This is a genomic window from Candidatus Hydrothermales bacterium (genome assembly GCA_039630235.1).
Classification (GTDB): domain Bacteria; phylum Hydrothermota; class Hydrothermia; order Hydrothermales; family JAJRUZ01; genus JBCNVI01.
Window position 1 is genome coordinate 3,022 of sequence record JBCNVI010000006.1, and the last position, 57,671, is coordinate 60,692.

A 57,671-nucleotide genomic window follows, 5' to 3' on the forward strand; every position below is an offset into this window, starting at 1 on the left:
AAAAACGATGCATCTCCCCATAAAGCCTTAAATTCTTTACAACATATCTTTTGTAGGCTCTCAAAGTACACCCATAATCTTTTAATTTAATACCGGTAATAAGAGATATTAAAAAATTAGCGATTCTTGAGGGTAAAACCTTAGTCAAAAAGGGATCTTTCCTTTCCTTTCTAAAACCAGTTATAACATCATAACCCTTTTCAAGTTCTTTTAATAAAATTTCAATATCTTCAGGATCGTTTTGTAAATCTGCGTCCATCGTTATTACAACATCTCCATTTGCCTCCTCAAAACCAGCGTATAACGCAAGTGTCTGTCCAAAATTTCTTATAAACCTTATTCCCTTAACCTTACTATCTTTTAACTTAAGCTTTTTTATAATCTCCCACGAATTATCCCTACTCCCATCATCCACAAATATTATTTCATAACTTTCAATAGATTCCCTATCTAAAAAGTCTTTCAATTTAGAATAGAGGGGCTCAAGATTTTCTTCTTCATTAAATACAGGTATAACAATAGATAAAAAAACCTCAGATTCCTTCATGACAATTGCAGTTTTTCTGGTGCCATTTTAAAAAGCTCTCTATACCATCTTCAAGAGAAGTAACAGGATTATAATTTAAAATCATCTTCGCTTTTTCTATATTAGCATAGGTTCTTTTAACATCACCCATCGGAAGTGGCTCTAAAACAATCTTTGCCTTTTTACCTAATAACCTCTCAATTATCTTAATAACTTTAAAAATTGAAACAGGTTTAGAGTTTCCTAAATTAATTATATCAAAGTCAAAATCTTTTAACTGGATTGCACTTATTATACCTTTGACAATATCGTCAATGTAGGTGTAATCCCTTTCTGTTTTCCCTTCACCAAAAACTCTTATTTCCTCACCTTTCAGTATTTTTTTTGTAAATAGGTGAATGGCCATATCTGGTCTTTGAGAAGGACCATAAACTGTAAAAAGTCTAAGTACTAAAACTTTTATTCCGTATAGTTTGTTATAGGTTTCGCAGAGAATTTCTGCAGCCCTTTTTGAATATCCATAGGGAGAAACTGGAACAATATTTTTGTCACTTTCAGAAAATTTTCCTCTCTTGTCTCCATAAACAGAAGAAGAAGAGGAAAAAATTAATTTTATTTTTTTATCCTTTATACACTCAAGTAAAGTTAAAGTTCCTTTGATATTAATCTCAATGTATTTAAAGGGATCTAAAATTGAGGCTCTCACGCCGGGTCGTGCTGCAAGATGCACCACTACCTCTGGCTCCTCCTCTAAAATAACTTTTCTTATAGTTTCCTTATCAAGAATATCAACCTCATAAAATTTAAAATTTTTAAAGCTAAGAATATTTTCAAGATTCTTTCTTTTTAAGGAAACATCATAGTAAGGATCAAAATTATCGATTCCTACTATATCATAACCAAGTTCAAGAGTTTTTAAGGCCAAGTTACTACCGATGAAACCGGCTACTCCAGTTATTATGACTTTCAAATTTAAGAATTATACTTAATCTTTAACTTAAATTTAAAATATGTTACATTTTACGAACACCTTTAAACCAATAAGAAAAATTTTCTTTTTCAGATGGGAGGGTCTAGGTGATCTTATTCTTGATACTCCGCTTTTTAGAATAATTAAAGAAAATTTAAAAGATACTGAATTAACTGTTATAACATCGCCTAAAAATAGGGAAATTCTTTTTTATAACCCTTTTGTTGACTATGTTTTACCCAAGAAAAGTCTTTTAGAATTATTGTTTAAAAAATGTGATCTTTTTATTGACATGATGGGGAATACAAGAACTTTCCTTTTATTTTTAATTTTAAGACCTCCATTACGATTAGGTTTTCAAAAGAAACTGCCCTTTTTGAATTTAAAAATTCCTTTTGTGGCAACCCCGGAATACACAATAAAACACAGACTAAAACTTCTGAAAATACTTAATATAAAAAATATTCCTGAAAACCCACTCCCTGAAACTTATCTGAGCAAAATGGAAGAAGAGAAGTTTAAAGTAAAATTTAAAGACATAATCAAATATGACTACGTAACAATTTTCCCCTACGCAAAGGGTAAAGTAAGAGATTTTAACGATAAGATTTATTCATACTTAAACGATAGACTAACAGAAAAAAATATAAAAGTTATTTTTATCTTTACACAAGAAGGAATAAAAAAATTTGAAAAAATAAGAAAACTTTGCAAGAGAGAACCTGACTACCTATATTCACCAAGTTTGAGAGAACTTATATTTCTTTTAAAGTATTCTAAGTTATACATAGGACCAGACACAGGGCCAAGACATATAGCAATTTCACAAAATACCAAAACTTTAACATTTTTTACTCATACAAACCCAATAAACTGGACCCCTAAAGGTTACGAAAACCATAGGTTTTTTACACCAGAAATAGATTGTCATCCCTGTGAGACAAAAAATCTAAACCTTTGCAAAAGAAAAGACTTTAAGTGCCTTTCACTTTTTGACCCTGAAAAAATTTTCGAAACCTCAATAGAATTATTAAAAAAATAAAAATTAAAAAGTAAAAAATATCGATTAAATTTCCGTACCTTACATAGAAAGTTTTATGATTAAAAATCTTTACTTCTGACACCAAAACACCTCTTTTGAAAAGTGGAATTTCCTTCAAAACTCTTCCCTTTTCATCAATTATACAACTTATTCCACTTCTTGCTGACCTTACAAGGTATCTTCTTGTCTCAACTGCCCTAAAAATTGCAAGATCTCTATGCACTCTTGGACCAAGCGATTTTCCAAACCACCCGTCACTTGTAATATTTACAAGTAAATTTGCTCCCTTTTTAACAGCCTCTCTTGAAATCTCAGTAAAAATTGATTCAAAGCAAATCGGGACAAAAACAGAAAAATCCTCGATTTTGAAAATTCTCAAATCCTTACCCCTAGAAAAGTCTCCCTCTCCAAAGTCAAGTTTCCTAAGTACTGGAAAGGTTTCATCAAAGGGTAGGGCCTCACCAAAGGGAGTAAGATGAGTTTTATGATAAAAATCTATAAGGTTTCCTTCCCTATCGGCTAAAAAAGCCGTATTAAATAACCTGTACTTTCTCCTTACAAGTTGAGCATCAGCATTTCCAAAAATTAAATAGGAACCAGTTTTCTTTACAAAATCCCTTACTATTTTAATAACATTAGTGTCAAATCTAGCAAATGACGGGATAGAGGACTCTGGAAATACAGATATTAAAGTACCAGTTATAGCAAGAGAATCATATATCTTTCTTGATATTAAAAATTCCTCATCTCTACTATAAACTAGGGGGATGTTTGGTTGATAGACTGAAACTGAAATTTTTCTAATAGGCTCTAAGTCTCTTTTTAAAAGAAAAAAACCAAAGAGTAAAGACAAAAAGAGAAAAAGAAAAGAGATAAGAATATATTTTTTTTCTGCCTTATAGAATAAAAAATTTATTAACACGATAAGGAAGGTTAGAAAAAAAGGACCGAAAAATTCTGTTAATTGAATGAGAGGTAAATTGTTCTTTTGAGTTAAAAAAAGAACAATCCAGGGAAAACCTATCTCTGTTTTTGACCTTATTATCTCAAGAATAGTATAACTAAGTGGAACCAAAATATAAGAAAAATTTTTATTAATAAACCTTTTCAAGAGAAAAGTAAATATACCGAAATAAATTCCATGAGCAATAAAAATTAAAAAAACACCGATTGTTATCCAAAAGTAAGCTTCCTTTTCTATTTCTCTTAAATTAAAGATCCAGTTTAATTGAAAAAAAGAAAAGATCGTTCCAAAGATAAAACCTGTCAAAAAAACTCTTTTTACATTTTTAATTAGTATAAAAAGAGGAACAAAAGCAACAAAGGCAAAAGGAAAAATATAAAAAGGGGGAAAGGAAAATAGCAATAAAAAAAGGGAGAGTAAGAAAAGTAGTATATTTTTAATGTCTAATTTTCTCAATAATTTCAAGAATTTTTATCGCGTCATCAATTTTAAACCTAGGACTTTCAATCTTATTTATTGAATTGACAAAATTCTCTAGTAACAAATCAAAGGAGAGTCTATAGAAACTTTTTTCTTCTGTAATCCTAGGTGTTATATCTATAAGATGACCAAAATGTTTTTGAATAATTTTAAAAGGCGTAAGGTAGGCATTACCCTTTTCACAATATACTTCAATTTGAAATTTGTCTTTATCTATAAAGGGATCCCACAAAACTTCTATTGATACACTTGAATTATTCTTAAGTTCTAAGTAAAGTGTACCTTCCCATTCAATTCCTGTACTTTCATTTTTTCTGAAAAACTTCAAAAAATTAAATGGTTCTGTTTTGAAGTAAAAATAGTATATTTCAAAGATGTGAATTAAAACTGAATGATAAATTGAACCAGCACAGTTGGGATCTTGTAACCAGTTTGGACCCGAAAATTCTATTCTTCTTCTTTTTATGAACTTTGTATGTATTATCTCTCCAAGAACTTTCTTCTCAAACACAATCTCTTTTATTTTTATTATATCTGGTCTAAAAGAGTAATTCATAGCTGGCATATAAATCCTGTTTGTATCGCTGATTTTTCTCTTTAATTCAAGTGCTTCCTCAAGTTTTAACGAAACAGGAAGCTCGCAGAGAGTATGTTTTCCATAAGTTATGGACGCAAGAGACATAGGATAATGGAGATGATTAGGAGTAGTTATTATAACAGCATCTACATTTTTATCTGACAAAAGGTCCTCAAAGTCAGTATAGATTACTTCTGCCTTATGTATTTCTTTTGCCTTATATAGTTTTGCCTCGTCTAAATCACATAAGGCATAAAGGTTTATTTTATCCTTTAATCTTTTTATTGAGGGTATATAGCCTATCTGTGCTATATGACCAACTCCAATTATTCCAAAATTTAACCTTTTACTCTCTTCCACTTCTCACCTCCTCCTCAATTAATTTAATTTTGCCCGATATTACTCTGCACTCATTTATACTACCCTCTATCTTTCTAATATTTAGATTAATTTCTTTAAGCTCTTCTATTAGTTCCTTTAGCACTTTTTCACCAGTTTCAGCCTCCTGCAGTTCCTCACCAATTGACCTTATAACCTCTGAAAGTCTTAACACTGAACTCTCAAGCAAAATCGGTATATTTTCGAGTTTATGTAAAAGTTCAATAGTATTCGAGAAAACTTCTTTTTCCCTACTCTCAGATTCTAAAAATTTTTCAAGACCTTTTTGAAGTAAACTCTCATACTCACCTATGTAATTTTTCGCCTTTTCTAGTACTTCACTAAATAAAACAAATTCGTGAGTTAATCTACTTATTACATTTTCTACAGACTGGGCAAGATTACCTATCTCTCCAGCAATAATTGAGAATCCCCTTGCCTCTTCTCCCAATCTTGCAGCCTCAATAGAAGCATTAAGTGAAAGAAGTCTTGTCTTACTTGCATAGTCTTTCATAAATTCAACAAAACCATGGATTTTCTCAATAATGGAAATAGAGGAAAGAATATTTTCTTTTAATCTCTTAAACTCTTCATTTAAACTATTAAGATTTTCCCCTAAACTCCTTAAAGAGAAAAAAATAGATTGAATATAAGATCTTCTTCCCTCGAAAAATGAAACAAAAGGTAAAAGTTCATCTTTTCCTTTTTCAAATTCCTGTGTTAAATTTTCAAGGATATCAAAATTTTTTCTTATTTTTTCAGAAATACTACTAAAAGACCCTCCTGATTGAGAAAGTGAAAAGTTAAATTTTGTAATTTGAGAATCAAGTTTATTTAAAATTTCATTGACCGATTTTAACTTCATCACAATTTCATCAGAAAAATAAGGTAATTCCCGTATATAAAGATAAATCCGAATTATTCTTTCTACTAATTTAGAAACCATATCAAATCTTTCTCTATCATCCTCCGAAAAATTATTCTCTATTTTTGACTCAAAAATAAGTAAACCACGTAATTTTTTATCCTTGTAAAACGAAATCAAATAGGCAGACAAAGTATCAGGAGAAAAGAATTCCTTTCTTTCTTCTACTTTCTTTATATAAATTCTTTCATTCTCTTTAATTAGATCAAAAATATCTTTTGAAAAAGTTTTCTCTAAATATTCTTTCTCATCTGCATAAACACATCTAATCTTTCCGTCCTCTTTTATAAAAATTTTCATATGATCAAAATCAACATATTCTCTTAAAAGGTCAAACATTTTACTGAGAAACCTCTCTAACGAAAATTCACGGCTCACAAGAGCTTCTATACGGTAAAGAATTGAAAGTTTATCTAAATTAAGATAATCTTTGAGAACTAATACACTTATAAAAAGAAGCAGCAAAACTAAAATAACCCCCAAAAAATTCTTACCTCTTATGAATTCATATAACAAAAAAGCTAAAGCTGTATAAAAAAATATGAGCCCTATCTCCCTTGCCAAAGTATAGAGATGAATTTTTAAATTTAATTTTTTCTTCACAAAAATAGGTAAATAGAAAAAAACTGGATATAAAATAGGGGAAAAAGCTAAAAAAATAAACGTGTTTATCTTTAGTACAGGTATTTCTATGTATCTTATTAAACTTAAAAAAAGGGCTCCTAAAAGATAAGAAAGGGAAGTATAAGTTATATTTAAAAAGTTCTCTTTAAGAACAAAGAGACCAAAAAGAAAAACCCCGAAAAAGGAAGCTATTGACCCCGAAATGGGAGAAATATAAGAAAAAAGCAATGCAACTGCTGGACAAAAGGAAAAAAAATAAAAATGCCTTAACGGAAATCTAAAAAATCTTAATAAAAATACAACAATAAAAGTAATAAGAAAAATAGGTAAAGAAAAAACACTCTCCCCCCTTAAACTTAAAAAAGAAAAATGCAAGAAAACAAATAAAATCGAAAACCCAATGTAAAGGTAAATAAAAGAAATCATAGTTTTATTTTAAAACAACCATATTTAAGTTTTCTAATCCATAAGTCTAATTAAAAGGTTTAAATCTTCCTCATTTTTAACAAAAAGACCTATGTTACCGAGTCTTACATTCTTTAAGCCTACTTCTTTTACAACCTTATAGGCTTCAAGCATTTCATCTAAAGTAGGACTTCTCAGATTTTTTAATTTATAGGCTCCAAAGAAAGCTAAAATAGTAAAGGGGATATTTGGCTCTACCTTTACAAGGTGCTCTGCAACCTTTTTTATCTCGTCAGTCTCAACCCATCCAGGTATATATAAAGTTAAAACTTCAAGAGTAAAACCCCTTCTTAAGATTTCTTCTGGAAGTCTTAATATTAAATCGTTTTCACAACCAGTAAGCTTTTTGTGTATTTCACTACTAAATGCCTTAATATCAAGCCAAAATGCGTCAATTCCATATTCTTTAAATAAATCTAAATTCTTTGGTGTTAAACCATAACCGTTTGTTTCAAATAAAACCCATAAATTTAAATTTAAATCTTTTATCTTTTCTGCAGTTTGTAAGTACCAATCAGGATTACAGGCAAGATCTCCACCAGTAAAGGCCACAATATTTCTTGCAGGACCAAAACCCTGGGGCGATAAAAGGACCTGCTCTTTTTCTAACTTACCTGGACAAATGGAAGACCTCTTTCCACTTAATACACACATTCCACAATTTTTGCAGAGATCATCAGAGTGAAAGGCTGTAGCTCTCTCTTTCGGTTCATAAACATTAACTATCTTTACATAATCCTTAACAACTTCAACTACATCATCAGGTGACATCCACTTACCATTTTTATACTTTGTAAATTCAAAGGAATGACACTTTAAACAAGAAAAATTACAACCTGACTGGTAAATTGAAAGATAATCTTCAGGACGAGAAAGCTGTATAGATTTTATTAAACGATAAGGTTTACCATTTTCCCACTTTAGGGTCACTTTACAAGCAACATCCTGTAAATAACTTAGTGTGTAAAGATTTTCAGGTTTATAATAGGTCAAACAACTTCCCCTTTTGTAACCCTGCTCTATCATTTTGCAATAATTAACTTCTTTTTCTTTTCTCACTTAAATTTAACTAAAAAATTTTCCACAGGAGGGACATTTATAAAAAACTTTTCTTTTTTGTGTGATTTTAAAGGAGTAGGAAAATGAACAATAGGGACAAGCTTTTTTTTCAGGCTCATATGGTGAGGCAAAATCACATTCTGGATATCTCGAACAACCATAAAAAAATTTTTTACCTTTTCTTTTTACTAAATAACCACTTTTACATTTTGGACACAAAAACTCCTCTTTAAATAAATCTCTCTTATATTCACACTTTGGAAAATTAGAACAAGAAAAGAACTTTCCGTATCTTCCCCATTTTATAACAATTTTACTACCACACCTTGGACAAAGCTCTTCTGTCTCTTGTTGTAGATGAGTTTTTTTTACGCTTAAAAAATCAGTCTCGATTTTGTCTATTAATTTACTGAATTCACTCCAAAATAACTCTAAAAATCTCTTTCTTTCTAAGTTACCTTCCTCTATCTCATCAAGGTATTCTTCCATTTTCCTTGTAAAATCAACGTTGAAAATTTCTGGAAATTCAGATACAAGTATATCACAAACTTTTTTACCTAGTTCAGTTGGGAAAAGTGTTTTTCCAACTTTTTCCACATAATTTCTCTGATATAAAATCTCAATAATAGGAGCGTATGTGGAAGGTCTTCCAATACCTAATTTCTCAAGAGTTTTAACAAGATCCGCTTCAGTGTATCTTGGAGGTGGCTGTGTTTGCTTTTCAACTATTTCTACATCTTTTATAGAAAGTACCTCATTTTCTAAGATATCAGGAAGTTCAATCTCATCCGCCTCTTTTCTGAGAATTCTCATAAATCCGTCAAAAATAACTTTTTTACCTTTAATCTCCCCCTCTATCTCCTCATTTCCGAATATTATTTTTTTATCTTCAAATTTAGCGTTTTCAGAAAAAGCCGCAAGTGTTCTAAGATAAATCAACTCATAAAGTTTAAATTCATCTTCCTTTAAATAATCTCTAAGATTTTCAGGTAAAAAACTTATTTTTGTTGGTCTTATACATTCGTGAGCACCCTGAATCCTCTTACTTTCCTTAAATTTTCTCTCTTTTTTCCTCACGTACTCTTCTCCAAAGAGCTCCTTTATCTTTTGTTTAATCTCTGGAATTACTTTTTCACTTATCCTTACAGAATCTGTTCTATGATAGGTTATAAGCCCCATTCTTCCCTCAGGTGTTTCTAAACCTTCAAAGAGCGTTTGAGCAATTTTCATGGTTTTTCCTGGGGAAAAAGAAAGTATCTTAGAAGCTGACTCTTGCAACGTACTTGTTTTAAAGGGTTCAGGCGGTGTTTTTTCCTTAATTTTTGTCTTTATTTCTAAAACTCTAATTAAAGAATTAAGAATTTTTTCCTTTATTTCCTCTGCAAGAGCTATTTCTTTTATTTTACTTACATCTTCACCCTTATATTTTTTAATTTCGCCCTTAAATTCCTTTCCATCTTTTGCGAAGGTAACTACTATTGTGAAGTATTTCTGAGGTACAAAATTTTCTATTTCCCTTTCCCTTTCTACTATAATTCTCAATGCAACAGTTTGAACCCTTCCGGCTGAAAGTCCTCCTTTTATTAACTTCCATAGAATTGGTGAAACTTTATATCCAACTATTCTATCGAGGATTCTTCGTGAAAACTGTGATTCAACCTTGTTTAAACTTATTTCAGTAGGATTTTCAATTGCCTTTTTTATCTCCTCCTCTGTTATTTCGTAGAATAAAACTCTTTTAGCATCATCCCTTTTTACCTCCTCTTTGATGTGGAAACATATAGCTTCACCCTCTCTATCAGGATCACAACCTAAAAATACCTTTTCAGCATCCTTCGTTTCTTCCTTAAGTTTTTCAATTATTTTTCTTTTTTCCTCTATGATTACAAAATGGGGTTCAAAACCGTTTTCTATGTTAACTCCAAATTCATCTTCTGGCAAGTCTTTGATGTGACCATATGACGCAAGAACCTTAAATTCGCCCTTTAAGTATTTTTCTATGGTTTTTGCCTTTGAGGGAGACTCCACAATAAGAACTTTTTTACCCTTCATTTAGTTACTAAAAGAAAAAATATAGTCATCAAAAGTAAAATAAGACCATTAACAAATATTATTTTGGCAGGATAAATATATTCTGCAAGTATTCCGAAAATATAAGATAAGATAAGGAATAAGCTATTTACAAGTAGCTCCTTGCTTGCAAATATTCTTCCTCTTAGCCCTTTTGGCACATTTTCATGAAGGATTGTATCTTGAAAGATTGTTACTGATGAGAGTATGAATCCACCGAGAAAAGAAAAGATTCCGATATATAAAAATCTTTTTAAAAAAGAAAAGAAGATGAGTAAAAAAGAAAGTATCAAAAAAGAGTATTTAATAACAGCTTTTCTATCTAATTTATCGCCAAAGGAGCCTAATAAAAAAGCACCTGAAACCATGCCAAGAGCTGTCAACGCTCCAAGTTTTCCAATACCTGTAGTTCCGTATCCGAGAAATTGCTGAACCAGGATTACGATTAATACATATACGTTAGCACCGATGAAAACTAAGAAAAAGAGGGAAAAAAGCACAAAAGAAACATTTTTATCTTTTAAAATTAAAACTAGGGCTTCTTTTAGATCAGCTATTGCTCTTTGAAAGTAATTTTTTTCCTCTTCAATTATAAGTCTTTTAAGATCTTCCCCTTTTAATTTTCTTTCATCAGGTATTACCAGAAAAGCTAAGAGTAAACCTGAAATTAAAAAGGTAAGAGCATCTATGTAAAAACCAGCTTGCCAGCCTTCTATACCAAAGTTTTTCCATATCTCCCAGTCAACAATCAGTCCTCCAGCAAAAAGCCCAATAACTGTAGCAAGTCTTCCTGTTAAAGTTGCAACTGAATTGGCTGCCAAAATCTCATCTTTAGATTTAAGCAAACTGGGTATAATTGCCATTTTTGTCGCGTTGTAAAGAACACCTATTAGAAAAACAAAGAAGACGATAATATACATTGGAAATATGTGTCCGAAGGATAAAACTGCAAGGGGAATCATAAAGACTAAAAGGCCTCTTAGAAAATCACCTAACACAAGGATCATCTTTCTATTTACTCTGTCAGCTATTATTCCTGCAATTGGACCAAATATTACACCTGGTATTGTGAAGAAAAATGCAAGATGAGAAAAGGCAACCGAATGTCCGAAGGCCTTAGCTTTTAAAAGAGCTATTAAAGAAATATGATCCAGTTTATCTCCGATAAGAGATATAGTTTGGGCAAGAGAATATAGGAAAAAGTTTCTATTTTTTATAACTCCTACTATACCTTTATTTTTCAATTTTTACTTTCTCCTTAACTTCAAAATAGTAAGATTCGATTTCGTCAACGATTTTATCCCATGAAAATTTTTCCACTGCCTTTTTTCTTCCGTTTTCTCCCATTTTTACCCTTAAATCTTCGTTTTTTAAAAGATAAATAATTTTATCGGCTAACATTTCTGGATCTTCAGGTTTAGTTAGGAAACCTTCTTTACCGTCTTCAACTACAAACCTATAGCCTTCTATATCTGAGGCAACTATAGGGACTGATGAGGCCATTGCTTCAAGGAGAACTATACCAAAAGACTCGTATCCTATAGCTGGGGAACAAAAAACATGAGAGCTTGCATAAATTTTTGGCAGTTCTTCAAAGGATACTCTTCCTAAAAAAGTAACGTTATCCTTTAAATAAATTTTAGATTTTTGTTTTTCTATACCAAGGAGCGGACCTGTGCCAACAGCAACAAGATGGGCATCCTTAACTTCTTTAATTACTTTACGGAAAGCCTTTCTTAAATATTTAAAACCTTTTCTTTTTTCAAATCTACCTACAAAAAGTACAATCTTTTTATTTTTGGGCAATAGGTTATAACCTTTTTTTGATGGATTGAATCTATTGACATCGACTCCATTAGGAATTATTCTATAGTCGCCCCCAAAGTGTCTTTTAATTGAATCTCTTGCGGTAGGGGAAACAGCTATTTTACCATGAATTTTCTCAAAAACTTTAATTAAATATCCCTTAAATATCTCGTATAACTTTAAGGGATCATGTGTTGCATGAAACGTGGAAAAATTATGAGTGTTTGAATACTTTAGTGAGTAGTAGGGCATAAATGGTGCAATTGGTCCGTGAGTGTGAATAATATCAAAATTTCCATTAACAATTAAATCTTTTATTTTTTTGATCCCCCTAGCTGTGATAGTTATTCTACCAACTGATTTATTGAAAAATATAGGAATAGATCTTCCTATCCTTATTACATTTTCCTCATCTTTGTAATCAGGAAATTTTTCTTTACTATATCCACTTGTCAGTATGTAAACCTCATGTCCCCTTTTTTCAAGTTCTTTTCTTAAATGGTATATATGTTCGGATATACCTCCAAGGTATGGGTAATAAATATCAGAAGCAATTAGAATCTTAAGTTTTTTCATTATTTATTTCTCTAAACTTTTTTATCCCCTCTAAGAAAATATTTAATGCGAGTTCCAACTTAGAGGAGTTTAAAACAAAGGCTATTCTTACCTCTGTTTCGCCTTTGCCTTTTGTAACATAGAAGCCATTTCCTGGAGCTACCATAGTTGTTTTCTTATCAATCTCGAATTCATTTAAAAGAAAACATGTGAACTTGTCACTGTTTATACCTTTTAGGTCAACCATAGTATAAAAGGCTCCCTGTGGCTCGAAGGTGAAGATAAGATCTGAATTTAAAAGGATTTTCATAGCCTTTTCTATTCTTCTCTCATATTCTTTCTTTGCCTCTTCAATAAATTTATCTTCCTTATTTATGACTTCGGTACAAGCGTACTGTTCAATAATAGGAGCTGAAAGTCTTGCTTGCAAAAGTTTCAAAATATTTTCTCTTAAAACTTTGTTTCTTGTCACAATACACCCAATTCTCGCACCACAGAGTGAGTATCTCTTTGATACTGAATCAGCTACAATTCCAAAATCAGCTGCTTCTTCAAATTCCAAAATGGAGTAATGTTTATTACCATGATATACAAATTCTCTATAAACTTCATCGGCTATTATAAATAGTTTATATCTCTTAGCAAGTCTTATAAGCATTTCTATTTCTTCTTTTGAATATACTTTACCAGTAGGGTTGTTAGGATTTGCGTAAACAATAGCTCTTGTTCTTGAATTTATGTATTTTTTAATTTCTTTTTCTGATGGTAGTTTAAAGTTATCCTTTATGGAAGTAGGTATTGGAACAAGTTTAACACCTGCAATTCTTGCAAAGGTATTGTAATTTGTATAAAAGGGTTCAAAAACAATTATTTCTTTTCCTTCATCAGCAACACTAAAAAAAGAAAATATTAGAGCTTCACTACCAGCAATTGTTATCATCACATCCTCAGGAGAGATATTATAGCCTCTTCTTCTGTAATAGTTATACCAGGCTTCTTTAAGTTCAGGTATACCATCTGAGGGCCCGTAACCAATTACTTCTTTGTCAAACTCCCTTATTGCCTTAAAGAAGGTTTCAGGAGCTTTTATATCGGGTTCACCAATGTTTAAATGAAAAACTTCAATTCCTCTTTTTTTTGCCTCAATTGCATATGGATAGAATTTTCTTATGGGAGAATATTGAGCTAATCGAACTCTCCTTGATATTCTCATCATAATAATTTAAAGGGCGCAGGAATTGAACCATTATAAAGATTTTAAATGCTTTTTAAGTGACTCAATTTTATCAGTTGGTTTAACTTCTTTATCCCTTCTTTCATCAATTTTGATAATAGTTGAAACTCTCTTTGCTCCCATTTTAAACATTTCCTCTTGCATCTCAATTATTGCCTCAAAAACTCTATGTTTATCTCCATAGAGGATAGTAAACATAGGATCAGTCGTATGTTCTATATCAGTGTATTTTTCAAGAACTTTTATAGCTTTCGCAACAAACTCAGATAAGGAAGTTGACCCAGTACCAATTGGGGTAATACTTACAGCCGCAATTATTTTTTTCATATAAAGATTATAATCCTAAAAGATTAACTTAGTAAAATAACTTACTTTTTCTCTTCTTTCTTTTCTTCTATAGGTAAAAGGGGGGAAACTTCTTCTTTAGGGGTTTCCTCTGAAAAAAGAGGAACTAACTCAAAGACGTTGCCCCGATCTAAAATTTCTCTTTTTTCTGGATAGCTTGCCTTAGATAGTAAAGCTATTAATATTGCAAGAAGTCCAATAAAAGCTCCAAGCCCCCATGTTAATTTTTGAAAAAAAGTGGGAGCACCCCTTACTCCAAGAAAATCTTGAGCACTTCCGCCCAAAAAGGCACCAATACCCCTTCCCCTTGGTTGCTGCACAAGTATAACAGCTATGAGAATTATTACCAAAAGAATATGTAAAAAAATTAAAAAGCCTATCATTATGTATATTTTAGGGCTATATTAACAAGTCTTGCAAAGATATCACCACTTAAGGAGGCTCCTCCTACAAGACCACCTGAAATCTCCTCAAAACAAACAAGAGAGTCAAAATTCTCAGGTGAGATACTTCCTCCATAAAGGACTTTTATTTCATAATCAAATTTTTCTTTAACTAAGTTAATGATAAACCTGTGAGCAGAGAGAGCTTGCTCACTTGTTGCAACTTTTCCAGTTCCGATTGCCCATACTGGTTCGTAAGCTATTTTTATTTTGTTTAGCTTTTGTTTATCAATATCCTTAAAGCCACTTAAAATTTGATTTTCAATAACCCTTTCAGTTTCGCCTCTTTCCCTCTCTTCAAGTGTCTCTCCGATACAGAAAACAACATCAAAGTCAAGTTCTAAGGCTTTTTTTAGTTTTTTTTGAATAATTTCTTCATCCTCCTTAAAGATTCTTCTTCTTTCTGAATGTCCTATAATTACAGATTTCACTCCCAAATCCTTTAGATGAAGTGGAGAAACTGCTCCTGTGTAGGCTCCCTTTTCTTTGTAAAACATATCTTGAGCACCAATTTCAATTTCAGTTCCCGAAAATAATTTCTTTGCATAGAAAATATGAGTAAAGGGCACAAAGATTTTAATTTCAACATTTTCCTTATTCTTTTCTATCTCCTTATAGATTTTAAAAAACTTTCTTTTCCACTCTATTATATCTTTTTTAAGCAAATTCATCTTCCAGTTAGCAAATAAAAACTTTTTCATAAAATTTGCCCTCCTTTTAAAAGAGATTTTATCGGTTCGAAGGTTTTTCTATGTAAAGGTGAAATTCCGTTCTTTTTTATCATTTCAATATGAAAATCTGAGTAATAGCCTTTATTTATGTCAAATCTATACTCAGGATACATATTGCTTATTGCTTCCATCCATCTATCCCTTGTTACTTTAGCTATTATACTTGCTCCAGCTATTACGTCTATCTTTCTATCTCCCTTTACAATTGGCAACTGTCTAATTTTTAAGTTCTTAACTTTAAAACCATCTACAAGAACTAAATCAGGTTTTATAGATAAATTTTTGATAGCCCTTTTTATTACAGTATAGTTAGCTTCTTGAATCCCTAGACTATCTATCTCTTCTGGAAAAACAAAGGCTATTCCGAATTTGATATTCTTTTCTAATAGTCTTTCAAGAATTTTTTCTCTATTTTCAGGTGTTAAAAGTTTTGAGTCCTTAACAAATGAAATATTTACACCCTTTGGTATATATAGGGCACAGGCAACTATAGGACCTGCAATGGAGCCCCTACCTACCTCATCAACTCCCACTGGTCTTTTTGCGTTTATTTCGGCTTTTTCTAAAAACTTATAAACATTTTCCAAAGTTACTTCTGCTCTTTTATTTTAGCCTTTTTACCTTTTTTACCCCTAATCCAGAATATCTTCGCTTTTCTAACTTTTCCTCTTCTTACTACTTCTATTTTCTCAATAAAAGGAGAATTAATTAAAAAGGTTCTTTCAACACCGATTCCTTGAGTAACTCTTCTTACTGTAAAAGTTTCAGATAAACCTGAGCCTCTCCTTTCAAGAACCACTCCCTCAAAGGGCTGGATTCTCGTTTTTTCAACCATTTTTTTTGTCTTTGGATCTTCCTTAAGTTCTGTTATCTTTACATGAACTCTAACAGTATCCCCTGCCTTAAATTCAGGAATATCTTTCCTCAGGAACTTCTCTTCAACCTTTTTTATTAGAGTTTCCATTTTAAAAAGTTATGTTGTTAAGGAGAATAGAACTCCCGTGGAAGTAGAATTATATTTTTTCTTTTAACTCATTTTCAATTTCTTTGAGTAGCAATTTATCTTCTTCTGATAGTTCTACTTTATCAAGGAGATCTCTTCTTTTCAAAATAGTTTCCTTTAGGGATTCTTTTTTAAGGTATCTTTTTATTTTTGTATGGTTACCTGATAAAAGAATTTCTGGTACTTTTTTTCCTTCAAACTCAAAAGGTCTTGTGTAAACTGGATACCCCAGTATCCCTTTTTCAAAGGAGTCTTCTTCTCTTGAGCTTATGTCACCCATTGAGCCTGGTAAAAGTCTAGAGATTGCATCTATTATGACGTAGGCAGCTGGTTCTCCCCCTGACAAAACGTAGTCACCTATAGATATTTCTGCATCTACATAACTTCTTATTCTTTCGTCAATCCCCTTATATCTTCCGCATATAAGAACAATACTTTCATTTTTTAAAAGATCGTAAACCAATTTTTGATTTAAGAGTTTACCTCGTGCATCTAATAGTATTTTATAAGTGTTTTCTTTTATACTTCTTAGCGCCCTTACTACAACGTCTACTCTTATAACCATACCTCCGCCGCCGCCATAGGGCTTGTCATCTACTTCTTTTGGGCCTTCAGCAAATTTTCTTAAATCAATTGCTCTTAACTTAAGCGAATCTGAGAGGATAGCCCTTTTTATTGGACCAAACTCTTTAATTTTCTCAAAGAAGTCAGGAAAAAGAGTTATTACATAGATATTCATTACTTAACAAGATCTTTAGTATCTACCTTTATAATTTTTTCTTTTTCGTTTATTTCTTTAACGTATTTATCTACCCAAGGAATTATATATTCTTCATTATTTTTATCTGATTTTACGTAAATTCTCTTTAAAAATTTTGTTTCTTCGACAAAAGATACAACTCCTAAATAGCCCAGGGATATATCGTAGACTTTAAAATTAGAAAGTTCTTCTATTTGCTCTTTTGTTTCAGGACTAACTTTTAAATAGAGCAGGCCTCCCTTTAAGGCTTCGGCTCTATCTTTAGAGTCTATATTTTTAAATGATAGTATGTAAGATTTTCCCCCGCGTCTTTCGAAGCTTTCTAGTTGAAAGTGTCTTTCTCCACCCTTATAGATTAAGTAGAAGTCTTTAAATTTCTGTAATAAACTTTCATCTTCTACTAAAAGCTTTGCTAAGACTTTTCCATCTCTTCCATAGCTTTTCTGAATCTTTAAAACTGGAACTTTTTGCACTAAGGCTAAATAGCACTACCGGAGCTTGGTTCAATTATGTCTAAGAGGGCTCTTTTACCCTTTTTAGCACCTACTGCACTTACTAAAGTTCTAAGTGCCTGAGCTGTTCTTCCGCCCTTGCCGATGATTTTTCCAACATCAGTAGGTCTTACTCTGAGTTCATAAATAACTGCTCTTTCGCCAGATATCTCTTTAACCTCAACGGCATTTGGTTCGTCAACAAGGTGTTTTACGATGTATTCGATTAAGTCTTTGAGTTCAACGAGTGATTCTTTCATTTTTACCTCCACTAAACTAAGTTTTATGGGGAGTTGAACCCAGAGAGTAGGGCATCTTGGTTTAGGAAGACGCGGGGGATTCTCTTTTTGCTCTTTTTACAAGTGACTTTACTCTATCAGTTGGCTTTGCCCCTTTTTTTATCCAACTATAAAATTTGTCAAGGTCAACTTTAAACTCAGTATCTCTTCTTGGGTCATAGTAGCCCAAAATGTCAATCATTTTACCTTCTCTTTTACTTCTTGCCTCCATTACCACAATCCGATACTTTGGTTCCTTATTTTTCCCAAACCGTGCAAGCCTTATTTTTAACATTTAATTAATATAAGATTTTGAAAATTAAAATTTCAAGTCAAGTATATATTTTTAAAAAACAGAGCATTTTCTTATGGTTTCTCTTAGTTTACTAAGTTCATCATTTTCCATCTCCTGTTTTTTTAGATACTCAGACAGAAGTGAATTTACATTTTTTAATCTTTCTGCGATTATCTTAGAGATTGAAAATAAAATCTCTACATATACTTTTTCTAGTTTTAATATTTTCTCTTCGAGGAGTTTTCCGTCAATTCTAAAGAAAACAGAGTCTTTCTTTGCTTTTAAAGTAGCAGTTCTTCCTTCTTTAAGAAGAAAGGAAAGCTCACCAACTAATGCTCCCTCATTCAGTTCAGCTATTTTAACTAGCTTATCGGTTTTTAGAACTTCTACCTCTCCCTCCACTAATATATATAAATCTTCACCTTTAGAGCCTTCCTTAAAAAGAATTTCTCCCTCTTTTAAAGTTATAAAAGAGGCAATTGTAGAGATCTCTTCTAAACCTTTTTCTCCCAAGTTTTTTAGAAGTGGATGTCCAAGAAGAAAGTTTTTATAAGCTTCCTTCATTCAATATTTTCTTAGTCAAATAATTATAAATCAAGTAGATATCCTTCTTAAAATCTTTTAGAACTTTTTTGTGTCTTTTTATAGTAAGAAAGTCTTTTCTTTTTGCAGGGCCTGTTAGAGACTCTTTGGCTCCTTTTTTCATTACGTTTTTATAGGAGGCCTCAATTATTGGAGTTAAAATTTCTATATTAAAGTTAAGTTCTTTTAAAATTTCTTCTGCCTTTGACATTAAATAGATGGGAAAGTTTGAAGCAAAAACACAGGCAATATGTATAAGAGTTTGCTCCTCATCCCTCATCTTTATAATTTTAAAGTCTTCCTTAAAAATTTCTTTTAAAATTTTATAAGTTTCCTCACTTCCAGAATAGGTAGAGTATATATTTTTAAAACTTTCTTTGTTCCTGGAGGGAAAAGTTTGTAAGGGATGTAACTTACCTATGAAATTTCCCTTTTCCTTTAAAGGGTCAAGAACTTTAAGTGGCGTTGCGCCCGACATATGAACAAAATGCTTTTTGTATACATTTTTTAATTCCTCAATTCTCTTTACCCTCTCCTCAATTAAATCATCTTTTACACAAATAAAGACAACTTCCGAATCCTCCACTACATCATAGAGATTTCCTATCTTTTTTGTCTCCGAAAATAAATTAACTTTAAAGTTTTTATCCTTCAGAAGATCATAAAGAGAACTTCCTACCTTTCCAAATCCAATAATCCCTACTTTTAGCATAAAATTATTATAATCAATGATGAAGATTTCAACAATTAAGAAAAAAATCTTGAAATCTCTTTCAAATATGGATTTTAATGAGGAAATTTTCCTCGATGTTTTTAAATTTCAATATGAAAATAACGAAATTTATAGAAATTTTTGTAATAGTGTTGGAAAAGATAAAGAAAAAGTTAAAAGCCTATATGATATCCCACTTTTACCCGTTAGATACTTTAAACTATATGAAATAAAGTCGTGCGGGTATAAACCTAAGCTAATTTTTTTCTCCTCTGGAACAAGTGAGAATTTAAAATCTAAGTCATTTTATTACGATATAGAATTTTTGAACAAAAGTATTTTGACTTCTTTTGAGTATTTTTTGTTACCTGATAATCCTAAGGCAAACTTTTATATATTTTTTGAACCCTTTGAAATTAGAAGAAATTCTTCTCTTTCATATATGCTATCCCTTGTGGCAAAAAACTTTTCAAAAGATTATTTCTTTATTTATAGCAGAAAAAATTATGAGGAAACATTTAAAAAATTAAGTGGTGAAAAACACAAAGTTTTAATTCTTGGTACAACAATTTCCATATACGATTTCATTATTTTCTTAAAAGAAAAAAATAAAAGATTAAGATTAGCTGAGGGATCAAGAATTATGGATACAGGTGGATGGAAAACAAAAAGAGTACACCTAAATGAAAATAGCCTGCTAAAGATTTATAGCGACTATTTTGGCATTAGTAAGCACTTTGTGGTAAATGAATACGGAATGTGTGAACTTGCCTCCCAATTCTACGATATTAACCTAAGAAAATTTTTACTCGAAAATAAAAAAATTAGATACAAATTTTCTTTACCCTTTCTGAGGTTTAAATTAATAAACGAAGAAAATAGAAGTGATAAGTTAGGCCTTATAGGAATATATGATCTTTTTAACATTGAGACTTGTTCTTTTCTTTTAACACCTGATATGGCCGTAAAAAAAAGTAAGGGCTTTAAGATAATTGAAAGAGTTGACGACGAACTAAGAGGTTGCTCACTCATAGGTGAGGAAATTTTGAATTCTTAAACACTATTATTGAAAAATTTAAAGGTTTTCTTTAAAATTCAAGTATGAAAGGAAAAATCATTTTAACTTTTTTACCCTGTCTTTTATTTGCCCTAAAAGAGGTAAAGGATGAATATACAGCCCAAAGGAGAAATTACCATCCCGCTCCTAAAACATATAGAAGTGGAAATTTTTTATATGATATAGAGACAAATAGGCTCGTTTGTGCTTTTGACCTTCGCAAGGGCCCTTACCCTGGAGATTTTGAGACAAAAGCAAGAAAGTTCTTAAAAGATTTTCGAAATAAACTTGGTTATTCCTTAAATACTGATTTTAAACTTTTAAGTATAAAAAAGGGCCTTAAAGATCTTACTCATGTTAGACTATTACAAACTTATAAAGGAATACCGATTTTTGGCTCAGAAGTAGTAATAACTTTTAAGGGAGAATATGTAACCTTTATTTCCTCAAGGTTAAAAAGCGTAAAAAAGGAACCGGATTTAAAGGTTGAAATAACAAAGGAAAAGGCCTACGAAATCGCAAAAAATTTTCTTCCAATAAAAGGGAGAATTCATAAGTTTATTGAACCAGAACTGTGTATATACCCCTATTCTGATTTTAAACTTACGTATAGGGTCTTGATTCCATCAGATGATCCGATAGGTGACTGGGAATTTTTTGTGGATGCAAAAACCGGAGAGGTTATCTTTGTAAGAGATCAGGCAAAATACTTTGATGGACAGGGCTACTCCTTTAATCCTGATCCCCTTACAACTGCTCATAGAGTATATAACCAAAATAGTTACTGGGCTGATAATAATGATGCAGATAATGACTCTCTAAATGGACAAAGATTTTTAGTTCCCCTTTTGGGACTTACAGATTCAGCTGGTTGGAAACTTTTAAAGGGGCCCTTTGCCTATTTAATTGACTGGGATTTACCAACTGTTCCCATAGTAAAAAGAACAGACGGTATATTTAATTACACAAGATCTCAATCAGGTTTTGAAGATGTTATGGTTTATTTTGGAATAGATATCTTTCAAAGATACATTCAATCTCTCGGATTTAACAATGTAAACAATGAACCTCAGGATCTTGATCCCCACGGTGTAAATGGAGCTGATAATTCCTATTATGTTCCTTCAATGGATAGAATTGCTTACGGTGAAGGGGGAGTGGATGATGCAGAGGATATGGACGTTATAATACATGAGTATGGTCATGCAATCCAAGATGACCAAGTTCCAGGTTGGGGAGCTTCTGCTGAGGCTGATGCAATGGGTGAAGGTTTCTGTGACTATATTGCAGCAAGCTATTCTATAGTTATTGATACGTTTAAGTGGGCGTGGGTTTTCAACTGGGATGGACACAATCCCTTTTGGCCTGGAAGATCTGTAAATATGGACAATTACCATTATCCTGAAGATGCTCCACCGAATAGACAAATACACGATGCAGGACAACTTTGGTCCTCCTCTTTGTTTGATGTAATTTGGGAACTTTACTACTTTTATGGATCCATGGATAGTGCAAGAAAAATACTTGATAGGCTTGTAATTCAGCATCACTTTTATTTAACAGCCTCTGCCACTATGCCGGAAGCAGCACATGCAATCTTACAGGCAGACGCTGACATAAATAATAGGAAACACTGGCCAATTATTATACCTATCTTTGACGCAAGAGGATTCATCGATGCGTCAGATTATCTTCCTGAAATTACCCATAGCCCACTGAGGGACAATGAAAATCTATTTGGGCCTTACCCAGTTTACGCTATAGTTACTCCATCGGTAGCTCCTATTGAGTCAGTTTTTGTTTTTTACTGGACTTCAATTTCATCTTTAGATACTTTCAAAATTACTATGCAACCCACACAGACTCCCAATGAGTATCTTGCTTATATTCCTGGACCTGGCCAGGAAGCCAACATTTATTACTATATCTATGCAAGAGATATGGGTAATGCCTTTAACACCCATCCAAGAGGAGCACCCGCTAATTATCATTCATTCCGTGTAGGCCCAGATACAATAAATCCGTCAATAACTCATACACCTATAAGGACTTTTTATTCCATTTTTAGATGGCCTGCAAAAGTTAAAGCAATTATAGTAGATAATCTGAGCGTTGATACAGCCTACGTAGAATGGCTATATAATGGAAATCCCCAAATTCCCTTTGGTTTAACCTATAGGGGGAATAATTTATATGAGGGAATCTTTCCTTTACAGAGCGTTAATCTTTCTGACTCAATTCAATATAGAATAGTAGCAATAGACGGTTCTCTTATTCCTGATACAGCAAAAAGTCCACCTACAGGATATTATAAGTTTTATATCGTTCAATCAAAAGGATTTTTACTTGTCTTAAATGACGACTCAGGTGATAGGTCACTTTATGGAAAGTCAGGAATTTTAAGTGAATATGAAACATACATTGATGAAAAAAAGGCAGGTGAAAGCGCTGATTCTATAGCCCTTTGGCTAATTTCTAAAGGATATGAGGTAGTTAAAGAAAATATTTGGCAAACGAACCCGCAAAGCTGGGGAAACTACGATGCTCTTATTTTGTCGTCTGGGCTTGATGTTAACACAGTTGCACAGGATAACAGCTACGGGCCTTCAATGAGGACATACTTAAAAGATTTTGTACAAGGTGGTGGAAAGCTTTTTGTTGAAGGTGGGGAAATTGGTTTTGATGCTTACTTTTGGAATCCTGATTTTGGAACATCAGTTTTACATATAAATGACTGGGATTCAGATAATCCTGGAACTCTTAATCTATATTTACAAGACCATCCAATTGCTAAAAGACCTAATTCTTTACCAACTCAGATAAGTCTTACTTATACAGGTCAATGGGGTGTTGCAGATGCTCTTAAGGTAACTCAAGATGCCTACTTTGTTTACAACTGGTCAAGTTATACTCAGGACGGTGCCCTTATTGTTCATGATATAAGTCAAGGAGTACCTAATGTTGTTTATTTGCCAATAAATATACTTTCTGTATCAAATAGAATTGTAGCAAAGGCTCTTATTGAAAATTCTATTGAGTATCTTTTAGGTTATACAGGAATATATGAGGAAAATGTTGAAACACCCTCTTTATTTTTAGCAGGAACTTTTGGCAAAAATATTAAAGTAAGTTTTGTATTGAATAGGGCTCAAGAAATAAGTTTAAAAGTTTATGATATTTCAGGAAGGAAAAATTACGATTATAAAGAATTTTTTGATACTGGTAGCCATACACTCACCCTCAATAGGTTTAAACCTGGTGTGTACTTTTTAATTTTTAGGACAGAGGGGAATCTAAGGGGGGTAAAGAAAATAGTTCTTGTAGATTAATTTACTATAGTTAGTTAGAATATAATAAAGAAAAATGATAGTTTTATATCCGTCCTCTTTATATTTTAGTGATAAGTTGGAGTTTTTTTATGAGGAGGGAAAAAGAGTATATGTTATAAAAAGTGAAGATTTACTTAAGGCAGAGATCTTTGCGATTAATTTAATAAGAAGTTTTGAAAAACCCTATTACAGTATTTATTTTGAATTAGACAGTAAAAATTTACTTTTGACAAGAGTTTTAAAAATAGTAAATGAGCACCTGAAAGAAACAGGAATACCCTATTACAGTTTTAAAGAATTAAAAAATTTTTTTAGAAATTACATAATCTTTTTACCTTATATACCTCAAAGTCTTATAAACTTTCTTAAAAATCTTTCGGAATTTTTCCCCTACTTAAAATTCGTAGCTCTTTCAAACAGGGACGTGGATGAGGATTTTTATAAAATAGATGTTGACGAGCTTAGGATTAGATCTATTGATTCTTTATTGAAAAATGTTTATTTGAAATTTGAAGAATTTATAAATTTTAAAGATGAAATTAGGCAAATTCTTACTATCTCTTTGAACTTTCCCTTTGTTAACTTAAAAGTCTTATCAGAGATAACAGGTTTATACGAAGATCTTTTAATAGAAAGTTTAATTTTTATTAATAAAAACCTTTTTCCCCTTTATAAGGTAAAAAAAAATTTAGGGGACAAAAATTTCTATCTAACCCTTAGCAAATTTTTAAGAGAAAAGTTCTGTAGTTTATTTAAGTTTGATAAGGCAATTTACAAAAAGATTGGAGAATTTTATGAAAGAGAGAAATTGACAGAAAATGCAATAGAAATTTATTTAGAACATAACGATTTTAAAAACCTTAACGATTTACTAGAGAAAAATCTTTTAAGGGCTATTTCTGACAATGAGTTTTCTGAATATGTTAGATATTTCATTAAGAGTTTAGATGATAAAGATATTGGGGATTTTCCTGCCCTTTTAACCTTGAAGGGAGACTATTATATAAGAAACTATGATCTTAAAAGGGCAGAGGATTTAATAAAAAAATCTTCAGAGATCTCAGGAGAAAATATAAGGCCCTACATAAAAATTACTGAACTTAACCTTTTTTGGGAAAAGGGTGAAGATGAGAAAATTATAAATTCCTATGAAAAACTGAGCAAAGAAGATTTACCAAAACCGTTAAAGGCCTATTTACTCTATCGGGCCGGGGGTAGTTTCCTGTTGCTTGAAAAAATAGAGGAGGCAGAAGAATGTTTATTTCACTCTCTTTCACTTGCAATGGACACTGGTAACATTGAACTTGCCTTAGATGTATCCCACATACTGGGTTATTTAATAAGATCCTTTCACTGCGAACTTGAGTCAGCTATAAACCTTTTTAAAAAAAGAGCATATACACCTACTATCAGCACAAGGAATGTCATAGCTCTTTTTAACTTAGGCTATGTTTATGCTTTCTTAGGAATGTTTAAGGAAGCAAACGAGTGTCTTGATGAGCTAGAAAGCTTAATAAAACTTTTAGGTACACCCGATCAAACCTCCTATTTTTATTTAAAGGGAATAATTCATTTATTTAAGAGGGAATTTAAGGAAGCAATATGTTCTTTCGAGGAAGTTTTAAATCTGGCAAAAAGACCTGTAACAATCTTTAATATTTCAATTTATATTGCAAAACTTTATTTTCTAGTCGGCGAAGTAGAAAAAGGATTTAGTTATATAAAAAAGGCAACAGAATCTTATAGTCCCGAATCTACATTAGAGAAAAGTTCCGTTTATATAGCAAAAGCTATGGGTTTTTATAAGAGCAAGAGAAAGGATGAGTTAATTCAACTTTTAAACGAATTAAAAGACAAAGAGAAATTCTTAACAAATGAAGAAAAGATTATATTTTACTATCTCTGGGATAAAATTTTTGGCGGGGAAAATAAAGAGCGCTTATTTGAAAACTTTTTAAATAAGATAGGGGCCGTAAATTTCATTGAAGGTTTTTAAACAAAAGGTTCCCAAAGATCAAGTACCCTGTATGGACAATACCAAACTCCTTTGGCCTGGTTCCTACATCTCTTACCATTATCTCTCTAATTAAGATTTCGTATACTCTTATTCTAACAAAACCGTAAGTTTCCATTTCTTTTTTTGTCTTTTGTATCTGCTCTATATTGGGTGATAAAGATCCTAAGGAATGTCCCTTTTTTAAAATTTTTGGAACAAACTTTATTATTTTCCATGGCTCCGGAACATCTATAAATACCGCATCTACCTCTATTTCAGGAAACCCCTCTCTCTCCACATCTCTTAAGAAAAACTCAATATTTCCGGTCAACTTATAATTTGATAAGTTTCTTTTTGCAAGTTCATAAAACTCTTCTCTTCTTTCAAAAGTATAAACTTTGCCCCTTTTCCCTACAATGTTTGAAATAAGAGTCAAAAAAGCTCCACTACCTGTTCCAACCTCACAAACTTTTATACCAGGCCTTATACCAAGTTCAAGAAGAATTAAACCTGCATCTTTTGGATAAATTATCGTTGTTTTTCTTTCAACGTTCATCATAAGGTCACTTAAAGAAGGTCTTAAAACATAAAATTCTTTATTTTTTGAACTTATAAGGACTTCCCCATAATTTAGGTTCTTTTTAAGAATAACTTTACCAAGATGTGTGTGAATTTCTTTTTCAGGTTCGTATTTAAAAATCTTAAAAAATTTACCGTCCTCACTTAAAAGCACAAAATGTTCATGCTTTTTTATCTTCATTAGGATAATAGAATAATATAAAATTTTCTTAAAAAAAGCAAGATTTTCTGAAAGTAATTGAAATGTGAAAAGGCCATTCTTTATAAAATTACTATGAATTCTTTCCCTATTACTCTAGCTTTCTCGATCCTATTAAAATTTAACCTTGAAATAAAAAAGAAGGAGTTACTTAGGATTTCTGAAAGAGAAAATGTTAAAAAATGGGCTGAATTTATCATTGAAAGCTCTAACTCCTTAGATATTTTAAATTTTAACTACGAAAACTTTATTTTACATTTAAAAGCTATAAAGGAAAACCTGGAGAGGATTCCTTGGAAAGAGAAAATAAATGATTATCTTTTATACCACTATATTTTACCACCCAGGGTTACACAGGAACCGCTTGAGAACTTTACATGGATTTATAAAGATACTCTTTATAACCTTGTAAGAAATGCAAAGGACATAAGGGAAGCTGTCTTAAAAATAAACGAATGGTGTTATACAAAAGTTGAATATATACCTACAGAGATATGGGATCAGAATGCTATATCCACAATTAAAAGAGGTCTTGGAAGATGTGAAGAAATGACAATCTTATTTATGAAGGCACTCAGGACTGTCTGCATTCCTGTAAGAGAAGTTTATACACCCTGGTGGCCATTTACAGAGAGCAATCACGCCTGGTGTGAGGTATGGACAGGTGAAAAATGGGAATTTATAGGATCAGCAGAACCCACTGACTTAAACTTTGCTTGGTTTAGAAATCCTTCAAAAAGAGCTGCGGTCGTTTTTTCTCCTGTTTTCGGGAAAATAAAAAATAAAGAAAAGATATTTAAGGAGAGTAAAAGATTTACGATTTTAAATGTAACAGAGAATTATGTTTATCCTTATAGAGTGAAGGTTATAGCTCCAAAGAATACAGTTATCTCTTTCTGCGTTTATAACTACTCAGCCCTTATACCTATATTCGTTGATACTTTAAAGGAAAAGGAGAAAGAGTATATTCTTGGAAGAAATAATTACTTCATTTATTCTTCAAAAGGTAATCTCTGTGATTATAAAATTTTGAGACCAAAAAACAATTTTGATACAGTCCTTATTGAATTAGGAAAGAAAGAATTAAGGGATACATCCTTTTGGTTTTACGTAGGTGAAGAAATAGAAGATACTGAAAAACCCCTTTATAAACCTAACTTTGACTCTCTAAATCTTATAAGAAGTAAAAATTTTGAGAAGATTTCTTACTTAGACACATTAAAAATAAGGGATAAAAAACTTAGAAAAATTCTTGAGAACGCAAGAGGAAATAAAGAAAAATTATTAAGCTTTTATAACTCATTAAATGAGGAAGAAAAAAAAGATTTCATTGATTTTTTTGAAGACCTAAATCCAAAGGATCTTGTTATGCTTGATACAATAAACTTAAGAAAAGAACTCAAGTATATTAGAAATTCGTTAAATTTAGCTAAAGAGGCTCCAGATACAATCGTTGAAAAATACTTAATTCCCGAGAGGATACTTTACGAAGAGTTTGCCTTTTATAGATACTTGTTGTATGAAGAATTTAAAAAATACTTAGATAAAGATGTTAATAAAGTTGCTAAGAAGGTAAGTGATTGGGTGAAGAGAAATATAAAAGAAGAAAAAGAAAGGGAATTTTTTAAGCCTCTTTTAAATCCTTTGTACACTTATAAGTTAAGAAGGGGTAGAAACATTGAAAGATATATACTAATTTGTGGAATATTGAGATCGCTTGGAGTACCATCAAAAATTAAATGGAATTATAGGGGAGTTTTGTACTGGTACGATGGCTGGAATGAGATAAGCTTTGAAAAGGAAAAAGTAAGAGAGAAAGCTGTCTTAATCACAAAATTTTTAAGGGAGGGGAGAAACGTCTCAAAGGATTTTGAATATTTTGACAATTATAGTATCGTATCCTTTAAAGAGTATCCGGAAAGATTAGAACCAGAGATAATAAAAAGAGATACTATTCACATAGTTGATCTTGAAAAAGATGTTTACTATTTAATTTCGGGATTTAGAAACGCAAAGGGTGATGCTTTTGTAAGAATTAAAAAAGTTGATTTAAGAAAGATTGATACTCTAAGAACTTCTTTGGATGTAAGTATTCCCCACCAAGATCTTAAGCCGGGTGATATGGTCATAAGAAAATATAAAGAGTTCGAGGGTATTGAAAACATAGGATTAAAAAAAGAAGAGTTTTTAAAGGGTAAAGTGATCTTTTTATTTGTTGATTTTAAATCAGAGGAATCAAGAAGTACAGTATTAAATGCTAAGAAAAAAATAAATGAATTTGAGGGAAAAGTCTTTTTCTTTGGTGAAGATAAGTTAGAAATTGAAAAATTTTTAAGGGAAAATAACATAAAGGGTGAGGTCTTTAAAGTAAGTAAAGAATTGATCAATAAGTGGGGAATTAAGAGTCTCCCCTCAATCTTATACCTAAAAGAAAATAAACCTATTTTTTGGATAGAGGGTTTAACTTTACACCTAGGGGAACTCCTCCAAATAGAGTAGAAATTTTAGGTTTTTAACTTATTAACTTGTAGAGATTTAGGTAATCTTCGATAGAGAGTTGGTCAGGCCTTTTTTCAGCTAAGTCGCCTTCAACTTTATCCTGAATTTTAAAATCTTTAAGGAGTCTAGAAATTTTTTTTCTTCTTTCTTGAAAGGCTTTTCTTACTAGGTTAAAAAATTTTTCTTCGTTAACTTGGGGAAGAGAATCTTTAGGAGTCATTTTGAAAAATAAGGAGTTTACTTTTGGTTTTGGTTTGAAAAAGAAAGACGGAAGTGGCATTAAAATTTCTATGTTCATATAAAAGTTTACAAATATTGATAAGGATGAGTATTCTTTAGTTCCTGGTTTAGAAATTATTCTTTCAACCACTTCTTTTTGTAATGTTAAGTAAATTTCAGAAAAACAGTCTCTTTCTTTTATTATTTTTTCTAAGAAGTAGGTTGTTATATGATAGGGAACGTTAGAGATAAGTTTTACCCTGTCTAAATTAATTTTTTTTAGAATTTCCCTTGTGTTTATTTTCAAAAAGTCTCCTTCAATTAAGTAAAAATCAAGGTCTAAAATTTTTTTTCTTAGGTATTCACAGAGTTTTTTATCGATTTCTATTGAGATAACTCTTGCTTTTTTTTCAAGAAGAATTTTTGTGAGGATACCTTTTCCTGGACCTACTTCAATTACGTATTCCCCCTCTGAGATATTCATTTTTTCAATCATTTCCCTTGCAACACTCTCTCTGACCAAAAATATCTGCGAAAACTTTCTTTTCATAAAAAGATTATAAATTTAATATTTAAAAAAAATAAAACTTGATTTTTTCTTAAACTTAATGTATAATTATTATAAATTTAGAATAAATTTAAAAGGAGGTTTTAAAATGATTTATGAATTTCTTTTCCCGCCACGTAACTATAGCGTTTTAGATCTATATGTTGATGTTATAAGTACAGAGATACACTATAAAAAATTAAGGGAGGTAAAAAATGGCTTATAAATTACCAGAATTGCCCTATAGTTTTGATGCCTTAGAGCCCTATATAGACGCTATGACAATGGAAATACACTATACAAAACATCATGCCGGTTATGTAAATAACCTTAACTCTGCCATTTCAAAGTATCCAGAACTTGAAAAATATGATTTAAAAGATATATTAAGAAATATTGATTCACTACCAGAGGATATCAGAATTGCAGTTAGAAATAACGGAGGTGGCCACTATAACCATACTCTTTTCTGGGAGATAATGAAGAAAAATGGCGGAAGAGAACCTAAAGGTGAATTATTAAAGGCTATAGAAAAAGAATTCGGCTCCTTTTCCTCTTTTTGGGAAAAATTTTCAAATGTAGCTAAAACTCACTTTGGGTCAGGATGGGCTTGGCTTGCAATTTCAAGATTTGGAAAACTTTCTGTTTTTTCCACACCCAATCAAGATAACCCTATTATGATAGGTTATATCCCCATTCTTGGTCTAGATTTATGGGAACATGCCTATTATTTAAAATACCAAAATAGAAGAGCTGAGTACGTAGATAACTGGTTCAACGTTATAAACTGGGAAAAAGTCTACGAAAACTATAAAAATGCTCTAGAAATGATAAAGTAAACTTAAATTTGACTTAAAAGTTAAAAATAAATTAGAATTTCATTATAAGTTTATAAAAGTTTAGCTTTTTAAGCTTTTAATTAATGAGGAAAATAACAGTTAATGACATAATTTCTAAAAAAGGAAAAGAAAAGATCGTAGCCCTTACCTGTTATGATTATCAGATGGCAAAGATAGAAGATGAAATAGGAGTGGATATAATACTTGTAGGTGACAGTGTTGCAAACGTTTTACTGGGCTACGATAACACCTTAAGGATTGGGATGGAGGAGATGTTAGTTTTTGTCAAAGCTGTTGCAAGGGGAGTAAAAAAAGCTCTACTTGTTGGTGATATGCCCTTTTTATCTTTTCAAGTATCAAAAGAAGAGGCAATAAAAAATGCAGGTCTTTTTATCAGAGCAGGATGTGACGCAGTAAAGGTGGAGGGAGGAGAAGAATCATTAGAAGTTATCGAATTCCTCGTTAAAAACGGAATACCAGTTATGGGCCATATTGGACTTACTCCACAGTGGATCTTAAAAATGGGTGGATACAAAATTCAAGGCAAAACTGAAGAAAGTATATTAAAGATAAAAAAAGATGCAAAACTTTTAGAGGAAGCTGGTGTTTTTTCAATAGTTCTTGAAGGTATGAAAGAGAACCTTGCTAAAGAAATAACCGAGAGCCTTAAGATTCCAACGATAGGAATTGGAGCTGGAAGATTCTGTGATGGTCAGATCCTTGTAGTTTGGGATGTATTAGGTTACACTGAAGAACCTCATCCAAAGTTTGTGAGGTTGTATGACAATTTAAGAGGGAGAATAAAAGGAGCCTTAGAGAAGTTTAAGGAAGATGTACTAAAGGGTAATTACCCTTCTGAGAATGAGATATATTGAGAAAAGAACTCTTTAAGTTCAGCATAACTTTCAAATGTGTAGTTGGCTCCTGCCCTTATAAGTTCTTCTTTAGAGTGATTAAATAGTGCCATTCCTATAGATAAAAAGCCAGCCTTTTTGGCAGCTAAAATATCTCTTGGTGTGTCTCCTATGACAAAAACCTCTTTTATCTTAAAGTTTTTTCTCATTGCGATTTGATTTCCTCTTTCATAGGCAATCTTTAGGATCTCGCTTCTTTCTGGAGAGTCTGAGGCGTATCCTCCAAACTCAAAATACTTTAATAAACCTGAGGGTTTTAATTTTATTTTCGCACCCTCTTCAAGGTTTCCTGTTGCAAGACCAATTAAAAACTTTTTTGTGCTCTGAGCCCACTCGAGAAAATCTATTGCTCCTTCAAAAACTTTATACTTTTCGTTATAAATCTCATTTTCAAGATTTTCAAGATAAACACTAAGAACCCTTTCAATTTCATCTATGGAGGGTTTTCTATTTAGTTTATCGAGAAACACCTCCTCAATGATTAGAGGGTCAGTTTTTCCATCAGGTGAGATATTTTTCATTGCATTTTCTAAGCCATAAAGTTTAGAAAAGCTCTTTTCGATTGATCTTATACCTGCTCCCCCTGAGTATATTAGTGTCCCATCTATATCGAAAAGCACCATTATTTTTTCCATCTTTTTATTATAAAAGAATTTGATAAGCCTTCTCCAAAAAATTTATACTTTATTAGAAGTTCTATGAAATTTGTTTTACTTCTAATTTTTTCGACGTCTTGGTTTTATAAAGATTTTGAAAGAGCAAAGAGCTCATATGAAAGTGCGAAAAGGGGCGAAGAGAATTTAGAAAATCCCTTTGTTTATCTTATTAAATCAATTGAAGATTTAGAGTCTGGCAACTACGAAAGTTCAAAATTAAATTTTGAAAAAGCAAAATTTTTATCAAATCTTGATCCTGCTACCATTTTTCTTATGTATTTAATTTTAGAACAAAAGGGGATATCTCAATATGCTCATGATCTTTTTCCTCTAATCATTAAGTCAAAGGAAAAAAAGCAAGTATCAGATATTTATCCTGTATCAGAGTATTTTATAAAGAAATCAGAAGGAGCGACTTCTTTAGCTATGAAGCTAGATGCTCTTGATAAGGCACTTTTGGTTTCTCCCTCTCATCTTGAAGCATACTCGATTAAACTTGAAAATCTTTATAAAAACTTGAAAATTTTTGAATTTTTAAAAACCCTTTTTAGCCTTTCTCCCTTTAAAACTTGTAATCCTCTTTTAAAGAGTATTTTAAAATTAATTGTCACAAGACTTTTGATTCTTTTTTTATACTCCCTCTTTTTCATTTTAATCCTGGGAATCTTAGTAAGAAAGAGATATTTTTTATACTTTATATTCAAAGAGAAAACTTTGAAATTTCCCTATTTTGAATACATTCCCTTAATAATCTTTTTTCTACTTTTAATTTTAAGAGCTCCTTTAGCTCTTTTTTTAGTTTTAATAATTCCAACCCTTCCTTTATTTGAACTAAAGGAAAAAATCTTATTAGTCATATCTATAGTCTTACTTTTAATTTCTACACTTTTAATATTTCCATTAGAATCCCACTATCTTTCCCATATTAAAGAACCTAATAATCCCTATTATCTTAAATATTTAACAGAAAACTCTCCCTATGATGAGGATATTCTCTCAAAGTGGGATAGTTTCAATCTTGAAGAGAAAAATTTGATAAAAAGTATAATTTATATGAAAAAGGGTGATATAGTTGAAGCAGAAAAGTTATTAAAAAATGAAAAAGAGAAAAACAGTTATATATATAATGTAAATGTTGGTAATCTTTATTTTTTAAAGGGGAAATATGATTCTGCAGGAATTTTTTATAGAAATGCAATAAATTTAAACCCAAAAGGCTTTGAAGCACATTTCAATCTTGCACAAGTGGCATTTGTTCTTGTAGACCTTAGTCTTTTCGAGAAACAAATTGAGATTTTAAATAGCATAGATCCCAAAAAAACTGAAAGATATATAAATAAAATTAAAGAGTATAAACTCTTGCCCTTTTTGTTTGTTTATCCAGAAAAGTTTAAAAAATATAAAATAAAACTCGAAAGGAAGGGACTTTTTCTTGATACTTTCATTTTTCCACCCATTTTTATACCCCTTTCTTTTGTAATACTTTTTTTAATTTTTTTCATGAAAAAATCAGTAAGACTAGATAGATGTAAAATCTGCCTAAAGCCAATCTTTAGTGATAAAGAAAGTGTATCTCCCTTTGGCATTCTATGCGGAGATTGCAAAAATGAGATTATTAATCTTGAGTCCATAAAATTAAAGCAGAGACTTGCAATGAGGCTAAAAATGAAAAGGTTTACAAAAATTAAGAATTTGCTTCTTTTTTCAAATATAATCTTACCGGGTCTTGGCTTTGTAATTAATAACTCTTTTATACTTTTTTTAATAACCTCCTCAATTTTTTCTTTTGGCATAATAATAATGCTCTTTACTCAATTTAAATTTTTTGGTATTTTCTTTTACTTAACATCCATTTTAATATCACTGATCTACTATGCAATAGGAGGTAAGGTAAATGAAAACATTTAGTGAGGGGATGAGTGGAAGTTTAAAGATATTTTCAGCTCCTGATGTTCTCCAACTTATATCACAACAGAAAAAAAAGGGGGTAGTTTACTTTTATAGGGGAAAAACAGAGGCAGCAATAGGATTTGAAGATGGAAAAGTAGTAGCCGCCTATATAATAAGAGAGGGAGATTTTGAAACGCTTGAAAATTTTCTTGTAAGGTCAGGTATTGTATCAGAACAAGATTTTAAAACTGCAAAGGAAATCCGGGAAGATACAGGAGAACCAATTGAAGAAATTCTTATAAGAGCAGGTGTTATAACTTCTGATGATCTTATTGATATAATTACCTTTAAAATTCAGGAAGTTATAGATGAAATAGTCACTTGGAGAGATGGGATTTATAAGTTTGAACCAGATAAGGAAATTTATAAATTTTCAAAGGTAAAATTAAGTTTGTCTTTAGATTCTTTACTGATGGAGGCTGCATGGCATCAAGATGAATGGCCGAGAATAAAAGAAAAAATTAAAAGCTCTGACATGATTTTTAAAATTTCAGAAAAACCTTATCTTGAGCTTGAATTAGAAAAAGACGAAAAAAAAGTTCTTAAACTTATTAATGGAAAAAGAACCGTTCAGGAAATTGTCAATACAAGTGGTCTTGGAAAATTCAGAACTTACTATGCTCTCTTTAGACTCTATGAGATGGGAAGAATTGAACCAGTAGAAGAATCTATTGAAAAACCCGAAACAGTTAAACAAATTATAAAGAGAGAAAAGTCTAAAATTGAGGAAAAAACTACTTTTAAACTTACTCCTAAACAACTCTATGTATCTTTAGCAGTTATTTCCCTTTTACTTTTTTTAATTTTTAGAATTGACAAAAGATGGATTTTTCCTGTTGTTGATAGAATTATTCCTGAATATAAATTAGAAGAAATAGATGAAAGTTTATTTAAAATCTCCCCATGAATTATAAAAGAGAACTTTCAAAACTTATAACAAAAATTGAAAATTTTGAGAAACTTGACTCTGAAGTTTTAAAAAAGATATTTGAAAGAGAGGGGAAGGCACATAGAATTGGTTTTACAGGACCACCTGGAGCTGGAAAAAGCACTTTAACAGATAAAATAGCTTCATTACTTGCAGACGAAAACAAAAAGGTTGGAATAATAGCAGTTGACCCCACAAGCCCATTTACAGGTGGAGCTATACTTGGAGATAGAATAAGAATGGAAGAATCTTCAAAAAGAGGTATATTTATAAGAAGTCTTGGGTCAAGGGGAGGGATAGGCGGTTTATCCAGGAGAACCTATCTTTCTAGTTTATCTATGGAAGCCTTTGGAATGGATTACATAATTATTGAAACTGTTGGAGTCGGACAAATTGATTTAGAGATTAGGTTCGTCGCTGACACAACTGTAGTAGTTCTAACACCTGAATCAGGAGACTACATTCAAGCGATGAAAGCAGGTCTTATGGAAATCGGTGATATTTATGTAGTTAATAAGGCCGATAGACCTGGAGCTGAAGAAATTAAGAGGGAAATAGAGTTTGTCCTTTCATTTTTACCTTATTCTGATTGGAATAAAAGGGTTTTACTTTCAAGTGGACTTAGAGGGGATGGCATAGAAGAATTAAAAAAAGAGATAGTAAATCATCAAAATTACTTAGAATCAACGAAGAAGAAGGAAAAAATTGTTAAAGAAAGAAGAAAAAGATTTTTAAAAGATTTCTTAAGGGATGAAATATGGGATCAAATTGATCTTTTACTTGAAAAAAACGGTCTTATTGAAAAATTCTTGGCTGATATCGAACTCGGTAAATCCCTTGATGATATAAAGAAAGATTTTTATAACTTTTTAAAGAAGGGGTTAGATTCCCCCTTAATTTAAAATTTAAAAACATGGATTTAGAGAGAATTTTAGAGGAAAAAAGAAGATGGGAAAAGGAATGTGCCTTAAGGTATAAGGATCAAAAGGAAAGATATAGGACAATTTCAGGGCTTGAGATAAAAAATCTTTATACACCTTTTGATATTAAAGATCTTGACTACTTGAAAGATCTTGGGTTTCCAGGGGAGTATCCTTTTACAAGAGGAATACACGGAAATATGTATAGGGGAAAGTTATGGACAATTAGACAATTTTCAGGTTTCGGTACAGCCAAAGATACAAATGAGAGGTTCAAATTTCTTTTAAAACACGGTCAAACGGGACTTTCTACTGCCTTTGATATGCCAACTCTTATGGGTTTAGATTCTGACCATCCCTTAGCAGAGGGAGAAATAGGTAGAGAGGGAGTTGCTGTAGATACATTAAAAGATTTTGAAATTCTCTTTGATGGTATACCTCTTGATAAGGTTTCTACATCCTTCACTATAAATTCACCTGCTTCTATAATACTTGCTATGTATATAGCTGTAGGAGAAAAACAAGGTGTCCCTTCCCACCTTTTAAGAGGTACCATTCAGAACGATATATTAAAAGAATATCATGCTCAAAATGAATGGATTTTCCCTCCAGAGCCTTCTATTAAAATAATTACAGATATTTTTGAATTTGCAAAAGATCATCTTCCTAAGTTTAATACAATTTCGATTTCAGGCTATCACATAAGGGAGGCAGGATCAACAGCTGTTCAGGAACTTGCCTTTACTCTTGCAGATGGTTTTGCCTATGTTGAGGCAGGAATTAGAAGAGGACTTGATGTAGATGAGTTTGCAAGTAGACTCTCTTTTTTCTTCAACGCTCATATGGATTTCTTTGAAGAAATAGCAAAGTTTAGAGCAGCAAGGAGAATATGGGCAAGAGAAATGAAAGAAAGATATAAAGCTAAGGATCCAAGATCCCTTATGCTGAGATTTCACACTCAAACGGCAGGTTGTTCTCTTCAGGCACAACAGCCACTTGTGAACATAATAAGAACAACTTTAGAGGCACTCTCAGCAGTTTTAGGTGGAACTCAAAGCCTTCACACCAATTCCTATGATGAGGCTCTCCAACTTCCGGCAGATCTACCAGCTATTATATCTTTAAGAACCCAGCAAGTTATAGCTTATGAATCTGGGGTCATAAACACTGTTGATCCTCTTGCGGGAAGTTATTTTGTAGAAGCTTTGACAAATAAAATGGAGGAAGAGGCTTATAAATATTTTGATGAGATTCTTAAAAAGGGTAATGGTTCATTCTTAGATGGAGTTCTTAAGGGAATTGAGGAGGGCTATTTTAAAAGGGAGATAGCTAATGCCGCATATGAATTTCAAAAGAGAGTTGAGTCAGGTGATTATATAATTGTGGGGGTTAATAAGTTCGTTGATCCTGAGGAAAAAATTGAGGTTCCACCCTTCCGGATTGATCCTGATATTGAAAGAAAACAGATAGAATTTCTACGTAAGGTGAAATCAGAGAGGGATAACATAGCCGTAAAAAATGCTCTAAATTCTCTCAAAAGGGCAGCAGAAAGAGGAGATAATTTAATGCCTTATATTATAGAGTGTGTGAAAAGGTACGCAACTGAGGGTGAAATTGTTGATACTTTAAAGGCTGTCTACGGGGTCTATAGGGAAAAAATAGTTGTTTAAGAGAGAAGTTGGAATTTACTATGTTTGTTGCAATTAACAGAATTTTTGTAAAAAGGGAGTTTCGTAAGGATTTTGAGGAAAGATTTAAAAATAGGAAAAGACTTGTTGAGAAACAGGAGGGTTTTATAAGGATTGAGATTTTGAGGCCCCTTCAGGGTGAAGATTACCTGGTTATAACTTATTGGAAAACTGAGGAGGATTTTTTAAGATGGGTTAATTCAGAGGATTTTAAGAAGGCACATCAAGATTCGCCTCCTTCTTATATTTTTTCAAGGCCTAATGAGTTTTCAGCTTATGAAGTAGTTGAATTTTAAGTGAAATTTTTTGGAAAAGATAAGGTTGGTTCAGATATTGTAATAAAGGGGGTGCCTTTTGAGCATGTTTCTCCCTTTTCAGGTTGTGCCTTAGGTCCAAGTTTTTTAAGGTACTGTTCAGAGTACATCGAAACAAAGAGTTTTTATTTTAATAAATTTTGTGAGGATTTTGAGGATAGGGGAGATATCCCTTGTTTTGGTGTTGATCTAAAAGAGGCGGGTAGGTTGATAGAGGAAAGTGTTCTTGAAATTATCAGTAGTAAAAAGACTGTAATTTTTGTAGGTGGTGATCATACAATAACTTTTTTTATATTAAGAACTATAAAAAAGATTATTCCGGATATAAAAGTTTTAGTTTTTGATGCTCATACGGATTTTAGGGATTCTTTTATGGATTCTAAAATTAACCATGCTACGTGGTTAAGAGTGCTTTATGAAGAAAAAGTTTTAAGGGAGAATGAGGTATTTTTATTTGGTATAAGGGAGAATTTTCCTGAGACGCCGTTTAAAGTTTTAAACAAAATTGATTTAGCTAGTTTAGGTGGAAGGTTTTATCTTTCTTTTGATCTTGATGTTTTAGATCCTAGTGTATTTCCTTCTGTTACGAATCCTGTTCCGGGTGGGTTTAGTTTAAAAGAGATAATAGAGATTTTAAAAGAAATAAAAGATGTTATTACTTTTGCAGATTTTGTTGAGTATAATCCTTTGAGGGGAGATGCGATTCTTTCAGGTATCAATTTTTCAACTTTGATTCGTGAATTCATCGTAATAAAGTCTTTATAATGTAGGATAATTATTGCTTTAATTTTAATATCTTACTTATTATTAACGTATTCTGACACTTTAAAAACATCTCAACTTACAGATAAAAAAGATAGTTATACTAAAAAAAGTCATTATATTGAACTTTTAGGTCAGGGTTTACTTTTTTCTCGAAATTATGATTATAGATTAAAAAAATTTAAGTGCTAGAGTAGGTATAGGCATTCTACCAATACCTGAGTTTTCGCTTCCTCCTCTTTTTTCTTCTTATTATTCCTCTTCAATTTTTAATAATTCATTTCCTGCTATTCCTATTTTTCCGGTTTCATTAAATTTTTTATTTGAAATAGTAAATTCTCATTATTTTGAGGTTAGTTTTGGTTCTACCTTTATTATTATTCCACTTCCAACTCTAAATTTAGGATACTGGTATCAATCTGAAAGGCCTGGTGGTTTAATATTTAGAATTAGCTTTACACCAACAATTTTTATTTACGGTGACTTCAACACGATGATTTCAATTATACCCTGGGGTGGAATTTCTTTTTTCTATGAGGAATAAATAAGATCGGGGCGCGGGGATTTGAACCCCGGACCTCTACCACCCCAAGGTAGCGCGCTAATCCGGACTGCGCTACGCCCCGATTTCATAATATTATAAAAAAACATCAACAAAAAATCAATAACTAAACTATTTTACTCCCATCAAAATATGTAACCTGTCAGTATACCTAAACCCATACCTCCTCGATAAATCATAAACTAACCTCCTTTTCTCCCTTAACTCTAAGTAACTCTTTCCCTCAGGCATCAAAAATATCCTCCTATTTTCAATACCGACTTTTTCCTTCAAATCAATCACCTCAATTAAATCCCTCTCACTTTTTATAACAAACTTAAAAATTACCCTCTCCCTCTCATTAAAACTCCTTAAAACATCTGACTTTATACTCTTTTTTAAACTGTTACCAGAATTCGAAAGCTTCGGAGAAACATTAAAATAAACCTTCTCCGGCAAAAAACTTTGAATCGTTCCATTAGTCTCTACCTCAATATCAAAGTTTATATTCAAAAGATCTTCTATAAGAGGAAAAAATCTCTTTTCCCAAAGAAGAGGCTCACCTCCTGTAACTATAAGATGCTTAATACCATAACTTAGTATCTTTTCCTTTAGCTCATCTAAAGACTTCCACATAAACTCTACTTTTCCCTTCCAAGTATAATCTGAATCACACCAAGTACACCTTAAATTACAAAAGGCAAGTCTTAGAAAAACTGAGGGGGTACCAGAAAAAGGACCCTCACCCTGTATAGATTTAAAAATCTCTACAACTGGTAAACTATCTTTCTCTCTACTCAAAATAGATTGCGTGAGAAAAGGGAGTTTCTTCTATCTTTACACTCTTTACTTTTAATCCCCTTTCTTTAAATTTTTCAAAAGTCCACTTGGATAAATTCTCTGCAGTAGGATTAAAGGGCAAACTTATAACTCCCTCTTTCTCCTCAAATCTTTTATCATCCCTGTGCTTAAAAAAGACATGATCAGGAAAAACTTCTTTTATAATAAATTCAATCTCTTCAAAGTCCTTTCCCATTCCTCTTTCATCTAGTTCATCAAACTGAATTTCAACTTCTATCCAATAGGTATGGCCGTGGGGGTAAGCACATTTACCCTCATAATTAAAAAGCATATGCCCAATTTCTCTTTTTACTCTTTTTCTCAAAATCCAGGGCATTTTAACTAAACTTCAATTAATCTCTTAATTCGCTTTGCATCTTCACCTTCTAAATAATCAGCCTTCCTTAATCTTCTCTTTCTTTTTGCGTTCTTGCTCCCAGCCAAGTGAGAATGAAAAGAATGAAAATGCTTAACCTTTCCTTTCTTAGTTAACCTAAATCTTTTTTTTGCCGCCTTTTTTGACTTTAACTTGGGCATCTTTTTAAATCAATTCAACAAAAAGGAATAGAACCTCCCGTAACCTAAATTTAAGTTTTTCTATAAATTATTCTTCCTCTTGTAAGATCATAAGGGGATAACTCAACTACAACTCTATCACCAGGGAGTATCTTAATAAAATTTAGTCTCATCTTACCAGAAAGATGACACAAGACAATAGGACCTGCATCTAAGGCAACTCTAAACATGGTGTTTGGTAAAACCTCCTTAACTGTTCCCTCCATTCTTATTACACCCTTTTTAGACATACTTTCCCCCTTTAATTAAAATTTGCTGTTAAAATAATAGGTTCATCATCAACTAAAACGGTGTGTTCAAAATGAGCAGACGGTTTACCATCAAGTGTTACAATAGTCCATTTATCATCAAGTACCTTAACTTCATGTGATCCCATGTTAACCATAGGTTCAATTGCTAAAACAAGACCCTTTTTTAAAAGGGGACCTTGTCCACTTTTTCCGTAATTCGGAACCATGGGCTCTTCGTGTAAATAGTACCCTATACCGTGACCAGCTAAATCTCTCACTACACTAAAACCGTGACTTTCAACGTAGCTCTGTATTTCAAATCCAATATCGCCGACTCTTTTAAATGGTCTTGCTTGATTTATCCCAAGATATAGGGCTTTTTCTGTTACACTTATAAGTTTTTCAATTTCACTATCAACTTTACCAACTTTGTATGTTTTTGCCCCATCCCCAAAAAAGCCATTCTTATTAACACCCACGTCAATCTTTACTATACTGCCTTCTTCTAAAATTTTCTTGTCTGACGGTATACCGTGTACAACCTCATTGTCAACTGAAATACAGGCTGAAGCAGGAAAACCCTTATAGCCAAGAAACGCTGGTATCCCCCCCATTTTCCTTATCATCCTATCAATTATATCATTTAGCTTTTTTGTCGATACACCCGGTTTTATATACTCTTCTATATAAAATAAGACCTTGGCAACTATCTCCGAGGCCTTTTTTATATTCTCAATCTCCTCTTTTGACTTTAAAATTATCATAGAAGTATCTTTCTAACTTTTTCATTTATCTCACCAACGTCTCCCTTACCCTCTATAACTTTAAGAATACCTTTTTTTTCATAGTACTCCACGAGAGGATAGGTGTTCTCTTTAAAAACCCTCAATCTATTTCTTATTACTTCCTCTTTATCATCATCCCTTGTTATAAGTTTAACGTTACATTGATCACAAACCTCGTCTCTGGCAGGAGGATCAAAGTTAAGGTTATATATCTTGTTACATTGTGGGCACAATCTTCTTGAAGTTAATCTTTTTATTATTTCTTCATCATCTATATCAAAGTAAATAACATGTGTTAGAGATTTATTTAAATTTTCTAACATTTTATCAAGAGCTTGGGCCTGGGCTAAGTTTCTGGGAAATCCGTCGAGGATGAAGCTATCAAGATCTGTTAGGGCATTTGCCACAATTTTAATCATTATATCATCTGGAACGAGGACACCCTCTTCCATATATTTCTTTGCAATAGCACCTAGTTCTGTATTTTTCTTTACGTTTTCTCTAAGTAAATCTCCAGTAGATATAATAGGGATACCCATAATTTCAGAGAGTTTTTTTGCCTGTGTTCCTTTCCCTGCTCCTGGGGGACCTATAAAGAGAATCCTCATTAACCTCTTCTTCCCTTGAACCTACCCTTTTGCAATAGTCCCTCGTATTGTCTTGTGAGAAGATGTGATTCAATTTGTTGGAGAGTATCCTGTGCTACTCCTATTATTATTAAAAGTCTTGTTCCACCAAAATAGAAGGGGACATTTGTAATTCTTGAAATGTAATAGGGTAAAATTGCAACTAGAGCTATAAATATTCCTCCAGGTAATAAAATTCTCTTTAAGACATTATCGATGTACTCTGCAGTTTTATCCCCTGCCCTCACCCCTGGTATGAAACCGGAGTATTTCTGCAAATTATCAGCTATTTCCTTAGGGTTTAAAACAACGGCTGTGTAAAAATAGTTAAAAAAAACAATAAGAATAGCATAGATTAAATCATATAAAAGATGGCCTGGGTTAAAAAGATGAGTATAAATCATTATATCGTGTAGTTGAGGGAAAAAAGAGCCTAAAGAATAGGGCAAAATCATTATGCTTTGAGCGAAAATTATAGCCATTACACCTGCAAGTGTCATTTTAAGAGGTAAATAAGTTGAGGAACCTCCGTAAACCCTTCTTCCGATTACTCTTCTTGCATATTGAATAGGAATTCTTCTTGAAGAAAGATTAACGTAAACAATTGAGTATGTAAGTAGAAACAGTATAGAAAGGGCAAAGAAAAGGCCTGCTAGTGATATTGCGCCGCTTCTTAATAGGTTAAAGGTTTGTAAGACTTCTTGAGGAACTGTATCAAGAGAACCAACAAAAATAAGCATAGAGGCTCCATTTCCGATACCTCTTTCTGTAATTTGTTCTCCTAACCACATACAAAAAACAGCACCTGCAGAAAGTGTAATAACGGTTAAAAGGGTAAAACCCAGACCAGGATTTGGGACAATTGGGGCTCCTGAAGGTGAAGTAAATCTTGTTAAAAGGGAGGCAATACCAAAAGATTGGATTGCAGCAACAAATACGGTTAAATATCTTGTCCACTGTTCGATTCTTCTTCTTCCAGCCTCTCCTTCTCTTTGAATTTTCTCTAAATAAGGAACAGATGTTGTGAGAATCTGAAATATAATAGAGGAGGATATGTAAGGCATTATTCCAATGCCTAAAATAGAGGCTCTTGAAAGAGCTCCACCAACAAAAAGGTCAAATAAACCGAGAAATGAACCTCTCAGTTGCTGTGCAAAAAGTTCTCCCAGCGCCTTTACGTCGATTCCAGGGATAGGTATGTGTGTTCCTAACCTAAAAATAACAAGAACAAGTGCTGTAAACAAAAATCTCTCTTTTAAATCCTTTATTTTGAAAATATTTTTTATTCTTTCAATTGTGGGTTCCTTTGCCATTTTATTTTATAAATATTACTTCACCACCTGCTTCTTTAATTTTTTGAATTGCCTTTTCAGAGGCTTTATGAACATAAACTTTTATGGGAAAATTTATATCTCCTTTTGAGAGAAGCTTAACTTTTAGATTTTTTCTTAGAACTCTTCTTTTTTTCATCTCTTCGTAAGTTGCCTCCTCTCCCTCTTTAAACTTTTCCACTAAATTTTTTATGTTTATAACCTCGTACTTTTCGCCGAAGGGATTTACAAATCCCCTTTTTGGTAATCTCCTATATAGGGGTGTTTGTCCACCTTCAAATTCAGGACCCTTTTCTTTACCTGATCTTGATTTTGCTCCTTTGTGACCTCTACCAGATGTTTTACCGTGACCTGAGCCTATTCCTCTACCAACCCTTTTTGGCTTTTTTGTTGCTCCCTTTATAGGTCTTAATTTACTCAAATCAAGCATACTAAGACCCTCCCCCCTCTTTTTCAATAATTTCTTCAACTTCAACAAGATATTTAATTTTATCAATCATACCCCTGATTTGAGGTGTATCTTTTTTTATAACAACCTGCCCTATTTTTCTTAGTCCGAGAGCCTCAAGTGTTCTTTTGGCCTTCCAGTTAGCTCCTATCTTAGATTTAATTTGTTTTATCTTTAAATATCTTTTCATATTAGGAAATCATAAATTTTCTTATAACTCTTGAAATAGGTAAACCTCTTCTTTTTGCAACTAATCTTGGGTCTTTAAGTTTTGATAAAGCTGCCATTGTTGCTTGAGCAAGATTACAAGGTGTAGTTGAGCCTAAAGCCTTTGTCAAAACGTTTTTGTAGCCAGCTGCTTCAAGAATTGCTCTAACGGTGTGGCAGGCAATAAGGCCTGTGCCAGGGCCTGCAGGTTTTAAGAGAATTTTTGAGGCACCTACTTTTCCAACAACAGGATGTGGTATTGTTCCATTTATAACTGGAACACTTATCATACTCTTTTTTGCCCTTTTTAGAGCTTTTGCAATAGCATCAGGGGTTTCAGCTGCTTTGCCATGTCCTATTCCGACCCTACCTTCTCCGTCCCCAATAGCAACCCATGCAGAAATCTTAAATCTTCTTCCTCCTGTTACAACTTTAGCAACGCGGTTTAATGATATGATATTTTCAATAAGGGTTTTTTCCTCCATGGCTCCTTATTATACATTTTTCATTTTTATTTTTTCAAGAATTTAAAGAGAATGTTTAAAAGAATTGTTAAGATAACTGAAATAACAATTGAGGTTCCCAGGGGGAAGTAAAATTTAAAGTTTTCTTTTTCTATTATAATATCAAGGGGTAATCGTGGCAATTTTGGGAAATTTTTTTGGAATTCAATTTTTGAGGAAAAGTAGAATAAAAGGCCAATTAAAATTAAGAAGGCTCCTAAAAATAAAAGCAATTTCCCAAATTCTTCGAATATTTTCATTCTGCCCAGAAGGGATGGTTGCCTTGAACGTATTCTGAGGCTGTCATTTTCCTTTTTCCTGCTGGTTGAAGTTCAAGAACCTCTACTGAACTTTCGCCACACATAACAAATAGTCTTGAACCTTCAATTACTATTTTTCCTGCGGGGCCTGAATAATCCTTATTTTCTTGTACTTTATAAATTTTGATGTATTTTCCATCAAAATGGGTTCTTGCACCGGGTGTGGGTGATAATGCATGAATGTGTCTCATTACTAAGAATGCACTTTTTTTCCAGTCGATCCAAAGTTCTTCTTCAGTTAACTTATGAGCATAGGATGCTTCTCCCTGTTGAGGTCTTGGTTTTATTTCTCCCCTTTTATACTTATCATAAATCTCTACAAAAACGCTGATTGCTCTCTCCGAAATTATAGCCTCAATGTCGCCTTTAGTTTTATCACCTATTTTAATATTTTCCTGATAGATTATTTTTCCAGTATCAATCTTTTCGTCCATTATAAAAAAGGTAAAGCCTGTTTCTTCTTCTCCGTTCATAATGGCTCTTTCTAAGGGTGCGGCTCCCCTGTATTTCGGTAAAAGAGAGGGATGAAGATTTATTGCACCATATTTTGGTAGATCTAATAGCTCTTTGTCGAGTATTTGACCGTAATCGGTCAAAAAGATTATTTCAGGTTCAAGTTTTTTTAGTTCGCTTATGAGTGCGGGATGATTCACATCGTGGGGTTGAAAGATTCTATCTTTTCTTATACCGTGTTGTAGAGAAAGTTCTTTTACAGGGGGAGGGGTAATTTTTAGCCCTCTACCTTGGGGTTTATCTGGGGCTGTTACGATGGCGTCTGGTTTTATCCCATTTTTCAAAAGTGACAAAAATACTTTAGCAGCAAAATCTCCTGTTCCAAAAAATATGAAACTACCTTCAAACATCATAAATATTAAATTTAAAAAAAGAAAATTACGGGAATTTAACCCCTTTTAAACTTTAATTCTACCCTTCTCTAATTCAATATTTTTTCTATAGCGGGCAATTAGAATTCTCCTTGTATCTCTATCAACTCTATCGATAAATAAAAAACCTTTTAAATGATCATATTCATGTAATATAACTCTTGCTAAAAGGCCATTTGCCTTTAGCACCTTGTCTTCCCCCTTTAAATTTACATATTTTAAATCGACAAACTCAGCTCTTTCTACCTCAGCATAGATCCCGGGTATAGAAAGGCAACCCTCTTCCATTATAATTTGGCCTTTTATGTTTATGATTTCTGGATTTATTACAACAAGGGGGCCCTTTTCTTTTCCTACAACTTTTTCTGAAACTACAAAAATTGATAAATCCTCACCGACCTGATTTGCGGCAAGACCTGCTCCTTCGTGAAATTCCATTGTATCAATCATTTGAGATACCAAATCTTTAATTTCCTGTGTTATTTTCCTAACAGGTCTTGTCCTTTTCCTAAGGATTGGATCCCCGTAATACCTTATTTCAAGAACCTTTTTCACCTTCTACAGTCTCACCTATTTTTCTTTTTATTGCGTTCTTCTCAAACTTTATTAGGGTTCCTGGTCCTGTTCTTAAGGTGATTGCACTATCTTCAACCTTAACTACTGTTCCTATTATACCGCCAAGTGTTACTACCTTATCGCCCTTTTTTAATGAATTTATCATCCTAATTCTTTCCTTCTCTTCTTTCTGCTGGGGTCTTATAAAAAAGAAATAAAAGATGAAAAGCATCGCAACAAAGGGGAAAATAAAGACAATTATGGCACCGATGGGGTTAACCTCTTGTGAACCAGATTGTGAAATTAAGTTAAAAATCATCACCGAAAGTTAGCCAAAATTGCCAATTACCGTATAATTTCTCTAAGTCCCACTTTCTTGCAAAATCAAGCTTCATAAAAAAGTAGCCCAAATCAAATCGTAAACCTACACCCACATCCATGAGTAAATCCTTAGCTTTTAGAAAATACACACCCCTTTCAACCAGTCTGTATCTTCTGAAGTCCTCCCTGTTTCCGAGTAGGGCGCTTTCGATAAATAATACACTTTTTACGCCCCCGATTTCAACAGGGAGAAAGGCTATTCTGAGTCTATCAAGGAAGGGAATTCTAAGCTCTATTGCATTATAAATAAGCACTCTACCCCATTTAGAAAAGAGGTCATAGCCTCGCATAAGATAGGGTGATCCAAAATAATAGGAGATAACTTTTTCGTCTCCCTCTATAATGCCTGAATAAAGTCTTATTGCTAAGTTAGAGCGTGGAGTTAATCTAAAGTATTTTCTTAAATCAGCCTGAAGTTCATAGTAACTATAGCTGGGAGAAAAACCCTTTGTAAGCCCTAAAGCAAAAAGCTCCCCGTCTTTTACTTTATTTTCTAATATAAAGCTTCTTTTAAATAGGTAAAACAAAATTAAATCATATACAGTAAAAGTTTGAAATGTGATTTCTTCTTTTAAATAGTCTATAAGGTAGCGTTCCCTGTAGCTGATATTAAAGCCATAGGTTATGCTGTTAAAGATATCAAAGGGATAGATAGAAAGAATTAAAAGGCCAAGGTTTCTGTCTAGGGCGTCTTTAGTTGGAGATAAAACGTAATAGGGGAAGTATTGATAAAATTCAAGCATGTAGTCTTCTCTTTTTTTAAGATAAAATATACGTAAATCCCAATTGGAATTTAGAAGGTCTTGAGATAGTTCTGAGAAAAATTCAATTTTATAGTTACCAAGAATATCAGATATTCCGATTGTAAATCCTCCATAATAGCCATAAAGTGGAGAAAATCCAAATCCTGCTACGATCCAATCTGGCGTTAAACTAAGAGTATAATCTCTTGTAGGATAGTCAGCCTCCTTATACTCCACTTTCTCCCCCTTGTACAAATTAATAGCTTGCGGTTTTAGGGAGAAAATATCTTTTATTAAAAAAATATCATAGCCACCTTTCCAAAGGAGTGATAAACATATAGAGTTAATATTTTCTGAGTAGGAGACATCTTTTATATGTGTGGGGAAACTGGTTAGCCTATATAGGGAGTCTTTTTCTATATCATAAAAACAGAGGTTTCTTAGACCATCAGGCTCATCGTAGAGAAAATAGACTTTTTTGCCATAAATGAAGGGATCATCGATATTTCCAAGATAGGGTGTTAATCTTTTTATTTCTCCATTTCTTAGGTTATATGAAAAAACTGCATAGTCTCCGAACTTACCCTCAAAGTTTCTGTCAGAAATAAATAATATTAAAGTATCGTTTATAAAGACAGGGGTTCTGTCATCGAATTTATCCTCTACTAAAGAAATTAGTTGATTTGTTTGTACATTGTAAATATATATGTCCGAAAACCCATCCTTTATTCCCGCAAAAACAACTTCTTTCCTTTTAGGATTAAATGAGGGCTCATATACTGCATCTAACTCTGAAAACTCTCTTTTTTTGATAAATTTATTTTTTTCTATGTCAAATATAAAAAGAACATCGCTTTTACCTCCGGAAGAAACTATAGCTAAGTATTGGCCATCTAAAGAGAAGGAAAGGGAAGGTCTTACAAGATGGAGGTTCTCAAGAGAGGGATTTTTTTGGCCTGAAATAACTTTTTTTAATTTTTTTGTTCCCCTGTATTTAATATATACGTCAGTAAAGCCGGCTCTATCAGATATAAAGGCTATTTTTGAACCATCAGGAGAAATAGCACAACCTATGTTTAAAAAGCCTCCCTCTAATTCATGCTCAGTTAATCTTTCTGCTATTTCATAGGGGAAACTGTAGCTTTTAAAGTCCCTATAAAATTTATCCTTAATATACCAGTTAAAGCGCTCTGATAACCTCTTTAAATTTTCACCAAAGGTTTTTTTAACATTTCTTTCAAGATTCCTTGCTACTTGAAAATTTCTTACAAACTCTGAAACTTTTTCTTTACCATATTTTTCCTCTATAAATCTAAAAAACATCTCACCTAATCTATAAACAATATAGTCCCCACTGATTGAGAGTCTTTCTAAATCAGGTAAAAGGTTATTTATAATTAAGTCTCTTACAAATCCCCTTGTTTCAGAATCCTCATTTTTTGATAAATATTCAGCCAGACCCTCCATAACAAAAAGGGGTACATTAGGAACATTTCCAGTTAAAAGGTTTTGTCCGACTCTTCCGTAGAAAAGCTCATATTCAAAGACATGGACTAGCTCATGAATAAGAACATGTTTAAATTCAGAGTAAGAACCGTTAAAGGGTAAAACAATTCTTTTCTTGAATATTTCGGTAAAACCTCCAACACCCTCAGGCAAAGTCTCAAAGATTACGTTTGTTTGTCTAAAATCATTAGGTGAGTTGTAAATAATAACTGGAATTTTATAATTTATTTTTATTTGGAAAAAATCGCTAAATTTTGGAAAGACTTCTTCTAAGTGATAGGAGGCAAAGGCTGCGAGCTTTTCTCCACCAGAATAATAATAAATTTTAAAATGTTCTGTCTCTAAATACTTAAAATCAAAATCTTTATACTGAATCTTGTTTATTCCGGAAAATAAGAGAAAAATTAGGATAAAAAAAAATAATCTCATAGTTTTAATCAAAATAGAGATGATCAGGGATAATAAAATTTATTGGATTTAAGGGTTTATTAAAGAGTCTTACTTCATAGTGAACGTGAACTCCTGTGGCTTTTCCAGTTGAACCCATTAAAGCTATTATTTCACCCCTTTCAACCGATTCACCAACTTGTACTAAATTTTTTGAGTTATGTGCGTATATTGTTTTAAAACCATTACCATGATCAATCTCTACAGTAAGACCATAACCTTCCCTCCAACCAGAGTATGTAACTTTTCCCTTAGCTGTTGAAATAACAGGCGCACCAAAACCTGACGAAACATCTACACCCTCATGCAGTTTAATTCTTCCTGTAAAAGGATCCTTTCTATAACCAAATCCTGAAACTATAAAACCTGAAGCAACAGGCAAGATTGAAGGAGTATGCTCAAGCTCATTTTTCTTTTTGTCAATAACATCTTTATACTCACTAAGCTTTCTATCAAATTTATGTACAAGTTTTAACATATAGTCAATTCTTTTTTCTAAACTTGCTAAGCCTTGACTCGGCACCAGGCTACCTCCTATTCCCATTTTTAAAAAATCTTCGTCTATAGCATCAAGACCCGCATGTTTCCTTAACTTATTTATTTCATTTGCTAACTTCTCTATTTTTTTAACAAGAGAATCATTTTTAAGCATAAGTGAACTAATTTTTTTAGTAAGAAATGAGTTTTCTCTTATCAAAAAATTCAGCTTGTTTTTATCCACTTCAGTGTTAAAAAAGTAAACTAATAGAAAAATAGTTGTAAATACAAAAGAAATTACTACACTTATAACTAATTTAACTAAAAAATTGGTAACGAGGAATTTCCTTACCTTTCCAACACCGCTTAAGGGTACAATGTGAATTAAAAATCCATTTTTTTGATTTCCTCCCATAGCCTGAGTATAAAATAACTGATTAAAAAAATTCAAAAAGTTTGAAAAATTTAAGTATAAAAACGTATAATAAAGTGGCATGGAAAAGATAACCCCTATGAGTTTTGAAAATGTGGAGAGGAAGTGGTATCTTGTTGACTTAAATGGAAAAGTTCTTGGGAGGGCGGCTTCAAGAATTGCACTACTTTTGATGGGCAAGAGAAAACCTATTTATTCACCTCACCTTGACGTAGGCGACTTTGTTGTAGCTATAAACGCTGACAAAATTAAAGTTACAGGAAAAAAACTTACTGATAAGATATATTATAGGCACTCGGGATATCCAGGAGGATTAAAACTTAAGAAACTAAAGGAATTGCTCGAAAAAAATCCGGAAAAAATTATAAAATTAGCTGTAAAAAGAATGTTACCAAAAAATAAATTAGGGAAAAAATTAATTAAAAGATTAAAAGTTTATTCTGGTTCGAGTCATCCCCATATTGCTCAGAAACCCGAGCCTATTGAAATAGATAAAATTAAATAATTATGAGTGAAGTAATTTTAACTTCGGGAGGAAGGAAGACAGCAAGGGCGAGATTAAGACTTCGCCCTGGTACTGGAAAAATTTGGGTAAACGGAAAAAGACCACTTGAGTACTTCAAAAGAGAGGACCTCATAATTCATGCCTTTGAGCCTCTAAAGGTTGTCCAAAAAGAAAGCGATTTTGATGTAGTTGTTAAAGTAGAGGGAGGAGGACTTTCAGGACAGGCAGGTGCTATCAGGTACGCTTTAAGTAGAGCTCTTGTTAAGTATAATGAGGGATTTAAGGCAGTTTTGAAATCACGAGGTATGTTAACGCGTGATTCAAGAGAAAAGGAGAGGATGAAATATGGACTTACAAAACGCAGGAGAGCTCACCAGTATTCAAAGCGCTAAAATTTCGTTAGAGGAACTCTTACAACACGGTGTCCATTTTGGACATAGGTCCTACAGGTGGAATCCGAAGATGCAAGGATATATATACGGTAAAAAAGAGGGAATCCACATTATAAACATAAATAAAACTATTGAAAAACTTAGAGAGGCGATTGAATTTGTGGAACACAAGGGCTCAGAAGGCGCAATTCCCCTTTATGTATGTACAAAAAAGCAGGGAAAAGAAATTATAAAGGAATACGCAATAAAGGCAGGGGCTTATTACGTAGTTGAAAGATGGCTTGGAGGGCTTCTCACAAACTTTGAAACAATAAGAACAAGAATTGAAAAGATGAGAGAAATAGAAAAAATGAGAGAAGACGGTAGACTGGAGAAATACCCTAAAAAAGAACAACAGAAAATTCTAACAGTTTATAAAAAACTAGAGAAAAATTTGGGTGGCCTGAGGGAGATGTACGAGCTACCTGGATTTTTGTATATAGTAGACCCAGTTAAAGAAGAGCTCGCAGTAAGGGAAGCAAGAAAGTTAAAAATTCCTATAGTTTCACTAATAGATACAGATGGAAATCCAGAAATTATTGATTATCCAATACCTGGAAATGATGATGCTATGAAATCAATAGAATACATTACAAGAATTATAACTGGTGCTTATTTAAGAGGAAAAGCAAAAGCAAAAGGGGAGGAAGAAAATGTCTGAAATAAGCCCTGAACTAATTAAAGAATTAAGGGAAAGGACAGGTGCAGGAATAATGGATTGTAAAAAGGCTCTTATTGAGTCAAATGGTGATATAGAAAAAGCGGTAGAAATTCTTAGAAAGATAGGGATTGCAAAAGCAGAGAAAAAAATCGATAGGGAGGCAAAAGAGGGTATTGTAGAGGCGTATATTCATCCGGGATCAAAACTTGGTGTTTTGGTGGAGCTAAACTGTGAAACAGATTTTGTTGCCAAAAATGAGGAGTTTATAAAGTTGGCTAAAGAGATTGCTATGCAAATTGCTGCTATGAACCCTATAGCTGTTAAAAGGGAGAACATTCCTCCGGAGATAATTGAAAGAGAAAGAAGAATATATTACGAGCAAGCTAAGGAAAGCGGCAAACCTGAAAATATAATACAAAAAATAGTAGAGGGGAAAATGGAGAACTTTTTTAAAGAAAAATGTTTACTTGAACAGAGCTACATAAGGGATCCATCGATAACAGTTGGGGACTTAATTAAACAATATATAACAAAATTTGGAGAAAATATCGTAGTAAAAAGGTTCGCAAGGTTCAAAATAGGGGAGCAATAGTTTAAATAAATGGAAAATAAAAGAATACTTTTAAAAATAAGCGGGGAGGTTTTAGGGTCATCAAAATTCGGGTTAGATCCTGAGTCCTTTGAAAGAGTTGCAGATGAAATAAAGGAAATCCACGATCTTGGATTTGAAGTGGCTGTCGTTGTTGGAGGAGGCAATATCATAAGGGGAATTCAGAGTGAAGAACTGGGAATTGATAGAGTCACAGCTGATTACATGGGGATGGTTGCAACACTTATAAACTCTATGTACCTCCAAGCTATATTAGAGAAAAAAGGTAAGATAACAAGAGTCATGTCAGCAATCGAAATAAAACAGGTAGCTGAACCTTATATAAGAAGAAGAGCAATAAGACATCTTGAAAAGGGCAGGATAGTTATTTTTGCCACAGGAACAGGTAATCCCTTTTTTTCAACAGACACAGCAGCAGCTTTAAGAGCAGTGGAAATTTCTGCAAGATATTTTCTAAAGGGAACTAAAGTAGATGGAATATATTCAAAAGATCCCTTAACTAACAAGGATGCAATAAAGTACGATAAAATTGATTATGATACGATAATAAAAAATGATTTGAAAATACTTGATGCTTCAGCTGTTGCCTTATGTAAAGAAAATCAAATAGAGATAATTGTATTTAATATAACAAAGAACGGGATTTTAAAGAAAATTTTACTTGGAGAAAAGTTAGGTACGCTTGTTACAAGGTAAATTTCTAATAAAGCTGGCTCAGGGAATTTTGCCAATAGTTTATTACTTCTTTTTAAAAACAATAAAATTTAGGCAAATAGGAGATTTTCCAAATAAAAGGGCTCTTTTTTGTTTTTGGCATAGATCCTTTTTTCCGCTAATTTATTTTTATAGAAACAAAAGAATAAGAATTTTAGTTTCTGCCTCAAAAGATGGTGAACTTTTGGTAAAACCTTTAAAGAAATTTGGATTTGCTGTAATAAGGGGATCAAGCACAAAATTGGGAGATAAAGCTTTTAGAGAAATCGTGAGGGCTCTGAAAAAAGATAAACTTGCAGCAATTACACCTGATGGACCAAAGGGGCCAAGGGAGATTTTTAAAGAAGGAGCCCTTTTTATATCTTACTTATCTTGTGCTCCCATACACCTTGTTGGTGTTGCCTTTTCTAAAAAAATTGAACTTCCCACCTGGGATAAATTCATGATCCCTCTTCCCTTTTCTCGCTGCACAGTCTTTATTTCCTCTCCAATTTATATTTACAACAAAAAAAACATTGACAAAGAACTTTTTACAAAACTTTTAAAAGAAGTAAATTTAATAGCAGAAAAATATATTAAAAGGGGAGGGAAAATATGTTAATGTATTTTTTAACTTTTTATATAACGATTAATTTACCAAACGGTCTTCATGTTATATACAAAAAGAAGGAAAAAACAGATATCTTTACTTTTCTTCTCGTTGTAAACTCCGGAAGTTTTAATGAGGAGGAAGGTTTTGAGGGGATGACCCACTTTCTTGAACATATGCTCTTTGATGGTAATGAAAAGTTTACAAGGGAGAAACTTAGGAAAAATTTTGATAAACTTGGACTCTACGTTAATGCCTTTACAAGAGAAGATTATACGGCATTCTTTTTTTCTGGACCTGACCAAAACTATAAAGAAGGAATATATCTTTTATATCTTATGATTTTTAAATCAACTTTTCCTGATAAAGAATTTGAAAAAGAAAAAGGTGTTATATTGCAGGAAATTTATCAGGATAGATCAAGAGAATTTAACGTTGTGAAAGAAAAGGTGGACTCAATAATCTTTTTAGGGACTAACTATTCACACCCTGTTATTGGATATGAAAGAGCAATAAAAAATCTGAAAAAGGAAAAACTAATAGAGTTTTATAAAAAATTTTATGTACCAAACAATATGGTAATATTTATAAGTGGTGATGTAGATGAAAAAGAGCTTTTTGATTTTATTGAAAAAACTTTTGGGAGAGAGTTAGGAGGGGAAAAATTCTTTAATGAGGTGGATTTGAATTTACAGAGATTTTATGGTGAGAAAATATTTTTAAATATTGGGGGAGTTAAAAACTTTTATATTTTTAAGTGTTTTGAGGCGCCCCCGCTTAACTATACTTCAGCCTCTTATTTTATTTTATTAGAAGAAATATTTAATTCTGAGAACGCTTTAAAGAAATTTAAACAAAAACACAAAAGCATCTTAGAAGCTTCATTAAGTTATGAACCGAAGAAAAAATTTGGTGTCATCTTCTTTAATTTAACTTTAAAAAATAACTTAAACAAAGATTCTCTCATCTATTTAACTGAAAAATTAAATTCCTTTATAAAAAATTTTTTAGATAGCATGAAAAAAGAAGATTTTGAGAGATTAAGAGAAAAACTTATAAAGGAGAAAGTTTACGATGATCTTGACCCTGTATACTCTATTTTCTATCTTGCAAACTACCTTATCTATAAGGATCCTCTCTTAAGAGAAAAAATTGTAGAAAATATAAGAGAGATAGAATATAAAGATTTTATCGAATTTTTTAAAAACTTCTTTAATAGCTCTTACAGTAAAACAGTAATTGTCTCAGAATCAAAAAAAACTGCAATAAAAGAAGCATTTCCAGAGGCTATTCATATACTTATTAAAAAAAGAGTACAAGCAGAAGAACTATCTAAAAATGGTATTTCTCAAGTATTTTTTAGAGCTCTTTTAAATGAAAGAATAAACAAAATAATTGAAGAAGAAGGGTTAAGGGTAAAAACTTTTGATAACCCCTATATACCGTTTGATGATTATTATCACAGATGGGATTTTTCTTATATAAGAGTTGTTTTTTCATCGGAAAGTAAAGATAAAATTCTTGACTTTATTGATAAGCTCTTAAAACCTGAATTTGACACTTTTATTTTAGAAAATTCTAAGAAAGAGGCAATTTTAGCAAGAACAATTTCTGAAAAAGATCCATATATAAAAGCTTGGGAAGAATTTGAAAAAAATTTATTCAAAGATGAAAAAAAATCTATCTACGGTGAAAAAGAAAAAATAGAAAAAATTAAATTGAAGGATCTCTATGAGTTTGCCAAAATTTTAGAAAAAGAAAACAGAATAATAACATACGAATCGGAAAACCCCGACTCTTTATTAAAAATTAAAGTTAAAGAAATTTCAGATTATAAACCTATAGAAAAAATTAAGATAAATGAAGAACGCTTTATTGATTCGATAAAGTTAAATTTAAAACAGAGTTATATTCTGGGAGGAAAGGTATTTGAATTTGAAGATAAAAGGGAGATTCTCGATTATATCTCTCTTTCAGAAATTTTAACTCAAAGAATGCAAGAGATTATAAGGGAAAAACTGGGATTTTCCTATAGACTTTCATCTGGAGTCAGAATTTATCCAGGAAAGTTACTTTTTTATTATGAAATAGGAACAGATAGAGAAAACTTAGAAAGGGTAGAAAATGAAATGAGAAAAATTTTTGAGAGTATAAAGAGAAAAATAGAGGAGGAAGAGTTTGAAATTGCACTTAACTCTTTTTTAGGAAACTATATAAGAAGACTATCAAACCATGAGACAAGAAGTTTCTATAAAGGTTTTTACATTTATTTAGGCTTAGGAGAAGATTTTGATAAATTTATCAAAGATAACATTAGGAAAGTTAAATTAAAAAATGTAAAAAAATTGGCAGAAAAAGTCTTAAACATAGAAAATTTTTCAAAGATCTATGTTTTTTAAAAAAATTTTAAAATTTAGAGAGATTAAAAAGTATTTAAAGTTTTTTGAGAGGATCGATTTAATTAAAAAAAAGAGTGGCAATAGAATTCTAATAAAAGGATACATTATTTTTTGATTTTTTTTGTAAAAATAGTAAAGGGATCTTATTCTGTGATAGAAAGCAAAAAGACTTTCTTTGTGGGTTCCACCGAATTCATGATAGACGATCCATTTAGGATAAAAATATATGTAAAATTTCTCCTTTCTTAACCTTCTCACTAAATCTCCATCTTCTTTAAAAAGAAAAAAATTCTCGTCAAAGTAGCCTACCCTTTTAAAAACTTTTGAGGGAAATAGGGCACAGGCACAGGGTGCAAGAGGAACAAACTTTTCCTTAATCCTCCTTTTTTCCTTTTTTTTAATAAAATCTGCATAACCTAACAAAAATAAAAGAGTCCTAAAATGAGACTCCGTATCTCTCCAAGGTGGAATCTTTTCTCCATTTTTATTTATCATAAGCGGAACAAGCATACCTATTTCCTTTCTTTTCTTTATAAGCTCTAAAGCACTTTCAAACCCACTGATAAATTTAACATCTGGATTAACAAGAAGGATATACTCACCCCTACTTACCTTTATACCTATATTTACGGCCTTCGCAAATCCTAAATTCGCCTCATTATTTATCACTTTCAAAAAAGGATAACCCTCAAAATCAAGGTTTTCAGAAGGTGAATTGTTTACAATTATAATTTCTGCCTCCCTTTTAACACTATAGGGCAAAGAATCTAAAAGCTCTTTTATTAAATCTTTAGAATAATAATTAACTATAATAAGGCTTAGATCTTTCATGAAATAATCATCTCTTCAATAAACCGTGAGGGCGTAAGTTTTTTTCCAGCTTTCATCTTAGGTCTTGTTATAAAAACCTTTTCACAACTCCTTGTTAAAGCAACGTAAAAGAGTCTTCTTTCTTCATCTAACTCTTTCTTTTGTGATAGACTTCTAATACTGGGAATGATAGATTCAGCAACACCTGTTATAAAAACTACATCAAATTCAAGACCCTTAGCACCATGAATCGTAGAGAGAAAAACACCCCCTTCCTTTGAGTCAGTTTCAAGACTCTCTAAAATTGAAAAGGAATCTAAGAATTTTTTTAACTCTTTAGCCTTATATTCCCTTAAAAGGAAGAAAAATTCATCTAAAGTTTCCCTTTCTTCTTTTTCTTGATCTGGA

General features: G+C 32.1%; 62 protein-coding genes and 1 tRNA gene (1 of these 63 running past the window's edge). 20 read left to right on the forward strand and 43 right to left on the reverse strand.

Annotated elements, in window-relative coordinates:
• Together ABDH49_06340 and ABDH49_06345 are read right to left on the reverse strand one after the other, a co-directional pair.
• A partial coding sequence (locus ABDH49_06340; protein MEN3046581.1) for a glycosyltransferase family 2 protein occupies positions 1-547 on the reverse strand: 547 nt, incomplete at its 3' end.
• The gene (locus ABDH49_06345) at positions 534-1,496 is read right to left on the reverse strand and encodes an NAD-dependent epimerase/dehydratase family protein (protein MEN3046582.1); all 963 of its coding nucleotides are present in this window, start codon (positions 1,494-1,496) and stop codon (positions 534-536) included. The genes ABDH49_06340 and ABDH49_06345, both read right to left, overlap by 14 nt.
• A gap of 40 nt (positions 1,497-1,536) precedes the next feature.
• On the opposite strand from ABDH49_06345, the gene ABDH49_06350 reads away from it, so the two are divergent.
• Entirely contained in the window at positions 1,537-2,538 is a 1,002-nt protein-coding gene (locus ABDH49_06350) for a glycosyltransferase family 9 protein (GenBank protein ID MEN3046583.1), read from the forward strand.
• On the opposite strand, the gene lnt is transcribed toward ABDH49_06350, so the two are convergent.
• The 19 genes from lnt to ABDH49_06445 all read right to left on the reverse strand — a co-directional run bounded on the left by lnt (position 2,471) and on the right by ABDH49_06445 (position 19,315).
• Entirely contained in the window at positions 2,471-3,958 is a 1,488-nt protein-coding gene (gene lnt / locus ABDH49_06355; protein MEN3046584.1) for an apolipoprotein N-acyltransferase, read from the reverse strand. The genes ABDH49_06350 and lnt overlap by 68 nt on opposite strands.
• A complete protein-coding gene (locus ABDH49_06360) occupies positions 3,939-4,919 on the reverse strand; it encodes a Gfo/Idh/MocA family oxidoreductase (protein MEN3046585.1) in 981 nt (326 codons plus the stop codon). Before ABDH49_06360 ends, lnt begins: the two co-directional genes overlap by 20 nt.
• Positions 4,906-6,912 carry a methyl-accepting chemotaxis protein gene (locus ABDH49_06365; GenBank protein MEN3046586.1) on the reverse strand — a complete coding sequence of 669 codons (2,007 nt, stop codon included), beginning with the start codon at positions 6,910-6,912 and terminating at the stop codon, positions 4,906-4,908. Before ABDH49_06365 ends, ABDH49_06360 begins: the two co-directional genes overlap by 14 nt.
• A gap of 33 nt (positions 6,913-6,945) precedes the next feature.
• A complete protein-coding gene (locus ABDH49_06370) occupies positions 6,946-7,977 on the reverse strand; it encodes a radical SAM protein (GenBank protein ID MEN3046587.1) in 1,032 nt (343 codons plus the stop codon).
• Positions 7,978-8,016: 39 nt separating this feature from the next.
• Complete coding sequence (gene topA, locus ABDH49_06375) at positions 8,017-10,062, reverse strand: type I DNA topoisomerase (GenBank protein MEN3046588.1); 2,046 nt, start codon at positions 10,060-10,062, stop codon at positions 8,017-8,019.
• Positions 10,059-11,324 carry an MFS transporter gene (locus ABDH49_06380; GenBank protein MEN3046589.1) on the reverse strand — a complete coding sequence of 422 codons (1,266 nt, stop codon included), beginning with the start codon at positions 11,322-11,324 and terminating at the stop codon, positions 10,059-10,061. The genes topA and ABDH49_06380 overlap by 4 nt, the downstream gene beginning before the upstream one ends.
• Positions 11,314-12,462 (reverse strand): glycosyltransferase family 4 protein, encoded by a 1,149-nt coding sequence (locus ABDH49_06385; protein MEN3046590.1) that lies wholly within the window; start codon positions 12,460-12,462, stop codon positions 11,314-11,316. The genes ABDH49_06380 and ABDH49_06385 overlap by 11 nt, the downstream gene beginning before the upstream one ends.
• Positions 12,449-13,657, reverse strand: coding sequence for a pyridoxal phosphate-dependent aminotransferase (locus ABDH49_06390; GenBank protein ID MEN3046591.1), 1,209 nt, complete (start codon positions 13,655-13,657; stop codon positions 12,449-12,451). Before ABDH49_06390 ends, ABDH49_06385 begins: the two co-directional genes overlap by 14 nt.
• 30 nt (positions 13,658-13,687) lie before the next feature.
• Positions 13,688-14,002, reverse strand: a complete 315-nt coding sequence (locus ABDH49_06395) for an MTH1187 family thiamine-binding protein (protein ID MEN3046592.1) — start codon at positions 14,000-14,002, stop codon at positions 13,688-13,690.
• A gap of 41 nt (positions 14,003-14,043) precedes the next feature.
• Entirely contained in the window at positions 14,044-14,403 is a 360-nt protein-coding gene (secG, locus tag ABDH49_06400; GenBank protein MEN3046593.1) for a preprotein translocase subunit SecG, read from the reverse strand.
• Positions 14,403-15,164: a triose-phosphate isomerase gene (gene tpiA, locus ABDH49_06405; GenBank protein MEN3046594.1), complete on the reverse strand. Its 762-nt coding sequence runs from the start codon at positions 15,162-15,164 to the stop codon at positions 14,403-14,405. The genes secG and tpiA overlap by 1 nt, the downstream gene beginning before the upstream one ends.
• Positions 15,161-15,781: a ribonuclease HII gene (locus ABDH49_06410; protein ID MEN3046595.1), complete on the reverse strand. Its 621-nt coding sequence runs from the start codon at positions 15,779-15,781 to the stop codon at positions 15,161-15,163. Before ABDH49_06410 ends, tpiA begins: the two co-directional genes overlap by 4 nt.
• Before the next feature lie 2 nt (positions 15,782-15,783).
• Positions 15,784-16,158, reverse strand: a complete 375-nt coding sequence (gene rplS / locus ABDH49_06415; protein ID MEN3046596.1) for a 50S ribosomal protein L19 — start codon at positions 16,156-16,158, stop codon at positions 15,784-15,786.
• Between the two features lie 49 nt (positions 16,159-16,207).
• Positions 16,208-16,936, reverse strand: coding sequence for a tRNA (guanosine(37)-N1)-methyltransferase TrmD (gene trmD, locus ABDH49_06420; GenBank protein ID MEN3046597.1), 729 nt, complete (start codon positions 16,934-16,936; stop codon positions 16,208-16,210).
• Positions 16,936-17,430 carry a hypothetical protein gene (locus tag ABDH49_06425; protein MEN3046598.1) on the reverse strand — a complete coding sequence of 165 codons (495 nt, stop codon included), beginning with the start codon at positions 17,428-17,430 and terminating at the stop codon, positions 16,936-16,938. The genes trmD and ABDH49_06425 overlap by 1 nt, the downstream gene beginning before the upstream one ends.
• Before the next feature lie 5 nt (positions 17,431-17,435).
• Positions 17,436-17,708 (reverse strand): KH domain-containing protein, encoded by a 273-nt coding sequence (locus ABDH49_06430; protein ID MEN3046599.1) that lies wholly within the window; start codon positions 17,706-17,708, stop codon positions 17,436-17,438.
• A gap of 61 nt (positions 17,709-17,769) precedes the next feature.
• Entirely contained in the window at positions 17,770-18,021 is a 252-nt protein-coding gene (rpsP, locus tag ABDH49_06435; GenBank protein MEN3046600.1) for a 30S ribosomal protein S16, read from the reverse strand.
• 51 nt (positions 18,022-18,072) lie between these two features.
• Positions 18,073-18,585, reverse strand: a complete 513-nt coding sequence (locus ABDH49_06440; protein MEN3046601.1) for a cyclic nucleotide-binding domain-containing protein — start codon at positions 18,583-18,585, stop codon at positions 18,073-18,075.
• The gene (locus ABDH49_06445; protein MEN3046602.1) at positions 18,569-19,315 is read right to left on the reverse strand and encodes a DUF2520 domain-containing protein; all 747 of its coding nucleotides are present in this window, start codon (positions 19,313-19,315) and stop codon (positions 18,569-18,571) included. Before ABDH49_06445 ends, ABDH49_06440 begins: the two co-directional genes overlap by 17 nt.
• 16 nt (positions 19,316-19,331) lie before the next feature.
• Between ABDH49_06445 and ABDH49_06450 the strand changes: the two genes are divergently transcribed.
• Genes ABDH49_06450 through ABDH49_06460 form a run of 3 tightly spaced genes read left to right on the forward strand, consistent with a single transcriptional unit; the run spans position 19,332 to position 25,697 of the window.
• Positions 19,332-20,372, forward strand: a complete 1,041-nt coding sequence (locus tag ABDH49_06450) for a hypothetical protein (protein MEN3046603.1) — start codon at positions 19,332-19,334, stop codon at positions 20,370-20,372.
• Positions 20,373-20,416: 44 nt separating this feature from the next.
• Positions 20,417-23,701: a M36 family metallopeptidase gene (locus ABDH49_06455; protein ID MEN3046604.1), complete on the forward strand. Its 3,285-nt coding sequence runs from the start codon at positions 20,417-20,419 to the stop codon at positions 23,699-23,701.
• 34 nt (positions 23,702-23,735) lie between these two features.
• Positions 23,736-25,697, forward strand: a complete 1,962-nt coding sequence (locus ABDH49_06460) for a hypothetical protein (protein ID MEN3046605.1) — start codon at positions 23,736-23,738, stop codon at positions 25,695-25,697.
• On the opposite strand, the gene ABDH49_06465 is transcribed toward ABDH49_06460, so the two are convergent.
• Positions 25,681-26,457: a tRNA (adenine-N1)-methyltransferase gene (locus tag ABDH49_06465; protein ID MEN3046606.1), complete on the reverse strand. Its 777-nt coding sequence runs from the start codon at positions 26,455-26,457 to the stop codon at positions 25,681-25,683. The two genes, ABDH49_06460 and ABDH49_06465, sit on opposite strands and share 17 nt — an antisense overlap.
• 57 nt (positions 26,458-26,514) lie before the next feature.
• Here ABDH49_06465 and ABDH49_06470 point away from each other — a divergent pair, with 57 nt between their 5' ends.
• On the forward strand, positions 26,515-28,974 hold the full coding sequence (locus tag ABDH49_06470; protein MEN3046607.1) for a transglutaminase domain-containing protein: 2,460 nt from the start codon (positions 26,515-26,517) through the stop codon (positions 28,972-28,974).
• A gap of 13 nt (positions 28,975-28,987) precedes the next feature.
• On the opposite strand, the gene rsmA is transcribed toward ABDH49_06470, so the two are convergent.
• The gene (gene rsmA / locus ABDH49_06475; protein MEN3046608.1) at positions 28,988-29,743 is read right to left on the reverse strand and encodes a 16S rRNA (adenine(1518)-N(6)/adenine(1519)-N(6))-dimethyltransferase RsmA; all 756 of its coding nucleotides are present in this window, start codon (positions 29,741-29,743) and stop codon (positions 28,988-28,990) included.
• Positions 29,744-29,955: 212 nt separating this feature from the next.
• On the opposite strand from rsmA, the gene ABDH49_06480 reads away from it, so the two are divergent.
• Together ABDH49_06480 and panB are read left to right on the forward strand one after the other, a co-directional pair.
• Positions 29,956-30,579, forward strand: coding sequence for a superoxide dismutase (locus ABDH49_06480; GenBank protein MEN3046609.1), 624 nt, complete (start codon positions 29,956-29,958; stop codon positions 30,577-30,579).
• An 83-nt stretch (positions 30,580-30,662) separates the two neighbouring features.
• Positions 30,663-31,454: a 3-methyl-2-oxobutanoate hydroxymethyltransferase gene (gene panB, locus ABDH49_06485; GenBank protein MEN3046610.1), complete on the forward strand. Its 792-nt coding sequence runs from the start codon at positions 30,663-30,665 to the stop codon at positions 31,452-31,454.
• On the opposite strand, the gene ABDH49_06490 is transcribed toward panB, so the two are convergent.
• Complete coding sequence (locus ABDH49_06490) at positions 31,427-32,128, reverse strand: HAD family hydrolase (protein ID MEN3046611.1); 702 nt, start codon at positions 32,126-32,128, stop codon at positions 31,427-31,429. The genes panB and ABDH49_06490 overlap by 28 nt on opposite strands.
• Positions 32,129-32,191: 63 nt before the next feature.
• Here ABDH49_06490 and ABDH49_06495 point away from each other — a divergent pair, with 63 nt between their 5' ends.
• From ABDH49_06495 to ABDH49_06520, 6 genes are read left to right on the forward strand one after another with little or no spacing between them, the layout of a single operon-like run.
• The gene (locus ABDH49_06495) at positions 32,192-34,057 is read left to right on the forward strand and encodes a tetratricopeptide repeat protein (protein MEN3046612.1); all 1,866 of its coding nucleotides are present in this window, start codon (positions 32,192-32,194) and stop codon (positions 34,055-34,057) included.
• Positions 34,044-35,006, forward strand: coding sequence for a DUF4388 domain-containing protein (locus ABDH49_06500; protein MEN3046613.1), 963 nt, complete (start codon positions 34,044-34,046; stop codon positions 35,004-35,006). Before ABDH49_06495 ends, ABDH49_06500 begins: the two co-directional genes overlap by 14 nt.
• Entirely contained in the window at positions 35,003-35,929 is a 927-nt protein-coding gene (gene meaB, locus ABDH49_06505) for a methylmalonyl Co-A mutase-associated GTPase MeaB (GenBank protein MEN3046614.1), read from the forward strand. The genes ABDH49_06500 and meaB overlap by 4 nt, the downstream gene beginning before the upstream one ends.
• A gap of 11 nt (positions 35,930-35,940) precedes the next feature.
• Positions 35,941-37,617, forward strand: a complete 1,677-nt coding sequence (locus ABDH49_06510) for a methylmalonyl-CoA mutase family protein (GenBank protein MEN3046615.1) — start codon at positions 35,941-35,943, stop codon at positions 37,615-37,617.
• A 20-nt stretch (positions 37,618-37,637) separates the two neighbouring features.
• On the forward strand, positions 37,638-37,931 hold the full coding sequence (locus tag ABDH49_06515) for an antibiotic biosynthesis monooxygenase (GenBank protein MEN3046616.1): 294 nt from the start codon (positions 37,638-37,640) through the stop codon (positions 37,929-37,931).
• Positions 37,932-38,714 (forward strand): arginase family protein, encoded by a 783-nt coding sequence (locus ABDH49_06520; GenBank protein MEN3046617.1) that lies wholly within the window; start codon positions 37,932-37,934, stop codon positions 38,712-38,714.
• A gap of 547 nt (positions 38,715-39,261) precedes the next feature.
• On the opposite strand, the gene ABDH49_06525 is transcribed toward ABDH49_06520, so the two are convergent.
• The 17 genes from ABDH49_06525 to ABDH49_06605 all read right to left on the reverse strand — a co-directional run bounded on the left by ABDH49_06525 (position 39,262) and on the right by ABDH49_06605 (position 50,526).
• Positions 39,262-39,337, reverse strand: a tRNA-Pro gene (locus ABDH49_06525).
• Positions 39,338-39,384: 47 nt separating this feature from the next.
• Complete coding sequence (locus tag ABDH49_06530; GenBank protein MEN3046618.1) at positions 39,385-40,053, reverse strand: 7-carboxy-7-deazaguanine synthase QueE; 669 nt, start codon at positions 40,051-40,053, stop codon at positions 39,385-39,387.
• Positions 40,046-40,429 (reverse strand): 6-carboxytetrahydropterin synthase, encoded by a 384-nt coding sequence (locus ABDH49_06535; GenBank protein MEN3046619.1) that lies wholly within the window; start codon positions 40,427-40,429, stop codon positions 40,046-40,048. The genes ABDH49_06530 and ABDH49_06535 overlap by 8 nt, the downstream gene beginning before the upstream one ends.
• A gap of 5 nt (positions 40,430-40,434) precedes the next feature.
• Positions 40,435-40,629, reverse strand: coding sequence for a 50S ribosomal protein L35 (gene rpmI, locus ABDH49_06540; protein ID MEN3046620.1), 195 nt, complete (start codon positions 40,627-40,629; stop codon positions 40,435-40,437).
• 50 nt (positions 40,630-40,679) lie between these two features.
• Positions 40,680-40,898 (reverse strand): translation initiation factor IF-1, encoded by a 219-nt coding sequence (gene infA / locus ABDH49_06545; GenBank protein ID MEN3046621.1) that lies wholly within the window; start codon positions 40,896-40,898, stop codon positions 40,680-40,682.
• Between the two features lie 11 nt (positions 40,899-40,909).
• Positions 40,910-41,662: a type I methionyl aminopeptidase gene (gene map / locus ABDH49_06550; GenBank protein MEN3046622.1), complete on the reverse strand. Its 753-nt coding sequence runs from the start codon at positions 41,660-41,662 to the stop codon at positions 40,910-40,912.
• Entirely contained in the window at positions 41,659-42,291 is a 633-nt protein-coding gene (locus ABDH49_06555; GenBank protein ID MEN3046623.1) for an adenylate kinase, read from the reverse strand. The genes map and ABDH49_06555 overlap by 4 nt, the downstream gene beginning before the upstream one ends.
• On the reverse strand, positions 42,291-43,622 hold the full coding sequence (gene secY, locus ABDH49_06560; protein ID MEN3046624.1) for a preprotein translocase subunit SecY: 1,332 nt from the start codon (positions 43,620-43,622) through the stop codon (positions 42,291-42,293). Before secY ends, ABDH49_06555 begins: the two co-directional genes overlap by 1 nt.
• Before the next feature lies 1 nt (position 43,623).
• Positions 43,624-44,070: a 50S ribosomal protein L15 gene (gene rplO / locus ABDH49_06565; GenBank protein MEN3046625.1), complete on the reverse strand. Its 447-nt coding sequence runs from the start codon at positions 44,068-44,070 to the stop codon at positions 43,624-43,626.
• A gap of 1 nt (position 44,071) precedes the next feature.
• Positions 44,072-44,278 carry a 50S ribosomal protein L30 gene (gene rpmD / locus ABDH49_06570; protein MEN3046626.1) on the reverse strand — a complete coding sequence of 69 codons (207 nt, stop codon included), beginning with the start codon at positions 44,276-44,278 and terminating at the stop codon, positions 44,072-44,074.
• A gap of 1 nt (position 44,279) precedes the next feature.
• Positions 44,280-44,780 carry a 30S ribosomal protein S5 gene (gene rpsE, locus ABDH49_06575; GenBank protein ID MEN3046627.1) on the reverse strand — a complete coding sequence of 167 codons (501 nt, stop codon included), beginning with the start codon at positions 44,778-44,780 and terminating at the stop codon, positions 44,280-44,282.
• Positions 44,781-44,806: 26 nt separating this feature from the next.
• Positions 44,807-45,058, reverse strand: a complete 252-nt coding sequence (locus ABDH49_06580) for a DUF2905 domain-containing protein (protein ID MEN3046628.1) — start codon at positions 45,056-45,058, stop codon at positions 44,807-44,809.
• Positions 45,055-45,984, reverse strand: a complete 930-nt coding sequence (gene fmt / locus ABDH49_06585) for a methionyl-tRNA formyltransferase (protein MEN3046629.1) — start codon at positions 45,982-45,984, stop codon at positions 45,055-45,057. The genes ABDH49_06580 and fmt overlap by 4 nt, the downstream gene beginning before the upstream one ends.
• Positions 45,985-46,029: 45 nt before the next feature.
• Complete coding sequence (gene def, locus ABDH49_06590) at positions 46,030-46,557, reverse strand: peptide deformylase (protein MEN3046630.1); 528 nt, start codon at positions 46,555-46,557, stop codon at positions 46,030-46,032.
• Positions 46,541-46,876 carry a preprotein translocase subunit YajC gene (yajC, locus tag ABDH49_06595; protein ID MEN3046631.1) on the reverse strand — a complete coding sequence of 112 codons (336 nt, stop codon included), beginning with the start codon at positions 46,874-46,876 and terminating at the stop codon, positions 46,541-46,543. Before yajC ends, def begins: the two co-directional genes overlap by 17 nt.
• Positions 46,866-49,616: a hypothetical protein gene (locus ABDH49_06600; protein MEN3046632.1), complete on the reverse strand. Its 2,751-nt coding sequence runs from the start codon at positions 49,614-49,616 to the stop codon at positions 46,866-46,868. Before ABDH49_06600 ends, yajC begins: the two co-directional genes overlap by 11 nt.
• A 4-nt stretch (positions 49,617-49,620) precedes the next feature.
• A complete protein-coding gene (locus ABDH49_06605) occupies positions 49,621-50,526 on the reverse strand; it encodes a peptidoglycan DD-metalloendopeptidase family protein (protein MEN3046633.1) in 906 nt (301 codons plus the stop codon).
• A 79-nt stretch (positions 50,527-50,605) separates the two neighbouring features.
• Here ABDH49_06605 and rplM point away from each other — a divergent pair, with 79 nt between their 5' ends.
• Genes rplM through ABDH49_06640 form a run of 7 tightly spaced genes read left to right on the forward strand, consistent with a single transcriptional unit; the run spans position 50,606 to position 56,453 of the window.
• Positions 50,606-51,049, forward strand: a complete 444-nt coding sequence (gene rplM, locus ABDH49_06610) for a 50S ribosomal protein L13 (protein MEN3046634.1) — start codon at positions 50,606-50,608, stop codon at positions 51,047-51,049.
• A 2-nt stretch (positions 51,050-51,051) separates the two neighbouring features.
• Positions 51,052-51,441 carry a 30S ribosomal protein S9 gene (gene rpsI, locus ABDH49_06615; protein ID MEN3046635.1) on the forward strand — a complete coding sequence of 130 codons (390 nt, stop codon included), beginning with the start codon at positions 51,052-51,054 and terminating at the stop codon, positions 51,439-51,441.
• Entirely contained in the window at positions 51,395-52,141 is a 747-nt protein-coding gene (gene rpsB, locus ABDH49_06620) for a 30S ribosomal protein S2 (protein ID MEN3046636.1), read from the forward strand. Before rpsI ends, rpsB begins: the two co-directional genes overlap by 47 nt.
• Positions 52,134-52,733 (forward strand): translation elongation factor Ts, encoded by a 600-nt coding sequence (tsf, locus tag ABDH49_06625; GenBank protein ID MEN3046637.1) that lies wholly within the window; start codon positions 52,134-52,136, stop codon positions 52,731-52,733. Before rpsB ends, tsf begins: the two co-directional genes overlap by 8 nt.
• Before the next feature lie 9 nt (positions 52,734-52,742).
• Positions 52,743-53,447, forward strand: coding sequence for a UMP kinase (gene pyrH, locus ABDH49_06630; GenBank protein ID MEN3046638.1), 705 nt, complete (start codon positions 52,743-52,745; stop codon positions 53,445-53,447).
• Positions 53,434-54,066 (forward strand): lysophospholipid acyltransferase family protein, encoded by a 633-nt coding sequence (locus ABDH49_06635; protein ID MEN3046639.1) that lies wholly within the window; start codon positions 53,434-53,436, stop codon positions 54,064-54,066. Before pyrH ends, ABDH49_06635 begins: the two co-directional genes overlap by 14 nt.
• Positions 54,066-56,453: an insulinase family protein gene (locus ABDH49_06640; GenBank protein MEN3046640.1), complete on the forward strand. Its 2,388-nt coding sequence runs from the start codon at positions 54,066-54,068 to the stop codon at positions 56,451-56,453. Before ABDH49_06635 ends, ABDH49_06640 begins: the two co-directional genes overlap by 1 nt.
• Here the strand turns inward: ABDH49_06640 and ABDH49_06645 are convergent.
• Both ABDH49_06645 and ABDH49_06650 read right to left on the reverse strand, forming a co-directional pair.
• The gene (locus ABDH49_06645) at positions 56,433-57,284 is read right to left on the reverse strand and encodes a glycosyltransferase family 2 protein (GenBank protein MEN3046641.1); all 852 of its coding nucleotides are present in this window, start codon (positions 57,282-57,284) and stop codon (positions 56,433-56,435) included. The genes ABDH49_06640 and ABDH49_06645 overlap by 21 nt on opposite strands.
• Positions 57,281-57,671, reverse strand: the 3' portion of a protein-coding gene (locus ABDH49_06650) for a UvrD-helicase domain-containing protein (protein ID MEN3046642.1). Its footprint extends 2,183 nt past the window's final position; the window shows 391 of its 2,574 coding nt (coding positions 2,184-2,574); its start codon lies beyond the right edge, outside the window — the gene reads right to left on this strand; the stop codon is at positions 57,281-57,283. The genes ABDH49_06645 and ABDH49_06650 overlap by 4 nt, the downstream gene beginning before the upstream one ends.

Bases quoted from the DNA above. Each gene is read 5' to 3' on its own strand.
- ABDH49_06350 (MEN3046583.1), top strand. From the start codon at position 1,537: ATGTTACATTTTACGAACACCTTTAAACCAATAAGAAAAATTTTCTTT.
- ABDH49_06365 (MEN3046586.1), bottom strand. From the start codon at position 6,912: ATGATTTCTTTTATTTACCTTTACATTGGGTTTTCGATTTTATTTGTT.
- ABDH49_06370 (MEN3046587.1), bottom strand. From the start codon at position 7,977: ATGATAGAGCAGGGTTACAAAAGGGGAAGTTGTTTGACCTATTATAAA.
- topA (MEN3046588.1), bottom strand. From the start codon at position 10,062: ATGAAGGGTAAAAAAGTTCTTATTGTGGAGTCTCCCTCAAAGGCAAAA.
- ABDH49_06385 (MEN3046590.1), bottom strand. From the start codon at position 12,462: ATGAAAAAACTTAAGATTCTAATTGCTTCTGATATTTATTACCCATAC.
- ABDH49_06390 (MEN3046591.1), bottom strand. From the start codon at position 13,657: ATGATGAGAATATCAAGGAGAGTTCGATTAGCTCAATATTCTCCCATA.
- ABDH49_06395 (MEN3046592.1), bottom strand. From the start codon at position 14,002: ATGAAAAAAATAATTGCGGCTGTAAGTATTACCCCAATTGGTACTGGG.
- secG (MEN3046593.1), bottom strand. From the start codon at position 14,403: ATGATAGGCTTTTTAATTTTTTTACATATTCTTTTGGTAATAATTCTC.
- tpiA (MEN3046594.1), bottom strand. From the start codon at position 15,164: ATGAAAAAGTTTTTATTTGCTAACTGGAAGATGAATTTGCTTAAAAAA.
- rplS (MEN3046596.1), bottom strand. From the start codon at position 16,158: ATGGAAACTCTAATAAAAAAGGTTGAAGAGAAGTTCCTGAGGAAAGAT.
- trmD (MEN3046597.1), bottom strand. From the start codon at position 16,936: ATGAATATCTATGTAATAACTCTTTTTCCTGACTTCTTTGAGAAAATT.
- ABDH49_06430 (MEN3046599.1), bottom strand. From the start codon at position 17,708: ATGAAAGAATCACTCGTTGAACTCAAAGACTTAATCGAATACATCGTA.
- rpsP (MEN3046600.1), bottom strand. From the start codon at position 18,021: ATGTTAAAAATAAGGCTTGCACGGTTTGGGAAAAATAAGGAACCAAAG.
- ABDH49_06440 (MEN3046601.1), bottom strand. From the start codon at position 18,585: ATGAAGGAAGCTTATAAAAACTTTCTTCTTGGACATCCACTTCTAAAA.
- ABDH49_06445 (MEN3046602.1), bottom strand. From the start codon at position 19,315: ATGCTAAAAGTAGGGATTATTGGATTTGGAAAGGTAGGAAGTTCTCTT.
- ABDH49_06450 (MEN3046603.1), top strand. From the start codon at position 19,332: ATGATGAAGATTTCAACAATTAAGAAAAAAATCTTGAAATCTCTTTCA.
- ABDH49_06455 (MEN3046604.1), top strand. From the start codon at position 20,417: ATGAAAGGAAAAATCATTTTAACTTTTTTACCCTGTCTTTTATTTGCC.
- ABDH49_06460 (MEN3046605.1), top strand. From the start codon at position 23,736: ATGATAGTTTTATATCCGTCCTCTTTATATTTTAGTGATAAGTTGGAG.
- ABDH49_06465 (MEN3046606.1), bottom strand. From the start codon at position 26,457: ATGAAGATAAAAAAGCATGAACATTTTGTGCTTTTAAGTGAGGACGGT.
- rsmA (MEN3046608.1), bottom strand. From the start codon at position 29,743: ATGAAAAGAAAGTTTTCGCAGATATTTTTGGTCAGAGAGAGTGTTGCA.
- ABDH49_06480 (MEN3046609.1), top strand. From the start codon at position 29,956: ATGGCTTATAAATTACCAGAATTGCCCTATAGTTTTGATGCCTTAGAG.
- panB (MEN3046610.1), top strand. From the start codon at position 30,663: ATGAGGAAAATAACAGTTAATGACATAATTTCTAAAAAAGGAAAAGAA.
- ABDH49_06490 (MEN3046611.1), bottom strand. From the start codon at position 32,128: ATGGAAAAAATAATGGTGCTTTTCGATATAGATGGGACACTAATATAC.
- ABDH49_06495 (MEN3046612.1), top strand. From the start codon at position 32,192: ATGAAATTTGTTTTACTTCTAATTTTTTCGACGTCTTGGTTTTATAAA.
- ABDH49_06500 (MEN3046613.1), top strand. From the start codon at position 34,044: ATGAAAACATTTAGTGAGGGGATGAGTGGAAGTTTAAAGATATTTTCA.
- meaB (MEN3046614.1), top strand. From the start codon at position 35,003: ATGAATTATAAAAGAGAACTTTCAAAACTTATAACAAAAATTGAAAAT.
- ABDH49_06510 (MEN3046615.1), top strand. From the start codon at position 35,941: ATGGATTTAGAGAGAATTTTAGAGGAAAAAAGAAGATGGGAAAAGGAA.
- ABDH49_06515 (MEN3046616.1), top strand. From the start codon at position 37,638: ATGTTTGTTGCAATTAACAGAATTTTTGTAAAAAGGGAGTTTCGTAAG.
- ABDH49_06535 (MEN3046619.1), bottom strand. From the start codon at position 40,429: ATGCCCTGGATTTTGAGAAAAAGAGTAAAAAGAGAAATTGGGCATATG.
- rpmI (MEN3046620.1), bottom strand. From the start codon at position 40,629: ATGCCCAAGTTAAAGTCAAAAAAGGCGGCAAAAAAAAGATTTAGGTTA.
- infA (MEN3046621.1), bottom strand. From the start codon at position 40,898: ATGTCTAAAAAGGGTGTAATAAGAATGGAGGGAACAGTTAAGGAGGTT.
- map (MEN3046622.1), bottom strand. From the start codon at position 41,662: ATGATAATTTTAAAGTCAAAAGAGGAGATTGAGAATATAAAAAAGGCC.
- ABDH49_06555 (MEN3046623.1), bottom strand. From the start codon at position 42,291: ATGAGGATTCTCTTTATAGGTCCCCCAGGAGCAGGGAAAGGAACACAG.
- secY (MEN3046624.1), bottom strand. From the start codon at position 43,622: ATGGCAAAGGAACCCACAATTGAAAGAATAAAAAATATTTTCAAAATA.
- rplO (MEN3046625.1), bottom strand. From the start codon at position 44,070: ATGCTTGATTTGAGTAAATTAAGACCTATAAAGGGAGCAACAAAAAAG.
- rpmD (MEN3046626.1), bottom strand. From the start codon at position 44,278: ATGAAAAGATATTTAAAGATAAAACAAATTAAATCTAAGATAGGAGCT.
- rpsE (MEN3046627.1), bottom strand. From the start codon at position 44,780: ATGGAGGAAAAAACCCTTATTGAAAATATCATATCATTAAACCGCGTT.
- ABDH49_06580 (MEN3046628.1), bottom strand. From the start codon at position 45,058: ATGAAAATATTCGAAGAATTTGGGAAATTGCTTTTATTTTTAGGAGCC.
- fmt (MEN3046629.1), bottom strand. From the start codon at position 45,984: ATGATGTTTGAAGGTAGTTTCATATTTTTTGGAACAGGAGATTTTGCT.
- yajC (MEN3046631.1), bottom strand. From the start codon at position 46,876: ATGATTTTTAACTTAATTTCACAATCTGGTTCACAAGAGGTTAACCCC.
- ABDH49_06600 (MEN3046632.1), bottom strand. From the start codon at position 49,616: ATGAGATTATTTTTTTTTATCCTAATTTTTCTCTTATTTTCCGGAATA.
- ABDH49_06605 (MEN3046633.1), bottom strand. From the start codon at position 50,526: ATGGGAGGAAATCAAAAAAATGGATTTTTAATTCACATTGTACCCTTA.
- rplM (MEN3046634.1), top strand. From the start codon at position 50,606: ATGGAAAAGATAACCCCTATGAGTTTTGAAAATGTGGAGAGGAAGTGG.
- rpsI (MEN3046635.1), top strand. From the start codon at position 51,052: ATGAGTGAAGTAATTTTAACTTCGGGAGGAAGGAAGACAGCAAGGGCG.
- rpsB (MEN3046636.1), top strand. From the start codon at position 51,395: ATGGACTTACAAAACGCAGGAGAGCTCACCAGTATTCAAAGCGCTAAA.
- tsf (MEN3046637.1), top strand. From the start codon at position 52,134: ATGTCTGAAATAAGCCCTGAACTAATTAAAGAATTAAGGGAAAGGACA.
- pyrH (MEN3046638.1), top strand. From the start codon at position 52,743: ATGGAAAATAAAAGAATACTTTTAAAAATAAGCGGGGAGGTTTTAGGG.
- ABDH49_06640 (MEN3046640.1), top strand. From the start codon at position 54,066: ATGTATTTTTTAACTTTTTATATAACGATTAATTTACCAAACGGTCTT.
- ABDH49_06645 (MEN3046641.1), bottom strand. From the start codon at position 57,284: ATGAAAGATCTAAGCCTTATTATAGTTAATTATTATTCTAAAGATTTA.